The organism is Nocardia abscessus, from assembly GCF_015477775.1.
GTDB classification, from domain to species: domain Bacteria; phylum Actinomycetota; class Actinomycetes; order Mycobacteriales; family Mycobacteriaceae; genus Nocardia; species Nocardia abscessus_A.
In genome coordinates this window covers 171220-228890 of record NZ_JADLQO010000007.1, presented here as the reverse complement: position 1 = coordinate 228890, position 57671 = coordinate 171220, and the positions used below count along the sequence as shown (strand labels likewise).

The following is a 57671-nucleotide window of genomic DNA, read 5'->3' as shown; positions in this document are numbered from 1 at the left end:
GGCGCGGCGCAGCGCGGACTCGCTCATGACCAGTCCGCTGTCCTCGATGGTGATGATGACGCCCGCCGGAACCTCGGCGGCGTAGACGTGCACCTCGGTGGTGGGCGGGGCGAAATTGCATGCGTTGTCGAGCAGCTCCGCCAGTGCGTGCATGACGCCCTCCGCGGCATGCCCGGAGACCGCGATATCGGCGATCGCGCGCAACCGCACCCGTTGGTAGCCGGCCACGCGGCCCATCGCGCCGCGCAGAATCGATTCCATGGCAATCGGTTTGGCCCATCTGCGGCCGGATCGCGCGCCGCTGAGCACGGCGATGCTGTCGGCGAGCCGCCCCGCCTGCGCGGTGTGGTGATCCAGTTGCAGCAGGTCGGCGAGCACGGTGGGATCGCCGTGCCGGTGCTCCATCTCGCGCAGCTCCGCGAGCATGCTGGTGGTCATCGCCTGCATGCGCCCCGCGGCGCCCGCGAAGGCAGCCATGGCGGCGGCGCGGCGGCTCTCGCTGATCTTCGAGCGCGCCGTGTGTTCGGCGACCGCCTCGTTCGCGGCGGTGACCTCGGCGTGCGCGCCGGCGATGGCGTGCACGCGGTCGTCGCGGGCCTGGTCGGCGTCCCGCCGGGCATGCCGGGCTTCCCGGCGGAAATGCACCGCCGTCGTCACCGCGGCGCACAAGGCGATCGCCGCGGCGGTGGCGCCCGCCGCGAGCGAAATCCGGAATTCGGCGGGTGCGTAGTACACCGCCGTGGTCACGACGGCGGTGCTCGCGATAACGCAGGCCGCCAATGTCGCGTACGGCGGTTTCGAGCGCCGAGCGGCGCCTTCGCCGAGCTCACTCGCCGCCGGATTCAACAACTCTGCCAAGTTTCGTACTTCCGCACTCGCGCTCACCGCCGGAGAATTGACATCCCCTTACCCCCTTCTGCGTGCATTTTCACCCCAAATGCGCAGACCGACAAGCATTTTCGAATCTCGCGGCAAGAGCATAGCGGGGCGGGCGGTGCCGCGCCACTCGGGCGGATTTCGAGGGCGCGCGGCAAGGCCGGATATTTCCGCTGCCGCGCCGATGCTCGGATTACGCTGGCGACGGCCGAAAAGTGCGGTGCGGCAGCGCGGTCAGTGGAAAATTGTTGGAAAGTCGTTTGCCTGGAATTCACTATCCGTGCTCGCGCTGGTGCGGGCAGCGGTATTGCGGACGAATATTTGAATTTTAGATTATCGACGTGCCGGGCGGCCGCGTCGAGTGAATCGGCGGTGTGGCCGGCCCGCCGGTCTGCCGGAGCCGGGGGCCGAAACCGAGCCGCTGTCGTTCGATCAGAGTTGTGCGGTTTGCTCGCACGGAGGCAGGCCGTCGGCCTCGCGGAGTACTTCGGCGACGGACTCCAGGTACAGCAGTGTGCGCAGCGACACGCCGTTCACGGCTTGCCCGAGGCGGCGCAGGGCCGAATTGTCCAGGTGCGCGATCACTTCGGCGTCGTCGGTCCGGTCGGGGCCGGGATCGAAGACGAAGTAGTTGGGGTCGAGCCCGAACACATGGGCCAGCCCGGCGCGTGCCTGCTCCGGCAGTGCGGTGAGCTGCCCGCGCCGGACCTTCGCCAGGTGACCTGGTTCCAGGTCGTACCCGGCTGCGGTCACCCACGTCTCGACCGTATCGTCGGCGAGCGGGCGCCCGTGCGCGCGCTCCCACATCTCGAACGCTAGGTTCAGCCGGGCAGTGATATCGATGTCCACGACCGCCTCCACCTTCTGGGGACATAGCCTCTTGACGGGTCAAACATTCACTCGACCGTAGCGTGGGAGCAGTCGATCACCGTGATTTCACGGCAAATGTCCGGTTGCATAGGGGGCGGAACAGACTCGATCCCCGAATTGCGGGGACAATGGCGTCGAGGAGGCGGATGTGCGACTGAGTTCCGAGGAAGCGCGCAAACGATTCGCGACCAGCCCGGTCGCGCGGTTGGCGACAATTTCGGCGCGGTCGCGCCCGCATGTGGTGCCCATCGTGTTCGTCGTGGCGGGCGAGGTGATCTACACCAGCGTGGACGCGAAGCCGAAGACCACGACGGCGTTGCGCCGCCTGGACAACATCGCGGCGAACCCCGCGGTCGCCGTGCTCGTGGACCGTTACGGCGACGACTGGACCCAGCTGTGGTGGGCCCGCGCCGACGGGGACGCCCGCATCGCGGAACCCGACGAGGCCGCAGCGGCGATCCGTCGATTGACCGAGCACTACCCGCAGTACGAGCGACAGCCGCCGCCGGGCCCGGTGATAGCCATCGACGTGGCGCGCTGGTCGGGGTGGTCCGCGCGCTGAGCGGTCCGCGCCGGTTCGGGTACAGTCCGATTCGTCGCATCCCCCTGCGGCAGTCCACCTGTCGAGCCGATCGTGAGGATCGCATGCCCTCGAATTTCGCGCTGAAGGCCATGAATACGGCGCATCGTGTCCTGTTGAAGATCAGCTTCGGGAAGGTGGGCAATGACTTCGCGGGCATGCCGTCGCTCGAGCTCACGACCATCGGCCGCAAGTCCGGCCGCCCGCACGCGGTCATGCTCACCGCCCCGGTCGTCGACGGCGACACCTACGTCGTCGTCGCCTCGCGCGGCGGCGACCCCGTGCACCCGGCATGGTTCCTGAACCTGCGCGACAACCCGGACGTCGTCGTGTCGGTGCGCAGCGGCCCGAAGGTGCCCATGACGGCTCGGGTGGCCACGGCCGAGGAACGGGCGGCGCTGTGGCCCCGCGTCACCTCCGCGGCGAAGAACTACGCCGACTATCAGACGAAGACCACGCGTGAGATTCCGCTGGTGCTGCTGACGCCGAAGGCGTGAAATCGCCGTCGGGTGACCGCCGGGCTCGGTAGTCGCGCAGCATCAGCGCCAGACATCCGGCCGCCGCCAGCGTGCCCGCGCCGAGCATCGCCGGATAGCCGAGGCCGACGGCATCGTGCAGGAACGAAAGCAGCGCGGGGACGCCGAAACCCAGATAGCTGGCCGAATAGAACACCGCGGTCAGCCTGGCGAGATCACCGGGGCCCGCGATGCGCTCGATCTCCTGTAGCCCGGCCACCAGACCGATGCCGTAACCAGCCCCGAGCACCGCGGCGGCGGCCAGCGTCGCCCACAGGGTCAGCAGGCCGGAAGCCGCCGTGGCGAGGGTCATCCCGAGCGTGACCGCGGTCAGCGCCACCACGGCCGCCCGCGCGGTGCCGGGCTGATCGATCCGCCGCGCGACGGACTGGATCGCGAATCCACAGCCCAGCGTGACGACACACACCATGGCCGAGAACGCGATCGGCGCCGCGGCGACCTGCGGCGCCATCAGCGCGGGCAGCACCGCGTACGCCGTCGCGGCGGAAGTGAACAGCCACAGGGCGACCGGGATCGCCACCATGCGGAACCGGCGGTGCCCGGTCGCGGGAATCCGCAGGTCAGCGCGGAGCCGACGCGGATCGCGGCGGGGCGGGACGGTTTCCGGCGCCCGCCTGACCCACACGGCGGCGACCAGGCACAGCCCCGCGTTGATCAGGTACGCCGAGGTGTTCGGCCACGGGGCCCATTGCGCGAGCACTCCGGCGCAGCCGGCGCCGACCGCGAAACCACCCGTGAGGCTCATCGCGGAGCGCCGCGCCCCCGTGCCTGCGGCGAGCTCCGGCCCGTAGGGCGGCTGCGCCAATTCTTTGAGCCAGCTGCCGCCGACCGCCATCGCCCACCCGAGCGCGACGCCACACAGCACCCGTCCCGCGGACATCACCGGTACCGACGCCGACCCGAACGCCAGCAGCAGTGATCCGGCCGCGGCTATCAGCGGGGCGGGCCGCAGCAGGGCGCGGCGACCGTGGCGATCCGACAGCGGACCGCCGATCAGCAACGCGGGCACGATCCCGAGCACGTAATAGAACAGCAGCAGATCGACGGTCGTGGCCGCCAGTCCGTCGTTCTTGTACATCACCAGCAGTGGCGTGAATTCGTTTCCGCCCCAGGCGATCGCGAACATCGCGGCGGCGACCCCGCGCCATCGGCCGGAGACGACCGGGTCGCCGGGCGCGGTGACGGTGAGTGTCGCCATCACCGGCTCCGTAGTTCCAGCTGGTGGACGCCGGACAGATGCTCGACCAGCGCGTCGGCGAACCCGGCGACATCCGCCGCCGCGATCAGCTCGGCCAGCCGTGCGTGCTGCTCGATGATCCGGGTCATGTCGACCGGGCCGCGGCGCAGGGCGACGCTGTTCATCCGGCGCTGACGTTCGCGCAGCGAGTCGTAGAAACCCGACAACAGCGGATTGCCACCGGCCAGGACGTAGGTGCGGTGGAAGTCGGTGTCCGCCAAGGCGAATCCGTCGAGGTCGTCCGCGGCGGCCAGGTCGCGCTGGCGCTCGATCGAGGAATGCAACGCGTCGAGCAGCATGCCTCTGTCGTTGGCGGTGGCGCCGCGGACCGCCGCGGTCTCCACCACGTACCTGGCGTGCACGACGTGCTCGGCCTCGTCGGGTGGGATCGGCACCACCAGCGCGCCGCGCTTGGGGTACAGCTTCATCCAGCCCTCGGTCTCCAGCCGCAGGAACGCCTCGCGCACCGGCGTGCGGGAGGTCCCCAGCTCGGCGGCGATCTCGCCCTCGCTGATCAGCTCGCCCCCCGCCAGCGCGCCGGAGAGGATGCGTTCCTTCACGGCGCGATAGGCCTGCTCAGCCGATGAATACGTCTTAGACACAAGTTGTATCTTAGCCACCGGTTCGCGGAGTGTTTGCGAGGTGGTCGGCCGACGGTGGTCGCCCAACGCGCACGGACGATGGTGCAATCGACGCTTTGCCGGGGCTTTCGGCATCACCGCCTGCCTACGCGGCGGTGACCGCAGGCGACGGTGCTCGCCGCTCACGCGGAGGAGCGAGGGGCACGACTGGCGGTGTCGGCGAACGCGCGCATCACTTGATGGCGAGTGTCGGTGGACGCAGGAGTCGACGCGGCGGTGACTGCGGCCGACGGTGCTCGCCGCTCACGCGGAGGAGCGAGGGGCGCAACTGGCGGTGTCGGCGGACGCGCGTATCACTTGATGGGGACAGTTGATGGGCGCGTGAGCCTACGTCGCTGTGTGGCCTCGCACATCAGGTCGGCGCGGGGAAGCGGGATCAGGGCTGACAGCCGGATTGAGCACACACCAGGGCGTGCGTCGGAAACGTCGGCGCAGGGCGCTCCGCCGGTGTGTGACGGGGGGCGACCGAATGGACCTTCCTCGGCTATCGGGCGGAGCGGAGCACCGGGCGGGGCTGTGGACGCGCCTGCTCGAGTTGCGCGGCGATCGGGAGGATCGTCGTCTCAGCGTTGGTTGGGCCGACCAGCTGAACCGACAGCGGAAGCCCGTCGTCACCGACACCGGCGGGCAGGGACGCGGCGGGGTGGCCGGTGACGTTCCAGATCGCCGTGTAGGCGACCATCGGGACCGAGGCGAGCTGAGCACGCGCTGTGTTCGCCCCGTCGAGCACACCGAGCAGCGGCGGGCGGATCGCGATGGTCGGCGTCAGCAGCAGATCGCACTCGGTGAAGATCCGGTCGGCCTTGCGCCGCACCGCCTCGCCCCGCCGGATCGCCCATTCGACGACCGGCCCGCGCGCCCAGGCGCCGAGCGCGATCGTCTGTCTGGTGCGGCGTTCGAGCAGCTCCGGATGGTCCACCTCGGCCAGTTCGGCGCGCACGCCGCCGAAGAACTGCGGGAAGAAGGCATGGGTCGAATCGGGGTAGTCGGGGTCGATCTCCGCGACCGTGTGGCCCAGTTCGGCGAGCAGTCTGGCGGTGTCGCGGACGGCGCGCACGTGCTGCGGATCGAGTTTCACCAATGGAATGGGGGATTTGGTGCTGTAGCCGATGCGCAACGGCTGGGCCGGTCCGCGCGCGGCCGCCTCGAACGAGAGGTCCGGGTCCGGCGCACGGAATCGGTCGGTGCGGGTGGCGCCACGGATGACGTCGTAGACGACGGCGGAGTCCAGCACGCCGCGGGTGAGCGGTCCGGCGACCCCCAGCGCCCACCACAGGTGCTCGTTCGGGGCGATCGGCACGCGTCCACGCTGCGGTTTGAGCCCGAACAACCCGCAACACGCCGCGGGAATCCGGATCGATCCGCCGCCGTCGCCGCCGAGGGCGGCGGGCACCAGACCGGCCGCCACCGCGGCGGCGGACCCGCCGCTCGATCCGCCGGTGGACCGGCTGGGGTCCCATGGATTGCGGGCCACGCCGAAGGTGCTGGACTCGGTGAACGGCCACTGCCCGAATTCGGGCATCGAGGTCTTGCCGACGATGACGGCCCCGGCCGCGCGCAGCCTGCGCACCGCCTCGGCGTCCGCCACGGCCGGCGTCGCGTTCGCCCGGGTACCGAAGCTGGTCACCACGCCCGCGACGTCGAATTCGTCCTTCACCGCGATCGGCACCCCGTGCAACGGGCCGAGCGCGCCGCCCGCCGCGCGCTCACGGTCCCGCTCGACCGCCTCGGCCCTGGCCTCCTCGCGCAGCACGCGGGTGAAGGCGCCGAGATCCGCGGCGGCATCGATCCCGTCGAGCGTCGCTTCGACGAGTTGCTCCGCCGACAGGGCGCCCTGCGCCAAGAGCTCGCGCTGTTCCAGCACGCCCGACGAGACGACCTCCTGGAGATCCATCCGCTACCGCTCCTTCCGGGCCGCCGATGCCGACACCCCCGACCGTATGCAGTCGAGCGATCATTCCGCAATCACCGAGCCCGGCGAGCCCGTTCGGTTCATCGGTCGTGCCCGGTCGACGGGCCTTCGGTCGTCGCGGCGCCGGTGCGCTCCAGCTTGGAGTGGGTGCGCGAGTATGCGAAGTAGACGATCAGGCCGACGACCAGCCAGATCGCGAAGCGTACCCAGGTCTCCCACGGCAGCGACCAGATCAGGTACATCGAGAACCCGATGCCGATCAGCGGCACGACCGGCATGAAGGGCAGCCGGAACTCGCGCGGCTCGTCGGGGCGGGTGCGCCGCAGCACGATCACCGCGACGGACACCACGATGAACGCCATCAGGATGCCGATATTGGTGAGCTCGGCGACCACCGTGATGTCCAGCAACCCGGCCATCAGCGCAGATCCGATGCCGACGATCCAGGTCACCCGGGTGGGCACCTTGCGGACCGGATGGGTTTTGGCGAACCACTCCGGCAGCAGCCCGTCGCGGCTCATCGCGAACCAGACCCGGGTGACGCCGAGCATGAAGGTGAGCACCACGGTGACGATGCCGACGATGGCGCCGACCGCGATGATGTTGGCCACGCCCGGCTGTCCGACCGACTCGAACGCGGTGGAGAACCCGCTGGTCGGGCTGATCTCGGTGTATTTCTGCATGCCGGTCAACACCAGGGTGGCCAGCACGTAGAGCACCATGGCGATGGCCAGCGAATAGATGATCGCCTTGGGCAGATGCTTCTTGCCCTCGGTGGATTCCTCCGCTGCGGTGCTCATCGCGTCGTAACCGAACACGGCGAAGAAGACCGTGGCCGCGCCCGTCCACACCGCACCGGCGCCGAACGGGAAGTACGGGGTGTAGTTCGAGCTGTCGATATGGAACACCCCGAGCACCACGATCAGCACGACCAAGGCGACCTTGATGCCGACGGCCACGGTCTCGAACCGGCCGACACTGCGGATGCCGCGCGACAGCAGCCAGGCGGTGCCGAGGCAGAACAGGACGGCGAACACATCGATCACATGGCCTTCGCCGGTGCCCGAGGCGCCCATCATCCAATCCGGCAGCGTGACGTCGACCTGCTCCAGCAGGAATTTGAAGTATCCGGAGACGCCGATGGCGACCACCGCCGCGACCGCGATGTACTCCAGCAGCAGATCCCACCCGATGAACCAGCCCGCGATCTCGCCGAGCGATACATACCCGTAGGTGTAGGCGGACCCGGCCTTGGGGATCATCCCGGCGAACTCGGCGTAACACAGCGCGGCGGCGCCGCTGGCCACACCCGCGATGAGGAACGAGATCAACACCGACGGCCCGGTGACGGAGTGCGCGACCGCACCCGCCAAGGTGAAGATGCCCGCGCCGATGATTCCGCCCACACCGATCGCGGTGAGCTGCCACAGGCCGAGCGACCGCGACAGCTGCTCGTCGGCCGGGGCGGCCTCTTCCTCTACTTCGCCGAGCGGCTTTCGGCGCGTCATCTGGCCGCGTAACTGCGCGAAAGACATAAGGATCCTTGCTGTGTCGGTTTTCCAGCGCCTGCGGCGCTGGGTGTTCAATGCTAGGTCTCGCGTCGCTCGAAACCGTCGGTTCGGCCGGTTGGGGTCGCGTGACGTCGCAAGCAGCGGCGAAACGGTCGGCTTTCGCGACCGCGGTCGAGAATCGTGGACCGGGCGTCCTCGATTCGTGCTCTCAGCGGTCGCGGCCGAAGGAGCGCAGGAAGAACGCGATGTTGGCGGGCCGCTCGGCCAGCCTGCGCATGAAGTAGCCGTACCACTGGTCGCCGTAGGGCAGGTAGACGCGCAGTGCGTGGCCCGCTCCGGCCAGGCGCCGCTGTTCGGCGTCGCGGATGCCGTGCAGCATCTGGAACTCGAAATCGCCCGCCTTCCGGCCGCTTTCACGCACGCAGCCCAGCGCGGCCTCGATCAGCGCCGGATCGTGCGTGGCGATCATCGGATAGCCTTTGCCCTCCATCAGGACCCGCAGGCAGCGCAGGTAGGACTCGTCCACCGCGGATCGGCTCTGATAGGCCACCGACGCGGGCTCACGATAGGCGCCCTTGCACAACCGGATCCGTGATCCGGGCCCGGCGAAGATCTGGCAGTCCTGCTCGGTGCGTTTGAGATATGCCTGCAAGACCGTGCCCAGCCACGGGAAATCCAGGCGCAGCTCGCGCACGATGGCCAGCGTCGCCTCGGTGGTGGTGTGGTCCTCGGCGTCCACGGTGACCCAGACCCCGGCCGCCTTCGCCGCCGTGCAGATCTCGTAGGCGTGCTCGCGGGCGATGGCGTACCCGTTCTGCGGCAGCGACTGGCCCAGCGCGGACAGCTTGAGCGAAACCTCCAGTCGAGGTACCGGCGCCTCGTCGACGGCCCGAAGCTCACCCAGCGCCGACAGCAGCCGCAGGTAGTGCGCGACGGTTCCGCGGGCGCGGTCGAGATCGGTGGTGTCCTCGCCGAGGTAGTCGATGCTCACGAAGCGTCCGGAGCCGAGCAGCGCCGAGGACGCGGCGACCGCGTCGCCCTCGGTCTCACCCGCGACGAAACGGTCGACCAGTTTCTTGGTACTCGGCATGCGGGTGATCGCGCGCTCCAGGCGCGGGGAACGGGACGCCGCCAGTACGGCGGGCCGCAGCAGTCCGGAGAAGGCCATCACAACTCCTGGTGCGGGTAGCGGTGGTCGGTCGCGGGGACGAAGGTTTCCTTGATCGTGCGAGCGGAGGTCCAGCGCAGCAGGTTCTGTGCCGAGCCTGCCTTGTCGTTGGTGCCCGACGCACGCGACCCGCCGAACGGCTGCTGTCCGACGACCGCGCCGGTGGGTTTGTCGTTGACGTAGAAGTTGCCCGCCGCGAAGCGCAACCGCTCGACGGCGGTGCCGATCGCCGCCCGGTCCTCGGCGATGACCGCGCCGGTCAAGCCGTAGGGCGAGCCGCGGTCGATCACGTCGAGCGTGGACTCGAACGAGCCGCCGGACGAATCGTCGTAGACGTGCACGGCCAGGATCGGTCCGAAGTACTCGGTGCCGAACGCCTCGTCGGCGGGGTCGTCGCCGAGCAGGACGGTGGGCTCGACGAAATAGCCGACGCTGTCGTCGGCGTGGCCGCCCGTGGCGATGGTCAGACCGGGCGTCGCCTTGGCGCGTTCGATGGCGTCGGTGTTCTTGGTGAAGGCGCGCCGGTCGATGAGCGCTCCGCCGAAGTGACCGAAGTCGGTGACGTCGCCGTAGCTGAGCGCGGCCACCCGGTCGATGAATTCGCGGCCCATCCGGTCCCACAGCGATCGCGGGAGGAACGCGCGGGAGGCGGCCGAGCACTTCTGGCCCTGGTAGTCGAACGCGCCGCGGATCAGAGCCGTGCTCAGCACCTCGGGATCGGCCGAGCTGTGCGCCACGACGAAGTCCTTGCCGCCGGTCTCGCCGACCAGGCGCGGGTAGGTGTCGTAGTGGTCGAGGTTCGCCGCGACGGTGCGCCAGAGGCGCCGGAAGGTCGCGGTGGACCCGGTGAAGTGGATGCCCGCGAGACGGTGATCGGCCAGCGCCACCTCCGACACTTCCGGTCCCGCGCCGTGCACCATGTTGATCACGCCGGGCGGCAGCCCCGCGGCTTCCAGCAGCCGCATCGTCCAGTACGCCGCCACCGACTGGGTGAGGGCAGGCTTCCACACCACGGTGTTGCCCATCAGCGCGGGTGCGGTGGGCAGGTTGCCCGCGATGGCGGAGAAGTTGAACGGCGTGATCGCGTACACGAAGCCCTCGAGCGGGCGGTAGTCCATCTGATTCCACACCCCAGGCGCCGACATCGGCTGGTCCGCCAGGATCCGGCGCGCGAAGTGCACGTTGAACCGCCAGAAGTCGACCAGCTCGCACGGGGTGTCGATCTCGGCCTGGTAGGCGGTCTTGGATTGGCCCAGCATCGTTGCGGCGGCGATGGTTTCGCGCCACGGCCCGGCCAGCAGGTCGGCGGCGCGCAGGAAGATCGCGGCGCGCTCGGCGAAGGACAGCGCACGCCAGTCCGGCGCCGCGACGGTCGCCGCCGCGATGGCATCGCGGACCTCGGCCGGTCCGGCCGTGCCGACCGTGCCCAGGACGGCGTCGTGCCGGTGCGGCTGCACCACCCGGACGCGCTCGCCGCCACCGCCCCGGTGCACGCCGCCGATGACGTGCGCGACCTCGGTCGGCGTCGCGGCGAGTTCGGCCAGCTTCACCCGCAGGCGCTCGCGCTCGGCCGTGCCCGGCGCGAAACTGCCCACCGGTTCGTTGACCGGCGGTGGCGGGGCCACGACGGCGTCCATGAGACCTCCTGCTATTTAGGTGATTTTCCGGTAGAGGGAAGTCAACACCGGAAAACTGCCCGGAGAATGAGCCAGTCGGACAAAGATGGGACAAGTGCATTGTCGAGTTGGCCGAAGGACGGGAACGTGGCCGGGGACGGAGAGCAGGTCGCCGCGGACATCGACCTGTTCGAGCTGGCGCAGATGATCGCGCACCACGCGGGCGGGATGGTGTCGATCGAGGATCCGCGGTCGCACGTGCTCGCGTACTCGGCGTCCGACGAGAACGCCGACCAGTTGCGGGTGCGCTCGATTCTCGGCAGGGAAGGGCCGCGGGAGTACCTGGCCCTGTTGCGGCAATGGGGCGTGTTCGATCGGCTCCGGGACACCGACGAGGTCGTCGACGTGCCGGCGCACGACGAGCTGAACATCAAGCGCAGATTGGTGATCGGCATCCGCCGTCCCGCGGACGTGGACGCCCGCGCGCCACGGGTGCTCGGTGCGATCTGGCTGCAGCAGGGCGATCGGCCGTTCAAACCGGACGCGGCCGAGATCCTGCGCGGCGCGGCGGCCATCGCGGCACGCCTGATCTCCCGGAACCTGGACGCGCCCACCACCGAGGCGCTGTTGATCCGGCGGCTGTTCGGCATCGGTGGGGCAGCGGTCGACTCGGCGGTGGTGGCGGACGCGCTGAACCTGGCGCCGACCGGTCCGGCGGCCGTGATCGGGTTCGCGCTTCTGCCCGCCGGGCAGGAGCCCGTCACCGAGCCTGCTGCGTTGGGCGGCGTTCTCCGCCTGCACGCCAGCTCTTTTCGCGGTGACTCGGTGACCACCACGATCGGTGAGCGCGTGTACGTGCTGCTGCCCGGTTACCGATCCGCGCGGGCGGTGACGGCTTGGACCCGGCAGCTGATCGAGCAGTTCGAAACGAAGCGCTCGCTGTGGTTGCGGGCGGCGATCGCTTGCCCGGTCCCCGATTTGAGCCGGGTGGCGGCCGCGCGCGCAGAGGTCGATCGGGTGCTGGACGGTACCGGCACGGCAGCACCCGGGAACCGGGTGACCACCCTCGCCGAGGCGCGGACGGCGGTGCTGCTCGGCGAGGTGCTCGATCTCGTCGGGTCGCGGCCGGAATTGCGCGATCCCCGGCTGCAAGCGCTGTTGGACTACGACCGCAAGCATTCCGCGAGCCTGCGCGAGAGCGTCGAGACCTATCTGCGCGAACACGGCGACGTGCGCGACGCCGCCGCGGCGCTGTGCGTACATCCGAATACCCTGCGCTACCGGCTTCGCCGGATCGAGGACATTCTCGGCATGAACCTCGACGACCCCGCCGATCGCCTGCTGCTGGAGATCCAGCTCGCCCTGCACCGCCGTCCCCACCCGCCCGGGGCGCGGGGTTGACGGCGGCTCGGGCGAGCCGCGACCGCCGCAACGGGTTCGGGTCGTCCATCCCCTCGAACATCCCCCGAACGCCGGTTGCGCGCGAGCCCGGCGCGATCGGTACAGCGACGAGCGCGGGCGCGCAATGTGAGCGTGCGGGTCGCCAGGTGTTCGCGGGGCCGGTTCCACCGACCACCGAATGCCGTGCGGGGCAAAGGAATTCAAGACATCCGCGGGCTCGAATGCCTGACTCGGTGCGAGCACGCCCGGCTCGGCGCCGTCGGTGGCGAGCCGGACGGCGGCATCGGCCGCGGCGATCGCCGTGAATCGGTAGGTGTCGAAGCCCTCGGTGTACACCCGGGTGCCGCCACCGGGTCCGGTGACGTCGGCCAGCACCAGGAACCGGCCCGGATCCTCCGGGTCGTCCTGGGGAAACTCCGGAAGCGTCTCCGCCAACTCCGGAGTGAGGTCGGCGAACAGCGCGGCCACCTCGGCTTCGGCGACCGCTTCGACGTGCTCGGCGGGAACGTGCCGGGGGACGGTGACCACCTCGGTCAGAGCGAACTTCACCACCTCCACGGCTGCGACGCGCCGGGGAAAGTGAGTGCGGTCGTGCGTGCCTGGACGTCGACGACGAGCAGGCCCACGGCTGGCCGACCGGCTGGGCGGCCGCGCTGGCCGACCCGTCCATCTCCGTCGCGCTGCGCCACATGCACGACGACCCGGCGCATCCCTGGACGGTCGAGGAGCTGGCCGGGCGGGCCGGACTCTCCCGAGCCGCGTTCGCGAAACGATTCGCCCAGCTCGTCGGCCGCGCACCGCTGGCGTACCTGACCTGGTGGCGGATGACCAGGGCGGCGCGCGGGCACTGCGCGACACCGACGACCCGCTGGCCGCGCTCGCCACCCGCGCCGGCTACACCTCCGAGTTCGCCTTCGCGAAAGCGTTCAAGCGCGAGTTCGGTGCTCCGCCGGGCGGCTATCGCCGCCGCGGCCGGAATCCCGCGCACGCGCTGAATGCCACCTCCGCGGCCGATCGGATATGACGGCGTTCGATCGTCACCGGCCCGCCACATCTCGGCGGACCTGCGCCGACGTGCTCTGACGCCGAATGGGCGGCCGACCGGCCCGCTGCGCGATATGCCTGCCGAAGCGGTCGGCCGCGCTCTAGAGTTGAGCGCAGGAACCCGGGTCACGGCCCCGGGAAGGCGTTCGGCTCGGTCCGCGCCGGACACCCTCCGGGTCCCCGTCACGGAGGACGAGATGACCACACGACGTCATACGCTCGAGGTGGGGTCGCGATTCGGGCCGTATCGCCTGGATCGCCTGATCGGTCGTGGCGGCATGGGGGAAGTGTTCGAGGCCTACGACACCGTCAAGGACCGCACCATCGCGCTGAAGGTGCTGCCCGAGCGGCTGCACGACGACCCCGTGTTCCGGGAACGGTTCCGGCGCGAGTCGCACGTCGCGGCGCGGCTGCAGGAGCCGCACATCATCCCGATCCACGATTACGGCGAGATCGACGGCAGGCTCTTCATCGACATGCGGCTGGTCGGCGGTGACAGCTTGCGCGCGCTGCTGACCGAGCGGGCGCCGCTGGAGCCGGAGCGGACGATCGCGATCGTGCGGCAGGTCGCCGCGGCACTGGACGCCGCGCACGCCGACGGCTTGGTGCACCGGGACATCAAGCCGGACAACATCCTGCTCACCTCGGACGGATTCGCCTACCTGGTGGACTTCGGAATCGCGCAGTCGGCCACCGCCGAGAGCCTCACCAGCGACGGCTCGGCGATCGGCTCGTTCCACTACATGGCGCCGGAACGGTTCCACTCCCGCGCGGTCACCCCCGCCGCCGACATCTACGCCCTGACCTGCGTGCTGTACGAGTGCCTTACCGGATCGCGGCCGTACCCGAAGGACACCGAGGCGCAGATCGTCTCGGCGCACCTGTTCGAGCCGCCGCCGCGGCCGCATTCGTCCCGGCCCGCACTGCCCGCCCGGCTGGACGCGGTGGTCGCGCGCGGCATGGCCAAGGACCCGCAGGCGCGGTACGGCACGGCAGGTGAACTCGGGGCGGCCGCGCAGGCGGCGATGACAGAGGCGACCGCGGGCCGCTCGCTCGAACAACCCGCGAAGCCGGAGGACGGCGATCCGCCGACCGGTGCGGGTCCGCCAGGGGACCGGCCGGGCGCGACGACCGAGCCGCCGGAGCCGCGACCACGTCGTCGGCGCCTGCTGCGCGTGCTCGCCCTGCTGTGCGTCATTTTGCTGGCCGGCGTACTCGGCTTCCTCGGCTGGGAGCTGACCCGCCCGACCACGGGTGCCGCCGTACCCGACGCGAGCGCCCCGCACGGCCCGGACGTCGAACTGCTGTCGCTGGTCGGTTCGTCGGGCTACAAACGGGCCAACTGTGTGCACGAGGACCCGGACCCGCCCACTGTCGCCGTCGTGTTCTGTACCGCGAATCCGGCCGCGAGCGCTCCGGTGGCGCGATTCCTGCGGTTCCGCACCGTCGACCAACTGCGGGACTATACGTCGGCGGTGCTGACCAGCCTGCAGGGGCGCAGCTGCCCCGGCGACCCGCCGGGGCAGGACGGACCGATGCAGCGCGACGGCGTGGAGATCGGCCGCAAGTCCTGTTTCCTCAGCAAGGTGGACGATCCCGCGACGCCACGGCCGGGGCTGCTGGTCACGGACGAGCAGGAGATGGCGGTCGCGGTGTACATCTGGGAGCCCGACCAGCAGGCCTACCGCGACTACGTCGCCGCGCGCGACGGCGGCGGGTTCCGCACACCCGACACCGCCCGGGACCCGGACTATTTCACGCAGGCCGATCGGGCGGTGCTCAACCACCTGGCCGGTGATTTCGGCCCGGGCAACTGCAGGCATGTCGATCCGCCGCCCGGCCCGGTGGACGCGGTGCTGTCCTGCGGCACGAAGACCGGGTTCCCGTCCGCGGAGTTCTTCGGCTTCCCGGACCAGGACGCGGCGACGTACCTGTACGAGGGGAACCGTGGGCAGTTCTCGGGCCATGTGTGCGGTCGCGGCGAGCCGGGCGACGACGTGTGGCGACAGGACGGCAACGTCACCGGCCGCTATTTCTGCTACCCGGTCAGCGATCCCGCGCTGGGCCCGAGCTGCCTGTTCCTGGTGCACAACAAGTTCGCGATCACCGCGCATTTCTGCACGCTGCGCGCCGATCACCCGGATCCGGGACCCAAGAACGAAGCCGAACTCACGGCATGGTTCCGCAAGTACTTCGGCTAGCGCCGCGCCGAGTTGCCCCCGGACCGGGTTTCAGGGATCCTGGATGGTCACGGGCGCAGGTAACACACCACGCTCGACCTTCGGGTCCAGTTCACTCATCCGCTACGGTCTCGGTGCTGTACGTCCGCTCCTGGTTCATCGTCGGTTACCTGGTGGCGCTACCGTTTCCGGTACGCGGAAAAAGGAGCCGGCGGCATGGAGTTCCGACATCTGGTTTCGTTCATCACGATTGCCGAAGAGCTGCATTTCGGCCGCGCAGCGCAGCGCTTGCATCTCACGCAGCCCAGTCTCAGTGCCCAGCTGCAGAAGCTGGAGAAATCGCTCGGCGTGCAACTGGTCGCACGCAACTCGCACGAGGTCAAGCTGACCCCGGCGGGCCGGGAATTCGAGAGTCAGGCCCGGCTCATCGTGGCGCAGATGGACCGCGCGGCCCAAGCCGCGAAGGCGACCGCCGAAGGGCGGGCGGGCACCCTCAACATCGGTTACAACCTTCCGGCCAGCAGACATGTGCTGCCGGACGCGCTCACCAGGATGACCGAGCGGCACCCCGACATCGTGGTGTCCCTGTGGGAGAAGCGCACCGGCCCGCAACTGGCCGCACTCAGCGACGGGTCACTGGATCTCGCCCTGGTGTACGGCCATCCGAGCACGACCGATTTCCGGTACCGGCGGCTGCTGCATCGGGTGCCGCTGGTCGCCGTGGTCGGGCGCAGGCATCGGTGGGCCGATCGGCCCGGCGTTCCCTTCGCCGAACTCGAAGGACAGGATTGCGTGCTGTTCGCCCGCGAGCAGTGTCCGGCCATGTACGACTCGATCTTCCGCGCGGCCGCGGATTCCCGGATCTCCCTAGCGGTGGCGCAGACCGCCGACGACCCCGGTGCGACGGCGCACATGGTCTCGGTGCGCCCGCTGGTGGGATTCGCCTCGCTGCCGCGGGCGATTTCGATGGGCATGGGTGGACCGGGCAGTGCTTCGGTCGCGGTCAAGCTGTTCGATCCGGTGCCGACGCTCGATTTGTACGCGGTGTGGCGTGCGGACGAGTCGAATCCGTCGGTCGGCTTTTTCTTGGATTGCGTCGATTCCCCGGAACCTGCGCAAATCGATATTGCCCGCGCGGTGTCGGCCTGACCACGTCGATAGGTGATGACATTCGCGCGGTAGGAACCGCGATATCGACGGCACTGTAATTCGGTGACGCCGACCAGAATTCGACATTGTGAACACAGTGTCTGTCATCGCAGTGTCGGTCGGTGAGAATGGTTTCGATCTTCCGGATACGGCGAGTTTGTACTCGGTGATTTCCGATGCGGCCGAGCGGCATCCGGATCGGCTTTCGCTGTGCGACGCCGACGGAACGCGGCTCACCAGCGCCGAGGTGGACCGCAGGGCCCGCGCCCTGGCCTCGGCGCTGGTCGGACGGGGCGTCGCGGCCGGCGATCGGGTCGCGGTGCTGGGCCGCACGAATCTGGCCTGGGTGCTGCTGGATTGCGCGCTGCTGGCCATCGGCGCGGTGGTGGTGCCGGTCTACCCCACTTCGTCGCCCAGCCAGATCGAGCACATCCTGAGCGACAGCGGCAGTGTCTTCTTCGCCGCCGAGAGCGCCGAGGACGCCGAGCGGCTGCGCGCCGCGGGCGCGGGCGAGGTCTGGGTCTTCGAGCAGATCGCGGATTGGGCCACCGGTGCGATCGATCCGGCGCTGGCCGCGCGTATGGCCGAGGTGCGGGCCGACGATCTGGCGATGATCGTGTACACCAGCGGCACAACGGGCCTGGCAAAGGGGTGCCTGATCACCCATCGCAACATGTTCGTGTCCTCCTCCAACACGGTGCGCCGCACCGGCGACATGTTCGACGGAACCACCGTGCTGGCCCTGCCGCTGTCGCACGTCTTCGGCCAGACCATCCTGTTCGCCTGCTTGTTCGGCGGCAGCCGCACGCATCTGCTGCCCGGCATTCCCGACCTGGTGCCGGTGCTGCCGACGGTGCGGCCGACCTTCCTCGCGATGATTCCCTACGGCCTGGAGAAGATCCGCAAGTACTGCCGCACCCTGCTCGCCGACGACGAGGAGCGCGAGGCGGTGCGGCGCGGTCTCGAGCTCGTGCGGGCGCAGGCGGCGCCGGAGCCGTCGACGCACCCGGTCGTGGCCGCGCTCGGCGGTGAACTGCGCCACGTCATCTCCGGCGGCGCTTCGCTGGACGACTCGACGGTCGGGTTCTACGCGGGTTTCGGTGTGCTGCTGCTGAACTGTTACGGCCTCACCGAGGCCGCGACCGCCGTGACGGTGAGCGCCCCGGAGACCAACCGGCTCGGCACGGTCGGCAGGCCGATCCCGGGCACCTCGGTGGCCATCGCCGAGGAGGACGGGGAGGTGCTGGTCGGCGGGCCGCACGTGTCACCGGGTTACTGGGGCGCCGCGGCGAGCCAGTCGCCGGTGGACGCGCAGGGCTGGCTGCACACCGGTGACCTGGGCGAGCTCGACGAGGACGGATTCCTGCGGATCACCGGGCGCAAGAAGGAGATCCTGGTGACCTCGGGCGGCAAGAACGTCGCCCCCACGCCGCTGGAGGACCGGATCCGGCTGCATCCCCTGGTGTCCAACTGCATGGTGCTCGGTGACGGCCGCGATTTCGTCGCGGCCCTGGTCACCCTGGAGCCGGCGCAGGTGCAGCGCTGGCGCGCCGCCGAGCCGGACGGCGATCTCACCGCCGCCGTCCAATCGGCGATCGACGACGCGAATTCACTGGTATCGCGCGCGGAATCAATTCGGGCATTCCGGATCGTGGACGGCGATTTCACCGTCGAAGACGGATTGTCGACGTCGTCTCGAAAACTGCGCCGCGCCGCGATCGCCGACGCGTACGCGGCGGATATCGAACTGCTGTATTCGGCGCCCCGACCCGCACGATAGCCGCGGCCGATCGGCCGATGAATCAGGGCCCGCCGCGGTGGTCGATCACCCGTCGCGGCCACAGACTCGAAATCGGAATTCGACTACCGGAAAGTGATGCGAACATGTACGACGTCATCGTTGTCGGAACCCGGGTGGCGGGCTCCCCACTGGCCATGCTGCTCGCCAGGAAGGGCTACCGGGTGCTCGCCGTGGACCGGGCGAACTTCCCGAGCGACACCCCGTCGACCCACTACATCCACCAGGCCGGGCTCGGCTTCCTGAAGTCCTGGGGCTTGCTGGAGGAGGTCGTCGCCTCGGGCGTGCCGCCGATCCGGCACCTGAACTTCTCCTACACCGACATCGTCATCAAGGGGATGGCCGATCCGTCGGCCGACGGCATCGACGCCGTCTACTGCCCGCGCCGCACGGTGCTGGACAAGATCCTGGTCGAGGCAGCGGGCAACGCGGGCGTCGAGGTGATCCAGGGTTTCACCGTCTCGGAGCTGGTTTTCGACGGTGACCGCGTGGTCGGCATCCGCGGCGCGATCGGCGACGGGGCCGAGCAGGAGTTCCGCGCCAAGCTGGTGGTCGGCGCCGACGGCTCGAACTCGACGGTGGCCAAGGCGGTCGGCGCGCAGGAGTACGAGGGCTCGCCCGCGGCGTGCTTCATCTACTACTCCTACTACGAGGGCGTCGACTGGGGCATGCAGCACCGCACCGGTTTCGGCGAGCAGCAGTTCGCGTCCTGGCCGACCAACGACGATCTCGCCCTGGTCGCGGTCATGCGCAAGCGGGACCGGTTCCGTGAGTTCCGTACCGACCCGGATGCGGGCGTGCAGGAGATCGTCGAGCAGATCGACCCGGAGATCGGCGCTCGTCTGCGCGACACCGGCAAGCGGGTGGAGCAGTTCCGCCCGATGCTGTACCCGGACAACTACCGCCGTCAGTCCTACGGCCCTGGCTGGGCGCTGGTCGGCGACGCCGGCTACCACAAGGACCCGTTCACCGGCTGGGGCATCACCGACGCGTTCAAGTACGCGCAGTTGCTCGCCGACCTGGTGGACGAAGGTCTGTCCGGCGCGCGCCCGATGGACGAGGCGCTGGCCGAATACCAGCGCGAGCGCGATGCGCAGAGCGCCAGCACCTACGAACTGACGCTGAGCATCTCGGAGCTGTCGCTGACGCCGTACTACGACTCGGTGTTCCGCGCGACCTCGATGGACGCCGACTACATCAAGCACTTCTTCGGGCTGATCGCCGGAATCTACCCGCCGGACAAGTACTTCGGCGAGGCGGAGCTGGCCGCGCTGTACGAGAAGGTGAACTTCCCGACGGCTGCCCGGCACGTCAGCAAGGACGGAGTGACCGCATGAACGCGCCGGTGCTGACCGCGCTGGGCGACAGCTTCGTCGAGGGGCGCGGCGACGCCGCGCCCGGCGGCGGCTACCGCGGCTGGGTGCCGCGGCTCGGCGGCCAGCTCGGCCTGCGGCCCGCAGCGGTGCGCAATCTCGGCGAGCACGGCGCCACCACGAGCATCGTGCTGGAAAAGCAACTGCGCGTGGCTGTTTCGGGACGCTCGGGATTGTTCGGCGTCGTGGTCGGAGTGAACGACCTGGTGAGCGACTACGACCAGGACCGATTCGCCCGCAACCTCGCCGAGCTGTTCGGCGCGCTGCGGGCGGGCGGTGCGACGGTGTTCACCGCCAGCTACCCGGACATCCCGGCCCGGCTGCCGGTGCCGGACGGGTTCCGCGCGCTGCTGCGCGAGCGGTTCGCCTTCGCCAACGCGGTGCTCGCCGACGTCGTCGCCGACACCGGCACGCTGCTGCTGGACATCGCCGCCCAGCCCGAATGGGAACGGCCGCAGATGTGGACCGCCGACGGTCTGCACCCGAGTTCGCTGGGCCACCACCTGTTCGCCACAGGCGTCGCCGACCTCGTCGCGTCGCGCACCGCGACCACCGTGGCCGCCTGATCATCCACCCGGTTCGAGAGGAATATCCGTGACAGACGACAGACGCCTGGCGCGCAACCCGATCGCCATCGTCGGGATGTCCGGGCTGCTGCCCAACGCCCACAACCACCGAGAGTATTGGCAGAACATCGTCGACGGCGTGGACTGCACCACCGAGGTCCCCGCGTCACGCTGGAGCCTGGACGACTACTTCGACGCGGACCCGGCGGCGCCGGACAAGACCTACTCGCGCCGGGGCGCGTTCCTGCCCGACATCGAGTTCGATCCCTTGGAATTCGGGCTGCCGCCCAACCAGCTGGAAGTGACCAGCACGATGCAGACGCTCGGTCTGGGCGTCGCCCGCGACCTGCTGCGCGACGCGGGCGCGGTGGACTCCGACTGGTACGACCCGGGCCGCACCGGCGTCGTCCTCGGCACCACCGGCCCGGTGCCGCTCATGCACCCGTTGGCCGCGCGGCTGTCCACGCCGGTGCTGAAGGAGGCGGCGCGCTCGGTCGGGCTGTCGGATGCCGACGCCGACGCCATCGCCGACCGGTTCGTCGCGGCATTCGCGCCGTGGGAGGCGAATTCGTTCCCGGGTCTGCTGGCCAACATCACCGCGGGCCGGGTGGCCAACCGGCTCGGCCTCGGCGGCATCAACTGCACGGTCGACGCGGCCTGCGCGGCTTCGCTGGCCGCGTTGCGCACCGCCATCGCCGAACTCCAGGACGGCCGCGCGGACATGATGATCACCGGTGGTGTGGACACCGAGAACACCATCTTCATCTACCTGTGCTTCAGCAAGGTCGGTGCGCTGTCGGCCAGCGGGCAGATCAGCCCCTTCTCCGCCGACGCCAACGGCACGCTGCTCGGTGAAGGCATCACCATGCTCGCGCTGCGCAGGCTGGAAGACGCACGGCGCGACGGCAACCGGATCTACGCCGTCATCCGCGGTCTGGGCTCCTCCAGCGACGGCCGCGCCAAGAGCATCTACGCCCCGCGCGCGGGCGGCCAGCGGGTCGCGCTGGACCGCGCCTACGCCGACGCCGAGATCTCACCCGCCGACGTGGCGCTCATCGAAGCGCACGCCACCGGCACGCCCGTCGGCGACAAGACCGAACTCACCGCGCTGAAAGAACTGCTGACCGACGCGACGTCCGAGCCCGCGTTCGCCGCGCTCGGCAGCGTGAAGTCCCAGATCGGTCACACCAAGGGCGCCGCGGGCACCGCGAGCGTGATGAAACTGGCGCTGGCGCTGCACCAGAAGGTGCTGCCGGGCACCATCAACGTCTCCGCGCCCAACGCCGAGATCGCCGCCGCCGACGCGCCGTACTACGTGAACACCCGCACGCGTCCGTGGATCCGCGACCCGCAGCGCCCGGTGCGGCGGGCGGCGGCCTCGGCATTCGGCTTCGGCGGCACCAACTTCCATGTCGTGCTGGAGGAAGCGGACGCCGATCGTGCCGCGCACCCGGTGCTGCATCGCACCGCCCGCGCGCATCTGTGGCACGCGCCGGACGTGGCCGGGCTGATCGACGCGGTGCGCAGCGTCGCGCCCAGCGACGGGGGCGACATCCCGGAGGCGCACGCGCGCATCGGGTTCGTCTCGGTCGACGAGGAGAACGCCGCACACCTGCGGTCGCTCGCGGTGGACGAACTGGTCCGCAACCCCGACGCCACGGCCTGGGAGCACCCCGAGGGTGTGTACTTCCGCGCCGCCGCCCTGCCGGATCGCAAGGTGGGCGCGCTGTTCGCCGGACAGGGCAGCCAGTACGTCGACATGGGGCTGGACGCAGCGCTGAACAACCCCGCCGTCGGCGCGGCGTTCGACGAGGCCAACGAGGCGTTCGCCGGCGCGCCGGTGCGTCTGTCGTCGGTGGTCTTCCCGCCGCCCGCGTTCGACGACGAGGTGGCGTCGGCGCAGGAGACCGCACTGCGCCGAACCGAATTCGCCCAGCCCGCGATCGGCGCGCTGTCGGCGGGGCAGTTCACCGCCCTGTCGGACTACGGCTTGCGCGCCGACGGGTATCTCGGGCACAGCTTCGGAGAGTTGACCGCGCTGTGGGCTTCCGGCGCGCTGGCCTCCGCGGACTTCTACGCGCTCGCCCGCGCCCGCGGTGTGGCTATGACACCGGAACCGGGTGTCGAGGCGGGGACGATGGTGGCGCTCGGCGCGTCCCGGGAGACCGCCGAGGAACTGCTCGACGGCGTCGCGGACGTCTGGATCTGCAATCACAACGCACCCGACCAGGTCGTCGTCGGCGGTGGCGCCGAGGGGATCGCCGCCGTCGTCGCTCGCTGCGGCGAGCGTGGCGTGGCAACGCGCGCGCTTCCGGTGTCCGGGGCGTTCCACACGCCCTACGTCGCCCACGCCGCGGCCGCGTTCGGCACCGCCGTCGCCCAGGCGCACATCGGCGCGCCGGACGCTCCGGTCTTCGCCAATACTCCCGGCGCACGCTACAGCGAGGACGTGGCGGCCAACCGGGCACTGCTGACCGAACAGCTCGGCAAGCCGGTCGAATTCGTGGCCGCGCTCACCGCGATGCGCGACGCGGGCTGCACGGTGTTCGTGGAGTTCGGGCCGAAGCAGGTGCTGACCTCGCTGGTGCGGCGCACCCTCGGCGACGACGTGGTCGTCATCGCGACCGACTCCGGCCCGATCGGCAACAGTGATCTCGCGCTGACCCGCGCGGCGGTGCGCTTGGCCGTGCTCGGATTCGGCCTGCACGGCATCAACCGTCACGCCGCCCCCGCACCGCAGGCCGCGGTCTCCAGCCGCGCGATGACGGTGACGATGTCGGCGCCGGAGTACGTGCCCGAGACCCGTCGCGCCGCCTACGCCGCCGCGCTCGCCGACGAATACCGGCTCAGCGTCCTGGCGGCCGCCCCCGCTCCGGTCGACAGCGTGGTCGATCACCTGCCCGCCGAACAGCGGGCTGTGCCCACCGCTTCCACCGCAGCAACGGAGACACCCGTGTATCCCACACCGCAGCCCGGCGACGCCGGCTCGGACGCGCTGGAGAGCGCGCTCGTACAGCACCTGCACACGCACCGCCAGTTCCTGGACGGCCAGCTGGACATGGCCCGTGGCCTGGCAGGCGCGCTCGGCGACGGCCGGCTCGACGCCGCCACGGTGCGCGCCATCGAGGCCGTCAAGGAACACGGCGTCGCGATCAGCCACAGCCATGCGCGAGCCAGCGAAGTGCTCGCCCAACTGGTCGAGCTGGAAAGCGGCTTCGCTCCGGTTTCTCGGCCCTCGACCCAGGTTCGACCGGCCCCCGAGCCGCGCGCGGCCATCGAGCCCGCGCCGGTACGCTGGCCGCTGGCCACCGCCATGGTCGTGGACGATCACCGGGCCGCGCCCGCACCGGAACCCGTTGCGGCAACGGCCGGTCCGGTGCCCAACGTTCATGCGCCTTCCCAGGCTCCGGCGCCCAACGGCCACGCACTGTCCGAAGCTGCGACGGTCGGCGGTCAGGTGACCGGCGAGTCGCTGCGCAGTGCGCTGCGTGAGGTGGTCGCGGAGAAGACGGGTTATCCGGTCGAGATGGTGGATCCGTCGATGGATCTGGAAGCCGACCTGGGGGTGGACTCGATCAAGCGGGTCCAGGTGATCGGTGCGCTGCAGGAACGTTTCCCGCAGTTGCCGAATCTGGGTCCGGAGCAGTTGGGCACGGTGCGGACGCTGGATCAGATCGTCGATCTGCTCGGCGGTGCAGGCCCGCGGACCGCGCCCGAGCCGTCCGCGAACGGTGCGGCTCACCCGGCCACCGCGTCCGGGGCCGACGCCGATGTCTCGGGTGAGGCGTTGCGGCGTGCGCTGCGTGAGGTGGTCGCGGAGAAGACGGGTTATCCGGTCGAGATGGTGGATCCGTCGATGGATCTGGAAGCCGATCTCGGGGTGGACTCGATCAAGCGAGTGCAGGTGATCGGCGCGCTGCAGGAACGGTTTCCGCAGTTGCCGAGCTTGGGTCCGGAGCAGTTGGGCACGGTGCGGACGCTGGATCAGATCGTCGATCTGCTCGGTGTCGCAGAGAGCGCCCAGGCTACCGCCGGGCCGTCCGCGAACGGCTCCGCCGACGAGGTCTCGGGTGAGGCCTTGCGGCGTGCGCTGCGTGAGGTGGTCGCGGAGAAGACGGGTTATCCGGTCGAGATGGTGGATCCGTCGATGGATCTGGAAGCCGATCTCGGGGTGGACTCGATCAAGCGAGTGCAGGTGATCGGCGCGCTGCAGGAACGCTTTCCGAACCTACCGAGCCTCGGCCCGGAGCAGTTGGGCACACTTCGCACGCTGGATCAGATCGTGGTGGAACTCGCCGGAGTGGCGGGTGGTGATGTCCACCCAAAAGCTGAGGCCGCGGCGGGAACGTCGCGGCACGCCGTCGAACTCGTCTCCCTGCCGCCGCTGGATCGGCTGGTAGCGCCCTACCGCGAGGGAGCGCGGGCCCTACTCGTCGACCCCACCGGCGAACTCGACTCCGACCGTACGGCGCTCGCCGCCGCGCTGACCGGGCTCGGGTGGACGGTGCGCCAGACGAATGCGGTCGCCGGTATCGGCACCGCGGGCGAACCCGTCGACGTGTGCGTGGTCCTGCTCGGCGGTTCCGCCGACTGGGCCTCGGCCCAGCGCTATCTGACCGACGGCATCCTCGCGGCGGGCCGTGCCGTGCCGCTGCTGCGCGCGGCGCCGGGGCGAGCGGCCTTCGTAACGGTGACGCGGCTCGACGGCGCGCTGGGCTTCCTCGGCACCGCGCAACCGGAGCACGCGCTGCTCGGCGGCATCGGCGGTGTGGTGAAAACCTTGGCGGCCGAACAACCCGGACTGTTCTGCCGGACGCTGGACATCGATCCGGCCTGCTCACCACGGCAGCTGGCCGAGTTCGTGACGGCCGAGCTGTCCGATTCCGCCCGCGACACCCTGGAGGTCGGCATCGACGCGGCGGGTGAACGCCGTACCCCGGTGCCGAGCGGGCACGCGGCCGCACGGACGGTCACTCCGGTGCGTCCGGCCGACGAGCAGGATGCCACGGTGCTCACCGCCGACGACGTCCTGCTGGTCACCGGCGGCGCGCGCGGCGTCACGGCCACCTGTGTACTGGCACTGGCCGCGCGAAGCGAGGCGCGCTTCGTGCTGCTCGGGCGCTCCGAGCCGACCGCCGAACCCGGCTGGGCGGCAGGGGTTCCCGACGCGGAGCTCAAGCCCGCCGCGGTACGGGCGCTGGCCGGTACCGGCGCCACGCCGCGTGACATCGAGCGTGCCGTGTCCGGTGTCCGCGCCACCCGCGAGATCCGGGAGACGCTGGCCGCCCTCGGCTCACGCGCCGAGTACCTGGCCGTCGACGCCACGGATGGGCAGGCGGTCACCGCCGCCCTCGCGCCGTTGCGGGACTCCATCACCGGCGTCGTGCACGGAGCCGGAGTATTGGCCGACTCGGTGATCACCGACAAGACCGCCGAATCGGTCGCCAGGGTGCTCGACCCCAAGATCGCCGGGCTCGCCGCCGTCCTCGGCGCGCTCGGTCAACTGCGGCACCTGGTGCTGTTCACCTCCGTGGCCGGACTGTTCGGCAACGCGGGTCAGGCCGACTACGCGGCCGCGAACGAAGCGCTCACGCGATTCGCGGTGAGCCTGCGAACCCAGCAGCCGAACTGCCACGTCACGGCGATCGACTGGGGTGCGTGGGACGGCGGCATGGTGACCCCCGCCTTGCGTGAGCACTTCCGGACGCGCGGAGTCGAGTTGCTCGACCCGCGGATGGGCGCGGCGGCGTTCACCGAGCAGTTCACCGAAGCACGCTCCGAGGACACGATCGTGCTCATCGGACCTGCGAAGTCGCTGTCGGACACGGCGGCGGTCGCGGGCACGGTGCGGGCGCGGCGGACGATCACCGGGATCACCGAGGACCCGATCATCGCGGCGCACCGGATCGGTGAGCACATCGTGCTGCCCGCCACCTTCGGTCTCGGCGCGATGGTCGAGTTCGCCGAACGCGCCCTGCCGGGCCGCACGGTCGTCGCTGTCCGGGACTTCCAGGTCCTCAAAGGAATCGTCTTCGACCGTCCGCTCGAGGAAGTGGAACTCGAGCTGGTGCCGGGGGAGGACGCGTCCACGGTGCACGCGACCGTGCGCGGCGAGAACGCCGTCCACTTCCGGGCCGCACTCACGCTGGCCGACGCGGCGGATCCCTCGCCGCGCAAGCCGGTGCCCGGTGGCCCGGCCGGCGAGGCGACCATCTACCGCGACGCCGTTCAGTTCCACGCGCCCGCGTTGCAGGGATTGCGGTCGGTGCGTGCGGTTTCCGACGACGCGATCGTCTTCGAGTGCGAACTGCCCGCCGCCACCGTGGCGGGCGGCGCCTACGCGGGGCGGCTGCACGATCCGGTCCTCGCCGACCTGATCCTGCAAGGACCGCCGGTGCTGGGCCACCGGCTGCTCGGCAGCGCCTGCCTGCCGCTCGGCGTGGGGCGGATCGACTACTTCCGGCCGCTGCCCGCGGGCGAGCCGTTCCTGCTCACCGTGGACAACCCGCGCGCCGGTCGGCTCGACGCGCGGATCGACGCCACCGCCACCACGGCGGACGGCACGGTGCTGCAACGGTTCTCGGACGTCACGGTGGTGACGACACCCGATCTGACGGAGAAGTTCCAGACCTCGGTGAGGCGGTGGATGGCATGACAACCCTGGAATTCGACGGCATTCCGTTCGATCCGGTGACCGCGCTCGCGGCGGACCCGCGAGGGAGCGTCGACGGTTCACCGTCACGCCGACCGGATGCGGACAGTGCGGGTACGCGGGCGGGTTCGCTCGCCCCGTCCTCGGACGATGCCCCGATCAGCGGTGCGGCGGATGGTCTCGCTGTCGCAGGGACACAACCCGGTGCGTCGGCGGCGCAGCGCACGGACAGTGGCGCGGCGCGCGCCGCCGGTCCACTCGCCGAAATCCGCTCCGGTGTCGTCGCCGCGCACCGGGCGGCCTTGCACGCTCAGCTGGCGATGCAGCGGGCGGTGTGGCAGCGGGCGCTGCGCGGCTCAGATCCGGGTTTCGGTGGTCACGCTGGCGAAGGCGGCGATTCCGAGACGGCACGCGCGGTCTCCTGGGTGGCGAGCGGGTACACCGCCGCGGAGTCCGCCTTCAAGCCGTTGGCCCGCACCGGCCGCACCCGGTTGGATCGAGCGGACCTGCTGCGCCTCACCGAAGGCGACCTGAGCGGCGTCTTCGGTGCGGCACACCGGCGCGCCGGCACCGAAGCGGTGGCCCGGCTGGCCGGGACGGCCCAGCTCGCGCTCACCGAAGTGACCGCCATCGAGTTGTACGGCGGCGCGGGCAGCGGCAGGGTCGAGGCCCGGTTCGAAGGTGATCCGCGCGCCGCCGCGACGCAGGTCGCGGAGGTGTTCGCGCTGTACCTCGGCCTGCCGCTGGCGCTGTCGGGCAGCTCCCTGGTCGCGGAATGCGCGGGCACGGTGACAGGTGCCGCGTCCGGCACGATCACCCTGACGGTGACCGCGCTCGACCTGGTGCCCCGGCCGCACGTCTCCGGGACGGCGACCATCGCGGGAGCGGAAGGCGCGCTCGACGTCACGGTCACGGTCGTGGAACGCCCGGGCAGCGGAGTCGGCCCCGGTCAGGTCTCGGAAGGTCTGCTGCTCAACGAGTTCCACATGACGCATCTGTCCCGCGGCGATCAAGGCATCGCCATGGGACCGGAATTCGCGCAGTACACCGGCGTGCGGGCGACCCGCTTGCCGACCGGCGGCCTGCTGCTGGTCGACCGGGTGCTCGACTTCGACGGCAGGCGCGGGAACCTGGACGGCGCGTCCTACACCACCGAGTACGACTCACCGGCCGACTCCTGGTACTACGGCGACACCGCGAACGAGTCCATGCCGCACTTCGTCTACATGGAGACCTCGTTGCAGGCAGCGCTGCTGATGGGTTACTACGCGGGCCCCACGCTCACTCAGCCCGGCACCACCCTGAGCCTGCGCAACCTCGGTGGCACCGCCACCGTGCTACGGCAGATCGACCCGCGGGACAAGACGATCCGCCAATCCTCCCGGCTGCTGTCGACCACCATCCTGCCCGGCTCGTCACTGCAGACCTTCGACTACACCCTCAGCGTGGACGGCGAACCGTTCTACGCGGGCGAGACCATGTTCGGATACTTCAGCGACGAGGCGCTCGCCAACCAGACCGGCCTCGACGCGGGCCGGCCCGCGCCGAGCTGGCTCACGGAGAACCCCGGCGCGGACGTGCGCACCATCGACGTGGCCGCCCGCCGAGCCGACCCGCGAGCCAGGCTGTGCGCCCGGCGCACCTTGGCGCTGATCGACCGGATCGACGTGGTCGACGGCGGCGGCCGATACGACGCGGGATATCTGCATTCGCTGCGCGAGATCGACCCGTCGGACTGGTACTTCGCCCGGCACTTCCACCTCGACCCGGTGATCCCGGGGTCGCTCGGCGTGGAATCGGTGATCCACGCGATCCAGGAGTGGATGCTCGACGCCGGCCTTGCCGACCCGATCGGCGATCCGGTCTTCCGCATCCCCGCCGAGCGGCCGTTCAGCTGGCGCTACCGCGGGCAGTTCCTGCCCACCGACGGCACCGTCGAACTCGAAGCCCACATCAAGGAGATCCAGCACGGACCACGGGGCGTCACCGTCGTCGCCGATGGTTCGCTCTGGAAGCCGGGACTGCGCATCTACGAGCTGACCGACCTCGCGGTCGAACTCGCCGAGCGGGAGGAACGCTGATGACCACATCCGCGGCCGGTGTCCTCGCAGACACCGCCGACGACATCACCGCCGTGTTGTCCGATCTGGCCCGCCCGTGCTGGATCGTGCGCCACGAGGGCCGGGTGGGCGCGACGACCGACGAGCGGACCGCGGCGCACGCCGAGGTCCTCGCGGCGGTGGCCCCGCTACCGCCCGAGCAGCTGGGTGATCGGCGGTTCGCCGCCGCCCACGGTGTGCGCGCCGCGTACGCCGCGGGTGCCATGGCGAACGGAATCGCCTCGCCCGCACTGGTTTCGGCGATGGCTCGGGCCGGTTATCTCGCCTCCTACGGCGCGGCGGGCGTGCCGCCCGCCGCGGTGGACGCGGCACTGGCCGAGCTGAGCCGCACGCTCACCGGAAAGCCGTTCGCGTGCAACCTGATCCACAGCCCTTCCGAGCCCGCGCTGGAGCGCGCGATCGTCGACGCGTGCCTGCGCCACCAGGTGCGCTGCGTGGAAGCGTCGGCGTTCATGGACCTCACCGGCGAGGTCGTGCGCTACCGTGCGGCGGGGCTGGCCGTCGACCGGCAGGGGCGCGTCGAGGTGCGCAATCGCCTGATCGCGAAAGTCTCCAGGGTCGAGGTGGCCGAGCCGTTCCTGCGCCCGGCGCCCACCCGGTTGCTGCGCACGCTCGTCGAATCCGGTGACCTCACGCCGGAGCAGGCCCGGCTCGCCGAACAGGTGCCGATGGCCGACGACATCACGGCCGAAGCCGACTCCGGCGGCCACACCGACCGCAGGCCGTTGCTGGTGCTGCTGCCCGAGCTGATCGCGGCCCGGGACCGGCTGGCCCGCACCGTGCCCGCCGCCGCGGCGGTCCGGGTCGGGGCGGCAGGCGGCATCGGAACCCCCGCCGCGGCGGCGGCGGCCTTCGCGCTGGGCGCCGCCTACGTGGTGACCGGGTCGGTGAATCAGGCCACCCGGGAAGCGGCCCAGTGCGACACCACCAAACAGCTGCTCACCCGAGCCGCTTTCGCCGACTGCACCATGGCGCCGTCCTCGGACATGTTCGAGCTCGGCGTCCAGGTGCAGGTGCTGCGCCGAGGCACCATGTTCGCCGCCCGCGCGCAGCGGCTCTACGACACCTACCGCGCCTACGAAGGCATCGACGCGATCCCGGCCGACCTGCGGCGCGATCTGGAGGCCACGCTGTTCCAGCGGCCGCTGGAAACCGTGTGGGAGGACTGCGTCACGTACTTCACCGAGCGTGACCCGGCCCAGCTCGCCGGCGCCGACGCCGACCCGAAACGCAAGATGGCCCTGGTGTTCCGGTGGTACCTGGGCTTGTCGTCGGGGTGGAGCATTCGCGGTGAAGCAGGCCGCGTCGCCGACTACCAGATCTGGTGCGGGCCCGCGATGGGCGGGTTCAACAACTGGGTGGCCGGAAGCTATCTGGCGGCGCTGCGCAACCGGCACGTCGCCGATATCGCCGACCAGATGATGCTGGGCGCGGCCTACCTGACCAGGGTCGCCCAGTTGCGTACCGCGGGCGTGCGGCTACCCGCCGACTGCGCCCGATTCGTGCCCCGACCGAGGGAGGAACGATGACCACGCTGGAGAGCGGTCCGGATACCCGGACCTCCTGGATGGTGTGCCCGTCCTGCGCCGCCATGCTCTACGCCAAACGCTACGAGCGGTCCGGCCGGGTCTGCCCGGACTGCGACGGGCACGGCATGCTGACCGCCGACCAGCGCATCGAGGCGCTGCTGGACCCGGGCTCGGCGCGGTACATCGAGCCGTCCGCCACCGCCGTCGATCCGCTCGGCTTCAGCGACTCCCGCCCCTACCCCGAGCGGCATGCCGAAGCGAGCCGCCGCACCGGGCTGACCGACGCCATCCGGTGCGTGCGCGGCAGCATCGGCGGCGCGCCGGTGGTGCTGGCGGTGATGGACTTCCGGTTCCTCGGCGGCAGTCTCGGCGGTGCGGTGGGCGAAGCGGTCACCGTCGCGGCCGAGACGGCGCTGGCGGCGCGCGTGCCGCTGGTGCTGGTCACCGCGTCCGGCGGAGCCCGCATGCAGGAGGGCATCCTCGCGCTGATGCAGATGGCCAAGACCAGCCAGGCACTGCGGGACCTGGACGACGCGGGCGTGCTGACCATCTCGGTGATCACCGATCCCACCTATGGCGGCGTCGCGGCCTCCTACGCCACCTCCACCGACATCATCATCGCCGAGCCCGGCGCGCGTCTCGGATTCGCCGGTCCACGGGTGATCCAGCAGACCATCGGCGAGACGTTGCCCGCCGGATTCCAGACCGCGGAATTCCTGCTCGAACACGGTGTGGTGGACATGATCTGCCACCGATCGGCGCTGCGGGACCGGCTGGCCCGTCTGCTCGCGCTGGCCGCCGACAGCGCGCGCCGCATCGAGGTCGCCGACGACCCGGACCCGGTTTGCGTGGACGCGACCCGGCTCGCGCCGCGCGACGCCTGGCAGAGCGTGCGGGCCGCGCGAGAACTGGGCAGGCCGACCACACTGGACTACCTGGCTGCGTCCTTCGACGAATTCGTCGAGCTGCACGGCGACCGGTTGTCGGCGGACTGCCCAGCCATGATCACCGCGCTGGCCCGGCTCGACGACGCGCCGGTCATCGTGATCGGCACGCAGAAGGGCCATACGGCAACCGAGTTGGCGCAGCGCAACTATGGTATGCCGACCCCGGCCGGATACCGGAAGTCGGCCCGAGTGCTGCGCCTGGCCGCCAAGCTGGGCATTCCGGTGATCACCCTGGTCGACACCGCGGGCGCTTACCCGGGTGTGACCGCCGAGGAGCAGGGGCAGGCCGTCGCCATCGCGGAATCGCTCAAACTGCTCGCCGGGCTGCCCGTTCCGGTGGTCACCGTGATCACCGGCGAGGGCGGTAGCGGGGGAGCGCTGGCGCTGGCCGTGGCCGATCGCGTGCTCGTCTGCGAGAACGCGGTCTACTCGGTGATCAGCCCGGAGGGGTGCGCCTCGATCCTGTGGAAGGACGCGGCCGCCGCCCCGCGCGCCGCCGCCGCGCTGCGAGTGGACTCGACCTCCCTGCTCGAACTCGGCGTCGCCGACGGCGTGCTGACCGAGCCGCAGGGCGGTGCGCACCATGATCCCGCCGCGGCCGCCGCCGCCCTGCGCCACGCGCTGCGTCACGCGGTCGCCGACTTGACGCGGCTGCGGGTCGCGGAGCTGCTGGACCGCCGCCACCACCGTTTCCGTGTCTTCGGACTGCCCACGAACGATCAGGAGAAGTGATGACCGAGTCCGTGACCACCGAACCGGCCGGCCGGGCGCTGAATCCGGTCGACGCCGACCAGGCGCTGGCCGTGCTGTCCCGCCACGCGCTGTCCGTGCGTGCCGAGACCGGGCCGACCTCGGTGACCGTCGCCAATGGTCCGCTCGTGCTGCGGATCAGCTGGGACGGGCACCCCGGCCCGAGCAGGCCCATCACCGCCGCGCCCGCCGAGGGCGCGCCCGCGGCAGCGGCGCCGACCACCGAATCCGCCTCCGCCGAAAGTCGTTCGGACGCGGACACCTTCACGCTCACCGCGGAGACCGTCGGCGTGTTCTATCGCGCGCCGGAACCGGGTGCCGCGCCGTTCGTCGCCGAGGGCGATCCGGTGCGGGCCGGTCAGCAGGTGGGCATCGTCGAGGCGATGAAGCTGATGATCCCGGTGACCGCGACCAGGGAGGGGCGGGTGGCGGAATTCCTCGTGGAGAACGGGGAGGCGGTCGAGCACGGCGCACCGCTGCTGGTGCTCGAGGTGGTGCGATGACCGTGCGGCCGATCCGCAAGGTGCTCGTCGCCAACCGCGGCGAGATCGCCGTGCGGGTCATCCGCACCTGCGCCGAACTCGGGATCGCCACCGTCGCGGTGTATTCCGCGGCCGACGCCGATTCGGCCGCGGTCCGGCTCGCCGACCAGGCGTTCCGCATCGGTCCCGGTCCCGCCAAACGCAGCTACTCCTACATCCCGGCGGTCATCGAAGCCGCCAGGGCCACCGGCGCCGACGCGATCCACCCCGGCTACGGATTCCTCTCCGAGGACCCCGATTTCGCCGAGGTGTGCGAGGCGGAAGGCTTCCTGTTCGTCGGCACGCCCGCGGCGATCATGGCCGATCTCGGCGACAAGTCGACGGCGCGGTCACTGATGGCCGCGGCGGGGCTGCCGCTGCTGCCGGGCAGCCGCGATCCGCTCGACACGGTGGACGAGGCGCACGCCCTCGCCGACGACATCGGCTATCCGGTGATCATCAAGGCGGTGGCGGGCGGCGGCGGCCGCGGGATGCGGGTGGTGCGGGACTCCGCCGACTTCTCCGCGGCCTGGCAGGAGACCCGCGCCAATGCCACCGCGGTGTTCGGTGACGGTCGCCTCTATGTGGAGCGCTACCTCGACTCGGCACGGCATATCGAAGTCCAGATCCTGGCCGACCGCCACGGCACGGTGCGGCATCTCGGCGCCCGGGACTGCTCTTTGCAGCGACGGCACCAGAAGCTCGTCGAGGAGTCGCCCGCCCCCGGCCTGTCCGAGGAACTCGTCGCGCGGATCGGCGCGGCGGCCGTGCGTGGCGCCGAAGCCGTCGGCTACGTCGGGGCCGGTACCTTCGAATTCCTCCTGGACCAGCAGGGACAGTTCTACTTCATGGAGGTCAACTGCCGCCTGCAGGTCGAGCATCCGGTCACCGAGATGGTCACGGGCATCGATCTCGTCGCCGAGCAGTTGCGCATCGCCTCGGGCTTGCCGCTGGCCCTGCCCGCCGACGTCGCGACCCCGCGCGGGGTGTCCATCGAATGCCGGATCAACGCCGAAGACCCGCAACGCGAATTCGCGCCCGCACCCGGAACACTCACCGAGTGCGCACTACCGGGCGGCCCCTTCGTCCGGGTAGACACCCACGTCGCTCCCGGCTATGCCATTCCGCCGCATTACGATTCGCTGCTCGCCAAGATCATCGTCTGGGCGCCGGACCGGCGTACAGCCATCGCGCGCATGCGAAGGGCACTGACCGAGACCAGGATCCGCGGCAGGGGCATCGCCACGACGACCGAATTCCTGCACGACATCCTCGACCACCCCCGCTTCCGCGCCGCGGACCACGACACCGCCCTCATCGGGACCCTCACCACGGTGTCGCGCGTCGCCTCATGAAAGCCGCCGCCATCGGACGCGGTGACGGCCCGCGTCCGATGGCGGCGCACCTCTGGTGGCATTCCGCGACGCGGCGCTGCTGGTGCCGGTGACCGGCGATCACTGGTTGTTCGGCCGGCGTCTTCTCGCCTACGCCGAATCGCGGGATCGGCCGACCGGCGTCGCGGTCGACGTCGTGGGGTCGGCGCCGATGGCATTCCCGCCGGAAGTGACCGAATGACCGACGAAGGGGGAGGGTCGGACCATGACGCAGCAGGTGCAGGTCGATCCTGCGGTGCTGATCCAAGCGGTCGAGGGGACCGAGGCTCGACAATAAATGCGGTCGACCGTATGCTTATGCCATGAGCGATGGCTGGATGATGGACTTGGCGACCGAACTCGCGGTGGTCAAGAGCCGGCAGGACGTGCCTGCGGCGTTGCGCCTCATGCATGACGAAATGGTCTTGGAGACACCGGCTTTCGGTTCGGTGGCACGCGGGCTGGATGCGAACGAGCTCGCGCTGCGGGCCTTCTTCGCATCGTTTCCGGACTATGACGTCGAGCTGAGCGGCCATGCGGTGGCGGGTGAGACGCTGGTTTGCTGGGGTGCGGCGCGGATGACCATGACCGGCAACCGATTCGGCGTCGAGCCGAACGGTCGGCGCGCCGAGTTGCCGGTGTTCATCCGCTTCGCGTTCGCCGACCGGCTGATCGCGGGGGAGTACTTCCATTTCGACCTGTCGGAGCTGTGCGCCCAGTCGGGCGTCTCCACCGACGCGGTCCGCCAGAAGCTGTTCGCGAGGAGATGAATCATGGACGCACGGGTCAGGGATGTCGCCGGAATCGAGACCAGGCCGCTGTTCGACGTCGTGGTGGATCTGGCGCCGCCGTTGCACATCGGGAACGGGCGGGTGCTGTTCGGGGCGGCGGGCGGGTCGTTCGAGGGGCCCCGACTACGCGGCGCGGTGGTGCCGGGCGGCGGTGACTGGGCGCTGTTCCGGCAAGACGGGACCATGACGCTCGATGTCCGGCTCACCCTGCGTGCCGACGACGACGCGCTGGTGCTGATGACCTACGGCGGGCGGTGGACCATACCGGAGGAGGTGCGTGACCGGATCGGTGATCCGGCCACGCGGCACCTCGTCGATCCGGGGCGCTACTACTTCCGCACGTCGCCGGTGTTCGAAACCGGTGCGCGGGACTATCTGTGGCTCAACGACATCGTGTGCGTGGGGTCGGGATATCCGGTCGAGGGCGGCATCGCCTATCGAGTTTTCGAGGTCGTCTGACCGCGGCCCCGCGGTCGATGCTCCTACTTCAACCCCGACCGCACGAACGCGTTGACGATGTGGCGTTGCAGCAGCAAGTACATCAGCAGTACGGGCAGGCAGGCGAGGCTGGCCACCGCCATCATCGGCCCCCACTGGTCGCCCTCGGTACCCATGAAACTGCGCAGACCCAGCTGGAGCACGCTGTTGGATTGGCGCAGCACCACCGCGGGCCAGAAGTACTCGTTCCACGCGTTGATGAACAGCAGGATGCCCAACGCCGCCAGGGCGGGTCGCAGATTCGGCACGACCACGGTCCAGAGAATGGACCAGGAGGAGCGGCCGTCGATCTTCGCCGCCGCCACGAGCTCCTTGGGGAAGCTCGCCATGTGCTGGCGCAGCAGCAGCACCGCCAGCGCCGAGCACAGCGTCGGAAGCACCACCCCGATGAGCGAATTGATCAGGCCGAGCTTGGTCAGCAGGACGTAGTTGGGCAGCATCGTCACTTGGAACGGCACCAGCCAGGTACCGACGAACGCCAGGTACAGCACTTTCTGGAACGGGAAGACGTACATCGCGAAGGCGTACGAGGCCAGCAGCGCGATCAGCAGCTGCCCCGCCGCCGAGAGCGCCGCGACGAAGAAGGTGTTGCCGATCAGGCCCACCACGTCGACTTTGTCGGCCGCGTCGCCGTAGTTGGCCAGCGAGATCGGCCAGGGGATCGGCGACAGCGAGGTGACATCCTCGGGCCGCCGCAGCGACGTGGCGAACAGCCAGTAGATCGGGAACGCGCACAGCAGGGCGGTCACGGCGAGCAGCAGGTGGCTTCCCGCGCTGCGCAATCGGTCAATCGTCATGGAAGGCAACCTTTTCCGAGATCCACACCAGAATTCCTGCGATCACTCCGAACCCGGCGAACAGCAGCACGCCGGCGGCGGCGCTGAGCCCGGCGTCGAAGCTGTGGAAGGCGTAGTCCCACAGCAGGTAGTAGATGTTGGTGGTCGCCTGCGAGGGGCCGCCCTGCGTCATCGAGTCGATGAGCGGGAAGGTCAGGGTCGGACTGAGCAGCACCGTGGTGAGCACCAGGAACAGCAGCGTGGGAGACAGCAGGGGCAAGGTGATCCCCCGGAGGATCTGCCGGGGGCTCGCGCCGTCCACCCGGGCGGCCTCGTCGTAGTCACCGCTGATGCCTGCCAGCCCCGCCCAGATCACGAGCACGGCGAACCCGAGCAACTGCCATCCGGTGATCAGGATGATCACCCCGTGCGCGGTGCCCACGTCGTAGACCCAGTTGCGGTCCGAGCGCAGGACCTGATCGACGAAGCCGCTGCCGGGATGCAGCAGCCAACGCCACACCGCGGCCGCCGCGACCGGCGCGACCAGGAACGGCACGAAGACGAACGCGTGGTACACCGTTCGCGCCCGGCCGTGCACCCGTCGGCTGGCCAGCGCGATGAGCAGCGGGAGCACGATCGTGAACGGCAGCATGCCCGCGATCAGCACGCCGGTGCGGCCGACCGAATCCCAGAATGCCGGAAGATCCAGCAGACGTTCGTAATTGCCGGTGCCGACCGGCTTCATCGGCGCGGTCGGCAGCAGGTTCCACGAATACGTGGACAGCTCGATCGCCTGGACCAGCGGCCGGTAGATCCACAGGACGAGCAACACCAGCGCGGGCGCCAGATACAGGTAGGGCACGGCGAACCGCCCCGCCCGGCGGAACCGGGCGGGGCGATGCGACGGCGTGACCGTTTCGGTCGCCTCCGTGGTCGCGAGGGGTGATTCGACGACGAACATCGAGTTACCCGGCCTCCGCGGCCAGAGCGGCGAGCTGATCGAGCACGTCCTGCTCGGGCCGGTCGTAGAGGGTCTCGGCGGGCGTCGCCTCGATCGCCGTGGCGACCAGCGTCGAGCCGAGCAGATCGATGCGGCTGTAGCCGAATCCGATCAATCCCCGGTGCCGTCCGGACGGCGCGATCGTGTCGATCCGGTAGGCCAGCGCGGGCCCGATCCAGACCGGGATACCCGCCAGCGCCGCCGCGCCCGTGAGGTGGTTGTGCCCGCAGATGATCAGCCCCACATCCGAGTCCGCGAGTACCTCGGCCAGCAGCTCTGGCCGTTCCAGCCGCAGGTACTCGGTGGCCGCGACCGGCGAGGGGATCGGCGGGTGGTGCAGCACCAGCAGCGTGCCGCGCGGCGCCGGTTCGCGCAGTCGCTCGGCGAGCCAGTCCAGTTGCTGCTCCTCGAGTCTGCCGTCGTGGCGTCGTGGCGTCGTGCTGTCCAGCGCGATCACCCGCAGACCCGCCACGTCGACCACCTGGTCGTGCGTGGCGTCGGGATCGACTGCGGCGGGATCGGCTCCGAGCAGCTCGGTGGCGAAGGAGGTGCGCTCGTCGTGGTTGCCCATGACGTACACGGTCTTCGCACCGAGTTCTTCGGCTACCGGCTCGACCGCGCCGCGCAGCCGTTGGTAGGCCTCGGGCGACCCGGTGTCGGTCAGATCGCCCGAGAGCACCAGCGCGTCGATGCGCTGCTGGGAGGCCCGCAGCTGCTGCAGCACGTGGGTGAGGTTGGCGTAGGTGTCCACCATCCCGTGCACCCGTTCCCCAGTGGGCCGGATGTGGGTGTCGGTGAGCTGGACGATCGTCACCTCGCTCATGACGCCGGCAGGAGTTTGGCGCCCTGGTCGCGGGCGGCGGTGAGGGTTGACTGCGGGTCCTTGCCCTGGAAGACGACGGCCTCGACGGCGTCCATCATGCCGTCGCGGATCTGCAGATAGTTGTTGCCCGGCATGGAGATCCACGGTTCCATGTTCGCCAGCTGGGCGACGTTCGGGGCCAGCAGCGGGTTCTGCTTCGACCAGGCCTGCAATCCGTTCGGGTCGTCCATCAGGCCGGTGCGCAGCGGCAGGTAGCCGATGCCCTGCGAGATCTTGCTGTAGGCGGATTCGCTGGTGAGGAACTTGATCAGCTCCCATGCGGCGCGCTGCTTGGCCGGGTCGTTGGACAGGATGTGCAGCGAGGCGCCGGAATTCGTCGGCACGGTCGGCTTGCCCGCGAAGCTCGGCATCGGCGCCGAGCGCAGGTCCCACTTGTCCTTGGCGCCGGTCACGAAGGTGCCCTGGATCGCGCTGGTCTCCAGGATCATGCCGATCTCACCGCGCGCGAACGCCTCGTAGCCCTGCTTCTGGTTGAGCTTGGGCATGCCGCCGGAGTTGACCAGCTGCTGGCTCATCGCCGCGACCTCGACCGCGGGAGCGTCGGCGAAGGTGAGCTTCGTTCGATCCTCGGAGATCACCCGGCCGCCGTTGGAGCGCACCATCGACTGGAAGCACCAGTCCTTGGCGGTCTTGGTCAGGCAGTCGATGTAGACCCCGCCCTTGCCGGTCTTCCCGGTGATCGCCGTGGCGGCCTCGGCGACCTGCTGCCAGGTGGCCGGAGGCTTCGCCGGATCCAGGCCCGCCTCGGCGAACAGCGAAGCGTTGTAGTACAACACCGGCGTGGAGAACACGAACGGCACACCGTAGGTGTGGCCGTCCCAATCGGCCAGCGTGCGGGCCTTCGGCGCGAAGGGATGCTTCGCCCCGTCGAAGTTGCGCTGCACGTCCTGCTTGCCGACCAGGGTGTCCAGCGGCTTGGCGCCGAGCTGGTGGATGGTGAAATCCAGGTCGCTGAAGCCGAGCTGGGCGACGTCGGGCGGGTTGCCCGCCACCATCTGGTTCTGGATGCTCGAGATGGTGTCCGTGGCCGGGTTCGGGCTGTTGCCCTGCGGCTTCTGCGCGGTCACCGTGATGTTCGGGAACTTCGTGCGGAAATCGGCGATCAAGGAGTTGAAGGTATCGGTCCAGGCGCCGGCGAGTCCGTAGTTGTAGGACTCGAACACGATCGACACCTGCTGATCGGACTTCAGCTCCGGGATCTGCGCGCTGTCGGCGTTCGAGTCGGTGGTGGTGCTCCCGAGGCCGCCGCAAGCGCTGAGCGCGACGGTGGTTGCGAACACCAGGCCCAGAATGGGCGCGGTGCGTTTCACGGTGTATCTCCTCATCGAGTAGGGGTGTTCGGGTTCAGGCGACGGCGACGGGTTCGCCCGCGCTGTCGATTCGGGCGTCCTGCCGCGTCTCCTGCCAGGTCAGGCGCAGTCCGGTGGTGGCATGGAAGAGGTGGATGTGCGCCGGGTCGACCCGCAGCGCGATGCTGTCGTCGACCGTGACGCCCGCGGGTCGTGGCGCTCGGGCGCACAGGACGCGATCACCGGTGGTGAAGTGGATCAGTTCCTCGCTGCCGAGGTTCTCCACCATCGTCACGCGGCCGCGGATGTCGGCGCCGGTCGGATCCAGGCGCAGCTGCTCCGGGCGGATTCCGGCGACCACCTCCAGGTCGTCGCCGAAATCGCCGCCGCCGAAAGCCAATTCGGTGTCGATGCCGTCGGCCACTACGCGCAGCGAACCGTCGCGTTCGGTGACGGCGGCCGGGAACAGGTTCATCGGCGGTGCGCCGAGGAATCCGGCGACGAAGGTCGAGCGGGGACGGTCGTAGAGCTCGGTCGGCGTGCCGACCTGCTCCACCCGGCCCTCGTTGAGCAGCGCGATCCGGTCGGCCATGGTCATGGCCTCGACCTGGTCGTGGGTCACGTACAGGAACGTCGCGCCGAGACGCTGGTGCAGTCCGATCAGCTCGGCGCGTGTCGCGCTGCGCAGCTTCGCGTCCAGGTTGGACAGTGGCTCGTCCATCAGGAACGCGCCGGGATCGCGCACCATGGCGCGTGCCAGCGCCACGCGCTGCCGCTGGCCGCCCGACAGCGCGGACGGCCTGCGGCGCAGCAACTCGGTCAGACCGAGTACCGCGGCCACCTCCGACACCCGCTCGGCGATCTTCGCCCGCGGCGTGCGCCGGGCGCGCAGCGGGAAACCGATGTTCTTGGCGACCGTCAGGTGCGGGTAGAGCGCGTAGCTCTGGAACACCATCGCCAGATCGCGCTGCTGGGGCGCGTGGTGCGTGATGTCCTTGTCGTCGAGCAGAATTCGGCCGCCGGACGGGTCCTCCAGTCCGGCGATCATGCGCAGGAGCGTGGATTTGCCGCAGCCGCTCGGGCCGAGCAGCACCATGAATTCGCCGTCGGCGATGTCGAGGCTGACCTCGTGCACCGCGTGGGCGGCGCCGAATCGCTTCGACACCGCTTCGATTCGCAGTCGTGCCACCGCTGCCCCTCAGCCCGGCAGCTCGCCGGCGACGACCCATGTCGCCACCCTGGCCGCGATCGCGGGCGAGTCCTTCACCCAGAGGAAGTGGTCGCGGTGCCGCACCGGCGAGTTCTCGTCGACGTGCCAGTGCGTCACCCGGGCCTTCGGCATCCGGGACACCAGGAAGTCGACGTTGGACTTCGGGCCGAGTACGTCGTCGGACAGTGAGATCACCAGCACCGGAGCGGTCAGGTCGCGCAGCAGGGAGTTGTACCGGCGCTTGCTGCCCTTCGGGCGGTAGTAGCTGGTCAGCGAATGCATCGACCAGTCACGCATGACGCCGCCCGGCATCGGAGCCGGGATGAGCACGCCGCCGGGCCAGTGCCCCTTCCATCGGGAGACCAGGCCGATCCACTGGATCTGGCTCAGCGCCTCCCACCAGCGACGGGCGCCGAAGGCCCACCAGAAGACGGTGCCGGTGCCGATGACGGTCACGCCCGCGATCCGGTCGGGTTCGGCCGCGGCGAACAGCAACGCGAGCTGTCCGCCCAGGCTGTGCCCGAACAGATGGATCGGCGCCTCGGGGAAGCGCGCCCGCACCGCCGCGACGAGCGCGGGCAGGTCGGTCTCGATCATCTCCCGGTAACCGAAGTCGCGGTGCAGACCCAGCTCGGGCTTGGCCTCGCCGTGCGCCCGCAGATCGGTCGTCGCCACCGAAAGCCCCTGAGCGTGCAGCTCTTTCGCGAGCGGCAGGTAGTTCTTCGCCTTCATGGCCATCGCGGGCAGGATCAGCACGACGGGCGCCCCCGGCTTCTTCGACGCCAGGAAGCGGACGGTGAAGGTGACACCGTCGGCGGTCTCGACCGTGGTCGACTCCAGAGTGGTGAACTCCGAACGGTTCTTCGGTGTCGCGGTGGTCATCGGTCGCCCTCCGCGATGGTGACGTCGCAGACGTACTCGAAGGTGAACTTGGCGACGACGACGTCGCCGTCGTCCAGCAGCGTGGCCTTGCCGGTCAGTTCGAAGCGCTGCGAGGCCGTCGCGGCGAGCACGTCGGCCAGCTCGCGCTGGTCGACGGTCGCGACGGCGCGGATACGGCCGACGGCGGGTTTGCGATAGGACGCGCTCCCGCCGCGCAACACCAGCCGCTCGACGGTGCGCAGCCGGGTGGCCGCGGCGCCGACGAACGCGGCGGCTCCACCGATGTCGGCGGCGGTGAACAGCGCGCCTGCGTGCACGGTGCCCATGTGGTTGCGAACCGCGCCGACGGCGGGGATCTCGACGACGGCGCGGTCCGGCCCGATCTCGGTGATCAGCGTGCCGACGTGGCGGCCGAACGGGACCATCTCCTGGGACACCGCTCGCAGGTATTCGTAATCGACGGCGGCGCAGTCGAGGTCGGGGTAGGCGGCCGCGAAGCCGGCGATCTCACGCGTGGTCATGGTCTCTCCTTCAGCGTTTGGTGCGCAGGGCGCGACGGGCGATGGACCAGCGCAGGACCTCCGACGGCCCCTCGTAGATCCGGAAGGCCCTGGCCTCGACGAGGAATCGGGCGACCAGGTGGTCCTCGCAGACGCCGAGTCCGCCGTGCAGCTGGACCGCCCGGTCGAGGACCCGCCAGACCGCCTCGGAAACGAACGTCTTGGCGATCGACGCTTCGTGCCGCGCCTGCGAGGAGGTCGGCCCCTGCGCGTCGATGGTCTCGGCGGCGGTGCGGATCACGCCGCGCGCGGCGGCGATGTCGATCTCGTTGTCGGCGATGAGCCCCTGGGCTATGCCGTGCTCGGCGATCGGGACGCCGAAGGACGTGCGCGTCCCGATGTGCTCGATGGTCAGCTGGTGCGCCCGCACCGCGAGCCCCAGCCAGTTCATGCAGAACACCAGCCGGGAGGGCGCGAGCCGGACCTGCGCGAGCGCCAGACCCTGGCCGACCTGGCCCAGCACGGCGGAATCGGGCACCTCGCAGTCGGCGAAGGTCACCTCGCAGTGCCCGCCGGGCGCGCTGGTGTGGTCGAGGGTCGGCATACGGCGGCCCACCCGCAACCCGGGGTTGTCCTGGTCGACCAGGAACATCGTCGGGCCGTCGCCGGTGCGCGCCACGCAGATGGTGAACGCCGCGCCCTGCGCGCCCGTGGTGAAGTGCTTGGCGCCGTTGATGACCCAGCCGGATTCGGTCTCCTCGGCGACGGTCTGCAGCATGCCGGGGTCGGATCCGGCGCCGGGGGCCGGTTCGGTCATAGCGATCGCGGAACGGACGTCGCCCGCGGCCAGCGGCGCGAGATAGCGCTGCTTCTGCTCCTCGTTCGCCACGTGCGCGAGCAGGTGGATATTGCCGTCGTCGGGGGCCCACGCGTTGAGTGCGATCGGGCCGAGCAGGCTGGCGCCCGCGGCTTCGAGCACCCGCGCTTGGGCGCGGGTGTCCAGGCCGAGCCCGCCGTACCGCGGATCCGACAGCGGGCCGAAGACGCCGGCCTCCTTGGCCTTCTTCTGCAGCTCGAGCCGCAGTGCGTCGTCCATCACCCGCCCGTCCACGACGACCTCGCGTTCCACCGGAACGACCTGGTCCCGAATGAACTGGGTGGTCTTGTCCACCAATTGCGCCACAGTGGTCATGGCGTCAGTCTCGGCGCGGCGCGCGACGGGGTGAGGGGGCGATAGTCAACGTCGATTGCGCGAATCGACTGCCCATTCGTTCGCTGCGGGGGCGGCTCGTCTCGGCGACGGTGATCGCGGAGACGTTGCCGGGCTAGGGGACGGATATGACTGACATAGCGGTGCGAGTCTGGCGCCGCCGCGACGAGGCCGAGGGCGTGTTCTCGCTCGACCTGGCCCCGGTCGACGGTGGCGAACTGCCGTCGTGGACGCCGGGAGCCCACATCGATGTCGCGGTCGGCGCGGCGGGCGTGCGGCAGTACTCGCTGTGCGGCGACCCGGCCGACCGGCCGCGCTGGCGGGTAGCGGTGCTGCACGAACCGGATGGGCGCGGAGGCTCGGCCTACCTGCACCGTGCCGCGCAACCCGGCTCGGTGCTGCGAGTGTCCGCGCCGCGCAACAACTTCGAACTCGTCGAACGGGACAGGTACGTCTTCCTGGCCGGCGGAATCGGCATCACGCCGATCCTGCCCATGGTGGCCGCCGCGGAAGCCGCGGGTGCACGCTGGTCGCTGTACTACGGCGGCCGCACCAAGGGGCACATGGCGTTCGCCGACGCGATCGCCGAGCGCTACCCACGGGCGAATCTGCTGCCGCAGGACGAGCACGGGCTGCTGCCGCTGGAAGGAATCTTCGCCGACCTGGGCGAGACCGCCGTGTACTGCTGCGGACCGGAACCGCTGCTGGCCGCCGCGGAGGCCGAAGGCGCGCGACGCGGAGTGCGGGTGCACGTGGAGCGTTTCGTTCCTCGGCAGGTGCAGTTCGCCCCGAACGAGCCGTTCGAGGTGCGTTTGGCGGCCAGCGGCAAGACGTTCCGGATCGGGCCGAACCAGTCCATCGCCGACGTCTTGGAGTCCGCCGGAATCGGCATCGTCACCTCGTGTCGCGAAGGCACCTGCGGCAGTTGCGAAACCGCGGTTCTGGCCGGCGACATCGAGCACCGGGACGAACTGCTCACCGACGAGGAGCGGGCGCGCGGCGACACGATGATGCTGTGCGTCTCCCGGGCCAGGTTCGGCCCGCTCGTCCTGGACCTCTGACCTGCCCGCCGCGACCGCGGTAGGCGTGCGGCGCGCTCGTCGCGACCGCTTCCCTGAGAAAACCGAGAGGAAAGTAACAAGGATGAGGAAAATCGTTGCGGTGGCCGCAGGGCTGGTCGCCGCAGTCGGGATCGCCTCCGGCTCCGCCGGTGCGCAGCCCGACAGCGACGACGCCGTCGACTTCACCGCCTACGCCACCGACACCCAGTCCATCGTCACCACCGATGCCGGCTCGATGGTCGTCGAGGGCGATGTCTTCAAGGTCAAGGCCGCCAACGGAACCGTGCTCACCGGCATGCCGTTGAAGTTCCGGGTCGATGACTTCGAGTTCCCGATCGTGGCCGACATCGCCGGTCGCACCGCGACGCTGACCCCGCAGTTCGACATGGCGCACGCGGCCTACAAGCCGGTCGCCCTGCCGTTCGAGGACAAGGCGCCGTGGAAGACCGAGTACGACCGTGAACAGGCCGCCTGGTCCCGCATGACCAGCACCATCACCATGGGCGCCACCATCGGCACCCTGGTCGGCGGCATCGGCGGCGGCGCCGTCGGTTGCGTGCTCGGCGGCATCGCGGGCGCGACCGTCGCTTCGGCGGCGATCGTCGGCCTGTTCGGCGCGTTCATCCCGGCGGCGGCCATCGGCTGCCTCGGCGGCATCATCGCGATCGGCGCCCTGGGCACCATCGCGGGCCAGATCCTGGTCACCGCCCCGGTGGCGATCGGCGCCGCCATCCAGTACTTCACCACTATCAACCAGCCTCCTGTCCAGGCGAAGTAGGTAGCGGAGAAGAACCCGACGTCTCGTTCGTTGGGGGACACCCGACCCCGTCCGGCCACACCGCCGGGCGGGGTCTTCCGCTTTCAGGGCGTCGGGTACCGGTCCGCCTGAGTCAGAGCCGGAAGATGCGTGCGCCCACACCCCACCCGGCGCTGGACCAGTTGGGGCCGAAGCAAGCTACCGTGCCGGACTGTCCGACAGGGAGGTCTTTGCGCGCTGTGTACTGGCCCACGACCGGCGGATTTGCGGAGAGGTCGTAGCCGACGCAGTCGATCTCGAGTCGGTAGGTGCCCCCCTCGCCTTGGCAGGTCCCGTTGTAACCCCATGGGCCGTTCATCGATCCTGAGCAGCCGGGCTCGGCGGCGGCCGTTCCGGTGGCTGTCCCCGTGAGTGCGACTGCCACAGCGGGGGCTGCCAGGCACATCGCTATTGCACGAGCCGAGGTTCGCATACTGAGCTCCAATTGTTGTTCGGGTTCGATTACATGGGATGTATTCGGCGTTATGTCGCAACACGTTACAGAGTTGAGGTTGTGGCAACGAAGCGAGTTCGGACGAATCGTGCACGACGCCCCGCGAATCAGATGCGCGGTAATCGGCCGAAATCGTGCGTCGAGTGGCGACGCCGGGGGCCGAACCGCCCAGCCGATCAGGAGCGAGCCCCCGAGAGCTGCCCGACCGCCCGCGCACGGCATCGCAAGATGTCCTGAGCCGCAGTGATCTCGGGCCGTGTCAGCGGGTTGCTGGCGCGTTGGTGGCCGGTCGTGGTGTCAGTGGAGGTGTCAGGTGTGTGTCAGGTCGGTGTCAGTCGGCCCGGCCAGAGTGTGTTCATCGAACAAAACGACCGGCACCGACACGGTGCCGGTCGGTGCCACTACCGATTTCGAGGAGTACACGACATGTCCATCACCATCACCCTGACCGACCAGGACAAGAGCATCCTGCGCACCGCCGCCTACGGCGCGGTGTCGCTGATGGCCGCCGCGGGCGCGCCGCACAAGGGCATCTCCCACGGCTCCATCGCCCTGACCTCGGCGACCGGGCTGGCCGGGCACGTGCTGGCCGCCAAGTCCAAAGACATCCACCTGCCGGGCAAGTCCGTCGCCGAACTCGCCGACCAGGTGCTGCCGAGCCTGACCGCGGCGATGAGCCTGCTGGGCAAGCAGGATCGAGGCGAGGCCGACAACTTCCGCGGCACCGTCCTGGTCGCTGTCGAAGCCGCCGCCGGGTCCGGTAAGGGCGGGCCCAGCCCCGCCGTGGCGGCGATGGCCCGCAAGATCACCGCGGCTCTCGACGCCGCCTGACGGGGTGCGGGGCCGGGTGCAGCACAGTTGGGAGCTTGTCGCGGGGTCCTCTGCGGGCCCTGCGACGTTCCGCAGGCTCACCTGGTCAGAGACCTTCTTCTCAGGTGGCTCGGCGCTGCCGCTCAGGGCCGGAGGAAGCACCATCGCACGCGGTGAGCGCTGGGGCCCGTGACCAGTCCCGGGGGATTCTGCATCGTGTCGGCAGCGTTGCTGTCGTCCGGGGCCGATTCGTGCTATCGAGAACGGATGACGCCGACGCGCTCCTCCTACGATGTCGTGATCGTCGGTGGCGGCCACAATGGTCTGGTGGCCGCCGCGTATCTGGCGCGGGCCGGGCGGTCGGTGCTGGTGCTCGAACGGCAGCCGCACACCGGCGGCGCGGCGGTGTCGGCACGGGTGTTCGCGGGCGTCGACGCGCGGTTGTCGCGGTACTCGTATCTGGTCAGCCTGCTGCCGCGGGCGATCGTCCGGGACCTGGGCCTGCGGTTCGAGACGCGACGGCGGGCGATCTCGTCCTACACGCCGGTCGGTGACGGGGGTCTGCTGGTTTCTTCGTCGCCGACGCAGACCGAGGCGAGCTTCGTGCGCCTGACCGGTTCGGATCGAGAGTTCCGGGCGTGGCAGCGGTTCTACGCGACCACGAACCAGCTGGCTCGCCGGGTGTTCCCCACGCTGACCCGGCCGCTTCCGTCCAAGGAGGCGCTACAGCACATCGTGGACGACGCGGCCACCTGGCAGGCGCTGTTCGAGCGGCCGCTGGGCGAGACGATCGAATCGACCTTCGCCGACGACACCGTGCGCGGCGTGGTGCTCACCGACGCGCTGATCGGCACCTTTACCCACGCGCACGATCCGTCGCTGCGGCAGAATCGCTGCTTCCTCTATCACGTGATCGGCGGCGGCACCGGCGACTGGGACGTGCCGGTCGGCGGCATGGGCGCGCTCACCGACGCGCTCGCCGAGGCCGCCCGCGCGGCAGGCGCGGAGATCGTCACCGGCTGCGAAGTGACAGGTATCGAAACCGATGGCGACACAGCGGAAGTCGGATACGCGGACGGAAAGGTCGGCGCGCGCTACGTCCTGGCGAACGTCGCACCGTTCTCCCTCGCCGGGTTGCTCGGCGAGCCGCTGCCGCCGAAACCGGAAGGCGCGCAGCTGAAGATGAACATGCTGCTGCGGCGTCTCCCGCGATTGCGCGACACCGAAGTCGATCCCCGCGAGGCATTCGCCGGGACTTTCCACATCGGCGAGTCGTACGCCCAGCTCGATCGAGCCTACGGCGAGGCCGCGATCGGCCGTATCCCATCCGCGCCGCCCGCCGAAATCTATTGCCACACCTTGACCGACCCGACGATCCTGGCTGCGGACCTGGCCGAGCGGGGTGTGCACACCCTCACGCTGTTCGGGTTGCACGCTCGGGCGAAACTCTTCGCCACCGATCACGAGGCGGCGAAAGACCGGATCGTGGAAGCCACGCTAGCGCAACTCGATTCGGTACTGTCCGAGCCGATCGCGGACTGCTTGGCAACGGACGAGAACGGCGCGCCCTGCCTGGAGGCGAAGACCCCGATCGAACTCGAGCGCGAGGTCGGCCTTCCCGGCGGCCACATCTTCCACCGGGACCTGGCCTTTCCCTACCTACCGGAGGACGCCGATCCGGCCGACCCGGCCGCCCGGTGGGGCGTGGCGACCGGCCACCGCAATGTGTTCGTGTGCGGTGCGGGCGCGATCCGGGGCGGCGGGGTGAGCGGCATTCCCGGGCACAATGCCGCGATGGCCGTGCTCGATGCCGGTCAGGCCGGTTGAGCACGCAGAGCGATCTTGGCGGCCCGCCCCGGCGTCTCGGTGGCGACCGCGGCGTCTGCCGCCGCTTCCAGCGGATAGGCGGCTTCGATGTCCAGTCGCAGCACGCCGCGGGCCGCGAGGTCGACCAGTTCGCTGATGAGCTGTCCGCGGTGCTCGGCCTCGATCTCCTCGATCCGCTTCGCGCCCCAGAATCCCTTGACCACGGTCTGCCCGAAGATGAGATTGCCCGGATCGAGCGACAGCGGCTGCCCCGAGAGCGCGCCGAAGGAGATCAGCTGACCGCCCGGGGCCAGCAACGCCAGCTCGTCGGCCGCGGCGCGTCCGCCCACCTGATCGACCGCACGGGCGATCGGCGCACCCGACGTCGCCGCTTCGACCTGGTCGCGCCAGCCCTCGCTCTCGGTGTCGAGCACCGGCTCGTAGCCGAGTTCGCGCAGTGCCGTGACCGAGGCCTGCCCGCGGACCAGGCTGAGTACACGCAGACCGCGTTGCCGCGCGAAGACGTTGACGAGCCTGCCGACCGCGCCGTTGGCGGCATTGATCGCCAGCCACTCGCCGGACCGGAGCTCGAGGTCTTCGATCAGCATCAGCGCGCTCAACGGCATGGCCAGCAGTTGGGCGGCGGTCTCGTCGGAGACCGTGTCGGGCAGCGGGATCACCTGGCGAGCCGGGACCACGAAATATTCGGCCCACACGCTTTGCGCGCCGGACACCGTCACTCGCCGCCCGACCGACATGTCGGTGACCCCGGGCCCCACCGCGTCGACGCGCGCCACCGCCTCGCTGCCCGGGATGGCGGGCAGTTCGGGCCGGTAACCGTATACGCCGCGCACGATGGCCAGGTCGTGATTGTGGATCGGGGACAGGATGAGCGCGAGCCGCACCTCGCCCGGTCCTGGTTCCGGTACCGGGCGTTCGGCGGCGGTCAGCACGTCCTTCGGTTCGCCGAACCGTTCGATGACTACGGCACGCATAACCGCTCCTTCTCGATCAGTCGTCGGCGACAAGGACCTGGACGTCGATGTTGCCGCGGGTCGCGTTGGAATACGGGCACACCTGGTGTGCTTTGTCGGCGAGCGCCTGCGCGTCCTCCCTGGACAGATGGGGGAGCGAGATCTCCAGCGTAACCGCCAGGCCGAAACCACCGGCGTCGTTCGGGCCGATCCCGACCTTCGCGCCGACGGCGGAGTCATCGATGTTCGCCTTGGCCTGCTTGCCGACCAGGCGCAGCGCCGAATGGAAGCACGCCGCGTAGCCCGCCGCGAACAGCTGCTCGGGGTTGGTGCCCTCGCCGCTGCCGCCCATTTCCTTGGGCGCCGACAGTTCGACGTCGATCTTGCCGTCGGTGCTGCGTGCGTGGCCGTTGCGTCCGTCGCCGGTGGCCAGGGCTTCGGCGGTGTAGAGGATCTGCATGGCTACTCTCCTTCGTTCAGCTGAGATTTCAGCGCATCGGTCAGTCGGTGCAGGATGCCGCGCAACATGACGACGTCGTCCATGGACAGGCCACTGGCCTCGGCCATTTGGGCCGGAATGTCGCCCGCCTCGGCGCGCAGGGCGCGCCCGCGCTCGGTGAGCCGGATGTCGACGCGGCGTTCGTCGGCCGCCGAGCGCCTCCGCTCGACCAGGCCCGCCGCCTCCAGCCGCTTGAGCAGCGGGGAGAGCGTGCCGGAATCCAGATCGAGCGCATGGCAGACGTCGCCGACGCTGCGTTCGTCGCGTTCCCACAGCGCGAGCATCACCAGGTACTGCGGGTAGGTGAGCCCGAGCCGGTCCAGCTTCGGGCGGTAGACCGCGGTCATCGCCCGAGACGCCGCGTAGAGCGGGAAGCACAGCTGCTCGTCGAGGGTGAGATGATCGGTCATGAGCAATAATGTAGTGAGCAATTAGGTTGTGCACAACTAATATGTCGGGTGTCGCGCGTCACAACCGGGTACGCCCGAGACTCCGCGAGCCTCAGGTGCTCGACCCGGTCCCGGATCAGCGGGCCGGGAAGCGGAGTACGCGGTCGTCGCCGCCTGCTGGATCGCCCCGGCCGTCGGTGTTGGAGGTGGTGAGCCACAGCGCTCCGTCCGGCGCCACCTCCACGGTGCGCAACCGGCCGTATCGGTCGCGCATTTCGGCCCGGGGCGCACCCGGACGGCCGTCCTCGAGCGGCACCGTCCAGAGTCGCCGGCCGCGCAGCGCGGCGACGTACAGGGTGTCCCCGGTGATGGCGATGCCCGACGGTGAGGCCTCGGCGGTGGTCCAGGTCAGTAGCGGATCGGTGAAGCCGCGGTCGCCGCCGCCGGCGCCCTCGACGTCGGGCCAGCCGTAATCGCGGCCCGGCTCGATCAGGTTGATCTCGTCGACTCGGTTCTGCCCGAACTCCGCGGCGAACAACCGCCCGGCTCGGTCCCATGCCAGACCTTGCACGTTGCGATGGCCGAGACTGTAGACCGGTGAGCCGGGAGTCGGATTGCCCGGAGCGGGGCGGCCTTCGGGAGTCAATCGGAGGATCTTCCCGTTCGGGCTCGCCGGATCCGGTGACAGCTCGGATCGTCCGGCATCGCCGGTCCCGGCGTACAACATGCCGTCCGGCCCGAACGCGATCCGTCCGCCGTTGTGGTTACCGGCCTTCGCGATCCCGGCGACCAGTACCTCCGGCTGCCCGTCGAGCCGGAACCGGACGATCCGGTTGTCCGTCTCCGCGGTGAAATAGGCGTATACATAACGGCTTTCGGCGAAGTCCGGCGCGACGGCGAGCCCGAGCAGTCCGCCTTCGCCGCGCGCGGTCACGCCGGGCACCCGGTAGACCTGCTCCGGCGCACGGCCCGCGGCAACGCGCAGTATCCGTCCGGAGTCCCGCTCGGCGACCAGCGCGCCGCCGTCGGGCAGGAAGGTCAGGCCCCACGGAACGTCGATGTCTCCGGCGACTACCTCGGCGGCATCGAGGTCGGGCCGCCCGGCGGGATCGCTCGGCGCGAGAGTGCCGGTAGCCATGGTCGGAGCGCTGCTCGGTCCGGCCGGGTTCTCCTCGCCGCATGCCGACATCGCCGTCGCGAGCAGGAGCGCGGCGATGGCCGCCCGCAATCGCGGCGCGCGTCCGCCTTCGATCACATCCGCAGCCCGGACGGCCCGTCGTGATCGCCGGTCGACACCCGCGCCCCGGAGGGGCGTTCGGACGTCTTGGGAGAGGCCGGATCCGGGAGACATCAGCCGAGATAGGTTCCGTACCAGTCGCTTACGCGACGCCAGGCTTCGGTGGCCGCTGTGGCGCTGTACCGCTGGCCGGTGTCGTTGAAGAAAGCGTGGTCCGCGTCGGGCGCGGTGAAGATCTGGTGCGGGTTGCCCGAGCGGGCCAGCGCCGCTTCCGCGGCGGGCCGGGAGGCGTTCACCCGCGCGTCGTTCGCCGCGTAGACCCCGAGCACAGCGGCTTTCGACGCGGACAGATCGCCGTTGTCGGGGAACGGTCCGTAGAAGGGCGTCGCGGCGGCCAGCGGCGACGGGCCGGAGGTCAGCAGCAGCCAGGTCAGGCCGCCGCCGAAGCAGAAACCAGTGGCGCCGAGCTTCTTTCCCTCCACTCGGCGCTGGAGTTCGTCGAGCCCGGCGCGCAGGTCGGCCACGAGCTGTTCGGGCGGAGTGCGGCTCAGCTCGGCGGTCGCGGCGGCCGGATCGGTGAACGTGGCGGTGCCGCCGTGCGCGGAGAGCAGGTCGAGCGCGAGTGCGGAGTATCCGGCGCCCGCGAATCGCCCCGCCACCGAACGGATGTGGTCGGTGAGGCCCTTGTTCTCGTGGACGACCAGCACCCCGCCCCGTGGCTCCTGCGCCGCCGCCCACGCGGCCTGCAGCGGCGTCCCGGCCGGTCCGGTGAAGGTGACGGCGGTCGTCGGGAGGGCGGCGGCGGAACCCGGTGGCGTCGAGGGGGCGACGGGGGAGGGTGACGAATCGGTGATCGCGGTGTCGGTGCCGGTGTCGGCACACGCGGCCAGCAGGGCAGCCGCGGCGGTGGCGCCGAGGCCGAGCAGGCCGAGCCTGCGCAGTGCCTCGCGCCGGGTGAGTATGCCATCGGCGTGATCGGTGGCGATCTCCTCCGCGACGTAGCGCTGCAGCGGCGTCATGAGCCCCACGATAAGCCGGATCGGCCCTGCGCGCGCGGCGTTCACCGGCTGTTCCCCCGCGACAAACCGGCCCGACCGGACCTCCCGTGAGATTCGCCAAACGGTTGCTACGTTGGCGCTCAATCGGGCGATCGATGGTCGGTCCGGACCGGTCGAGGGAGCGAGATGGCATCGGGGCGTGTGGTGGGACGAACGATGATCAGGGCGATCCGGGTGGTGGCCGCGGCCGCGGTGCTGGCGACCGCGGGCTTCGGGTCGGTGCCCGCGGCAGCGGAGCCGTCGCCCGACGCGCACAGCGTGCGGTGGACCGCGCTGCACGACGGCCCCCAGCCGTACGCCGACGTGCACATCGACTGGGACGTCCCGATCCGGATGAGCGACGGCGTGGTGCTGAAGGCCAACGTCTACCGGCCGGTGAAGCGCGGCGGCGAGGTCGAGCAGCAGCCGCTGCCCACCATCGTGAACCTCACGCCGTACACCAAGCTCATGACCAATCTGATCGACTCGGCGCTCGCGGCGCCCGGGTTGCAGCCGCTGACGGTGCGGCTGGTGAACCGCGTCAATCTTTCCCGCACGCCGGTCAGTGGTTTCGGCGATCTGCTGCACGCGGTCGACGGTGGCACCGTGCAGACGGTGCTCGGTCTCGATCGCAACCTGATCCGTGCCGGATACACGCAGGTCATCGTGGACGTGCGCGGTACCGGTTTCTCCCAGGGGGCGTGGGACACCCTCGGCGAGCGGGAACAGCTCGACACCCGCGAGGTGATCGAGTGGGCGGCCACCCAGCCGTGGTCCAACGGCCGGATCGGGATGAGCGGCGGCTCGTACTCGGGAATCAACCAGCTGCGCGCCGCCGAGAACGCCCCTGCGCCACTGCAGGCGATCTTCCCCGTCGAGCCGGGTAGCGATCTCATGCGCGATGTCGTGGCCCCGGGCGGAGGCGTGGGGACGACGTTCCTTCCGATGTGGCTCAACACGGTCAACCAGTTGAAGCTGATACCCGACGTGCAGTCGATGTTCAACGGCACCTTCGACTGGGCGTGGCTGCACGAGCGGATGTCCGACCCGGCCAGCAACGTCGATCTGCTGGCCCAGGCGCTGCTCACCCCCTCGCTCGATCACGTGCCGCCCGCGCTGGCCGACGCGCTGGACGAGGACAGCTATTTCCGTCGCGGCATCCAGGGGCGTCCCGAGCGCATCACGGTGCCCACCTTCGTCTACGGAGGCTGGCACGACATCTTCGCCAACAGCGCGACCAAGCTGTACAACGCGATTCCGCTGCCCGCGGGGCGGAAGCAATTGGTCGTCGGCGACACCTATCACGCGAATCCCGGTGCGGGAACGGGCATTCCCGGCGCGCCGCCGCGGCTCGACGTGCTGCAACGGGTGTGGTTCGACAAATGGTTGAAGGACGTCGACCACGGCATGGGCGACTTCGGGCCGATCACCGTGTGGGAACAGGGCGGCGGCTGGATCACCCTCGGACAGTTCCCGCAGAAGGACCTCAACCATCGCCGCGTGTATCTGTCGGCCGCACCGAGCGGCACCACCGGGAAGGCCGTGCACGACGGATCGCTGACGATGACCGTTCCGAACGAACGACAGACCCTGACGGTGTCGCCCGGCCTCGCCGTGGCGTGTTCCCGCGACACCGCGCAGGGTTCGGCCGGAATGGCCGCGGTGGTGGACGTGTGCGCGAAGGACTCACGCATCGCCGAGCGCAACGCCTTGACCTTCACCAGTGCGCCGATGACCGAGCCGACGGTGATCTCGGGTCCGATCAACGTGCACCTGAACACCGTGCACGAGGCCACCGACGGCTACTGGAACGTGACGGTCAACGACGTCGGGCCCGACGGAACGTCGCGGGTGCTGACCACCGGCCAGCTGACCGCCTCACTGCGCGCCGTCGACGAGCAGAAGAGCAGCCGCACACCGGCCGGCGACCTGACCGAACCGTTCAATCCGATCACCCTGGACAGCGTGCAGCCGGTCGTTCCGGGGGAGCCGGTGGCGCTGGACATCGCGGTCATTCCGACGCAGGCGGTGCTGCGACCCGGCCACCGGCTGCGGATCGATGTCTTCGCGGGCAACTCGCCGAAGGCGCTGGCGTTCCGGCCCATGCTCAACAACACCGAACTGAAGCCGCAGCACCTCGAACTGGATCCGTCGGCGCCGAGCTTCGTCATCGTGCCGACCAACCGTCCGCTGGGCTGAGTGACTCACAGCTGCGATTGCACCTGCGCGGAGATCAGTTCGAGATGGGCGAGATCGCTCAGGTCGAGCACCTGCAGGTAGACGCGGCCGGTGCCGATCTCGGCGTAGCGGCCGATCTTGTCCACCACCTCGGCGGGTGAACCGGCCAGGCCGTTGGCCTTCAGCTCGTCCACCTCGCGCCCGATGGCGGCGGCCCGGCGCGCCACCTCGGCGTCGTTCGCGCCCACGCAGACCACCAGTGCGTTGGAGTAGACCAGGTCATCAGCCGGGCGGCCGTAGGCCTCCGCGGCGGCGCGCACCCGGCCGAACTGCCGCGCGCTGTCCTCGATCGAGGAGAACGGCATGTTGAACTCGTTCGCGTACTGCGCGGCCAGCCGCGGCGTACGGGTGGCGCCCTGCCCGCCGATCAGCACCGGTATCGGGTCCTGCACCGGTTTGGGCAGGGCGGGGGAGTCGGTGAGCTGGTAGTGCTTGCCCTCGTAGCTGAAGGTGTCGCCGGGTTTGGTGGCCCAGAGCCCGGTGATGACGGCCAGCTGCTCTTCCAGCCGGGCGAACTTGTCGGTGGGGAACGGGATGCCGTACGCCGCGTGCTCCTCGGCGAACCAGCCGCTGCCCAAACCGAATTCGACCCGGCCCCCGGACATCTGGTCCACCTGCGCGACCTGGATCGCCAGCGGGCCGGGCAGCCGGAAGGTGGCGGCGGTGACCAGGGTGCCCAGGCGGATCCGCTTCGTCTCCCTGGCCAGTCCGGCGAGGGTGATCCAGGCGTCGGTCGGACCGGGCAGCCCGTCGGCGCCGCCCATGCTCAGGTAGTGGTCGCTGCGGAAGAACGCGTCGAATCCCAAGTCCTCGGTGGCCTTGGCGACGGTGCGCAGGGTGTCGTAGCTCGCGCCCTGCTGCGGCTCGGTGAAGATGCGTAGTTCCATGTCTTCCGACCCTAGCCGGTCGGCGGGGGCGGGGATTGCGGCTCGGTATAGGTGCGCGCGATGAGCGCGGCGCGCAGCCGGTAGAGCACCTGCGGAAGGGCGGTGTCCAAGCCGGTGAGGCGGCCGATTCGCTTGAGGCGATGGTCCACGGTGTTCGGGTGCAGGTACATCGTCCGGGAGGTGCGCCTGCGGTTGAAGTCGTTGCGGACGTGCTCGCGCAGGGTCTCGAACAGCTCCGGATGTTCCTCCAGCGGGTCGAGCAGGGCGGCCAGCCGGTCGCGGCCCGGGCCCGGCCGGGTGAGCTGGTACTCGAGGGCCAGATCGTCGAAGCGGTACAGGCCCGGCGGCTGCTGCAGGCGCCGGACCATGTCGAGCAGTTCGTGCGCCTGGTCGGCGGCATCGGGGATCCGGTCCGGTTCGGCGGGGATGGCGGCGGCGGTGAGCGCGGCGGGCACCGCCGCGGCCAGCGCGGCGACCAAGTCGTCGAGTTCGTTCTCGGCGACCAGCGACACCGGCACCAGAATCGTCCCGCCGATCGCGCTGAGCAGGGTCGGCACGTGTCTTCCGCAGCGCATGGCGAGGCAGATCTGCATGCGCTGCCGGATGGCGTGCCCGTCTCCGGGGCGTCGACCCGGACGTTCCTCGGTGGCTCGGTCGAGCGCCACGGCCAGCACGGTGTAGCGGTCGGCGACCGGAATGCCGTGCTCCCGGTAGACCTTCCCGGGGTGGTGCCCCCTGAGCAGCGCGACGGCCGCGGCGTGCGGAGCCATCTGCTCGGCGGCGGGCGCGACGGACAGATAGGCGAGCGATACCGTCGCGGTGACGGCGTGCAGTGCGTCGAAGATCCCGCGGATGTCGTCGTGCCGCACGGCGGGCGATCCGCGCAGGTGATCGTCGAGATACAGGCGGAATCCCTCGTGAACCAGGTGCTGGACGGTGTCCATCGGAACTCCGACGCCGGCCCACCGGGTAGCGGCCTCGAAAATGCGGACCGTGCGATCCGGTGGCTCGGGTCCGCCGGACGCGACCAGGTCGAGGCAGTTCGCGACGGTGGCGCGGATCTCCTCACGCAGGAGATTTCCGCTCGTGACGTGCCGCCGGGGAATGATGTCCAGCAGGTGTCGCACGATGTGTTCGGTGGTCGGGACGAGATCGGTGGAGCGCGCGGTCGGCACGCCGCTCCCCTCAGCGCCCGCGCTCGCTGCCGACCATTCGTGGGTCGAGCGTGCGGTCGCGGTTCGGATCTCGGACCAGATGCGTGCATTGCGTCGTTGCAAACATGTCGATACTTCCCGTCCAGTCGTCCGCGCATCTGCGGAAGTCATTGGTGCAGAGCAGATTCAGAGACACCGGTAACATCGCGAAGTCGCGGTCCTTGAAATCTAGCCGCGGCGGCGCTGCTGGTCACTGCACAGGTCGACGAAGTGGCCTGCCGCTGGGTTGTCGCCGATGACAAGTCCACGAGCACGAGATCTGCCACGTATGGGAAGAAGGCTCGAGTGCACGATGTACCGATCGTCGTGATGGGAGTGTCGGGATCGGGAAAGACGACGGTAGGCACCCGCCTGGCCGCCGCACTCGGCGTCGACTACGCCGAAGGCGACGAGTTCCATCCGCCCGCGAACGTCGCGAAGATGGCGGCCGGGACACCGCTGGACGATGCCGACCGCGAACCCTGGCTCGACGCCCTCGCCGGATGGCTCGCCGAGCGATCCGGCGAAGGAGCCGTCGTCACCTGCTCCGCCCTGAAGCGGGTCTATCGCGACCGGTTGCGCGCGTCCGCTCCTGACGCGTTCTTCCTGCACCTGGACCTCCCGCGCGGCGAACTCGAGCGCCGCCTGGCCGACCGGCGGGGGCACTTCATGCCGCTGAGCCTGCTCGATTCCCAGCTGGCCACCCTGGAGCCGCTCGAGCCCGATGAGATCGGCAGCGCAGTCGACGGGACACGGTCCCCCGAGGACCTCGTCCGAGAAGCGGTAGCGGCGCTGGAGAGGTGATCAGTCGATATCGAGGACGGCTTTGCCGTGCAGGCGGTGGTCGAGCAGTGCCCGGCCGGCCTCGGCGTAGCGAGTCCACGGGCCGCGCCAGCTGATT

Annotated in this window: 49 protein-coding genes and 1 pseudogene (2 of these 50 only partly in view); 26 read left to right on the top strand and 24 right to left on the bottom strand. The window is 70.0% G+C overall.

The window, feature by feature from the left end:
- Positions 1-747, bottom strand: partial view of a sensor histidine kinase gene (locus IU450_RS20065; protein ID WP_324197741.1) — the 5' portion only. It extends 543 nt beyond the left edge of the window; 747 of the gene's 1290 nt are visible here — the first part of the coding sequence; it begins with the start codon at positions 745-747; its stop codon lies off the left edge, out of view.
- Between IU450_RS20065 and IU450_RS20060 the strand changes: the two genes are divergently transcribed.
- Positions 740-1201 (top strand): hypothetical protein, encoded by a 462-nt coding sequence (locus IU450_RS20060; protein WP_195151400.1) that lies wholly within the window; start codon positions 740-742, stop codon positions 1199-1201. The two genes, IU450_RS20065 and IU450_RS20060, sit on opposite strands and share 8 nt — an antisense overlap.
- A 107-nt stretch (positions 1202-1308) precedes the next feature.
- On the opposite strand, the gene IU450_RS20055 is transcribed toward IU450_RS20060, so the two are convergent.
- Positions 1309-1725: a hypothetical protein gene (locus tag IU450_RS20055; protein WP_195151282.1), complete on the bottom strand. Its 417-nt coding sequence runs from the start codon at positions 1723-1725 to the stop codon at positions 1309-1311.
- 169 nt (positions 1726-1894) lie between these two features.
- Here IU450_RS20055 and IU450_RS20050 point away from each other — a divergent pair, with 169 nt between their 5' ends.
- Together IU450_RS20050 and IU450_RS20045 are read left to right on the top strand one after the other, a co-directional pair.
- Positions 1895-2308, top strand: a complete 414-nt coding sequence (locus IU450_RS20050; RefSeq protein WP_195151281.1) for a TIGR03668 family PPOX class F420-dependent oxidoreductase — start codon at positions 1895-1897, stop codon at positions 2306-2308.
- Positions 2309-2391: 83 nt separating this feature from the next.
- The gene (locus tag IU450_RS20045) at positions 2392-2823 is read left to right on the top strand and encodes a nitroreductase family deazaflavin-dependent oxidoreductase (protein WP_181724571.1); all 432 of its coding nucleotides are present in this window, start codon (positions 2392-2394) and stop codon (positions 2821-2823) included.
- Here IU450_RS20045 and IU450_RS20040 read toward each other — a convergent pair.
- The 6 genes from IU450_RS20040 to pruA form a co-directional block, all read right to left on the bottom strand.
- Positions 2738-4060: an MFS transporter gene (locus IU450_RS20040; protein WP_195151280.1), complete on the bottom strand. Its 1323-nt coding sequence runs from the start codon at positions 4058-4060 to the stop codon at positions 2738-2740. The genes IU450_RS20045 and IU450_RS20040 overlap by 86 nt on opposite strands.
- Positions 4060-4701 carry a GntR family transcriptional regulator gene (locus tag IU450_RS20035; RefSeq protein WP_195151279.1) on the bottom strand — a complete coding sequence of 214 codons (642 nt, stop codon included), beginning with the start codon at positions 4699-4701 and terminating at the stop codon, positions 4060-4062. The genes IU450_RS20040 and IU450_RS20035 overlap by 1 nt, the downstream gene beginning before the upstream one ends.
- 523 nt (positions 4702-5224) lie before the next feature.
- Positions 5225-6634, bottom strand: a complete 1410-nt coding sequence (locus IU450_RS20030) for an amidase (RefSeq protein ID WP_195151278.1) — start codon at positions 6632-6634, stop codon at positions 5225-5227.
- A 98-nt stretch (positions 6635-6732) separates the two neighbouring features.
- Positions 6733-8187, bottom strand: coding sequence for an amino acid permease (locus IU450_RS20025; RefSeq protein WP_195151277.1), 1455 nt, complete (start codon positions 8185-8187; stop codon positions 6733-6735).
- 184 nt (positions 8188-8371) lie between these two features.
- Positions 8372-9331: a proline dehydrogenase family protein gene (locus tag IU450_RS20020; protein ID WP_195151276.1), complete on the bottom strand. Its 960-nt coding sequence runs from the start codon at positions 9329-9331 to the stop codon at positions 8372-8374.
- Entirely contained in the window at positions 9331-10968 is a 1638-nt protein-coding gene (gene pruA / locus IU450_RS20015; RefSeq protein WP_195151275.1) for an L-glutamate gamma-semialdehyde dehydrogenase, read from the bottom strand. Before pruA ends, IU450_RS20020 begins: the two co-directional genes overlap by 1 nt.
- Before the next feature lie 126 nt (positions 10969-11094).
- On the opposite strand from pruA, the gene IU450_RS20010 reads away from it, so the two are divergent.
- From IU450_RS20010 to IU450_RS19935, 17 genes and pseudogenes are all read left to right on the top strand, one after another.
- Entirely contained in the window at positions 11095-12348 is a 1254-nt protein-coding gene (locus IU450_RS20010) for a helix-turn-helix domain-containing protein (protein WP_324197740.1), read from the top strand.
- Positions 12349-13037: 689 nt separating this feature from the next.
- Positions 13038-13103, top strand: a pseudogene (locus IU450_RS39815) (hypothetical protein); the annotation flags it as partial.
- Positions 13104-13165: 62 nt separating this feature from the next.
- Positions 13166-13372 carry an AraC family transcriptional regulator gene (locus IU450_RS39810; RefSeq protein ID WP_324197739.1) on the top strand — a complete coding sequence of 69 codons (207 nt, stop codon included), beginning with the start codon at positions 13166-13168 and terminating at the stop codon, positions 13370-13372.
- A 217-nt stretch (positions 13373-13589) separates the two neighbouring features.
- Entirely contained in the window at positions 13590-15593 is a 2004-nt protein-coding gene (locus IU450_RS20000) for a serine/threonine-protein kinase (protein WP_195151273.1), read from the top strand.
- 195 nt (positions 15594-15788) lie between these two features.
- The gene (locus tag IU450_RS19995) at positions 15789-16721 is read left to right on the top strand and encodes a LysR family transcriptional regulator (protein WP_195151272.1); all 933 of its coding nucleotides are present in this window, start codon (positions 15789-15791) and stop codon (positions 16719-16721) included.
- Positions 16722-16887: 166 nt separating this feature from the next.
- Positions 16888-18501 carry an AMP-dependent synthetase/ligase gene (locus tag IU450_RS19990; RefSeq protein WP_324197738.1) on the top strand — a complete coding sequence of 538 codons (1614 nt, stop codon included), beginning with the start codon at positions 16888-16890 and terminating at the stop codon, positions 18499-18501.
- 104 nt (positions 18502-18605) lie between these two features.
- Positions 18606-19856: an NAD(P)/FAD-dependent oxidoreductase gene (locus IU450_RS19985; RefSeq protein WP_195151271.1), complete on the top strand. Its 1251-nt coding sequence runs from the start codon at positions 18606-18608 to the stop codon at positions 19854-19856.
- A complete protein-coding gene (locus IU450_RS19980) occupies positions 19853-20458 on the top strand; it encodes an SGNH/GDSL hydrolase family protein (protein WP_195151270.1) in 606 nt (201 codons plus the stop codon). The genes IU450_RS19985 and IU450_RS19980 overlap by 4 nt, the downstream gene beginning before the upstream one ends.
- Positions 20459-20486: 28 nt before the next feature.
- Complete coding sequence (locus IU450_RS40965) at positions 20487-27113, top strand: SDR family NAD(P)-dependent oxidoreductase (protein WP_324197737.1); 6627 nt, start codon at positions 20487-20489, stop codon at positions 27111-27113.
- Positions 27110-29191 carry a beta-hydroxydecanoyl-ACP dehydratase gene (locus IU450_RS19970; protein WP_195151269.1) on the top strand — a complete coding sequence of 694 codons (2082 nt, stop codon included), beginning with the start codon at positions 27110-27112 and terminating at the stop codon, positions 29189-29191. Before IU450_RS40965 ends, IU450_RS19970 begins: the two co-directional genes overlap by 4 nt.
- Positions 29191-30759, top strand: a complete 1569-nt coding sequence (locus IU450_RS19965) for a PfaD family polyunsaturated fatty acid/polyketide biosynthesis protein (RefSeq protein ID WP_195151268.1) — start codon at positions 29191-29193, stop codon at positions 30757-30759. Before IU450_RS19970 ends, IU450_RS19965 begins: the two co-directional genes overlap by 1 nt.
- Positions 30756-32438 (top strand): acetyl-CoA carboxylase, carboxyltransferase subunit beta, encoded by a 1683-nt coding sequence (gene accD, locus IU450_RS19960; protein WP_195151267.1) that lies wholly within the window; start codon positions 30756-30758, stop codon positions 32436-32438. The genes IU450_RS19965 and accD overlap by 4 nt, the downstream gene beginning before the upstream one ends.
- On the top strand, positions 32438-32959 hold the full coding sequence (locus tag IU450_RS19955; protein ID WP_195151266.1) for an acetyl-CoA carboxylase biotin carboxyl carrier protein: 522 nt from the start codon (positions 32438-32440) through the stop codon (positions 32957-32959). The genes accD and IU450_RS19955 overlap by 1 nt, the downstream gene beginning before the upstream one ends.
- Complete coding sequence (locus IU450_RS19950) at positions 32956-34332, top strand: acetyl-CoA carboxylase biotin carboxylase subunit (protein WP_195151265.1); 1377 nt, start codon at positions 32956-32958, stop codon at positions 34330-34332. Before IU450_RS19955 ends, IU450_RS19950 begins: the two co-directional genes overlap by 4 nt.
- Before the next feature lie 55 nt (positions 34333-34387).
- A complete protein-coding gene (locus IU450_RS19945; RefSeq protein WP_195067970.1) occupies positions 34388-34552 on the top strand; it encodes a hypothetical protein in 165 nt (54 codons plus the stop codon).
- A 121-nt stretch (positions 34553-34673) separates the two neighbouring features.
- Positions 34674-35120, top strand: a complete 447-nt coding sequence (locus IU450_RS19940; RefSeq protein ID WP_228834825.1) for an ester cyclase — start codon at positions 34674-34676, stop codon at positions 35118-35120.
- Between the two features lie 3 nt (positions 35121-35123).
- On the top strand, positions 35124-35600 hold the full coding sequence (locus IU450_RS19935) for a DUF3237 domain-containing protein (protein WP_195151264.1): 477 nt from the start codon (positions 35124-35126) through the stop codon (positions 35598-35600).
- A 23-nt stretch (positions 35601-35623) separates the two neighbouring features.
- Here IU450_RS19935 and IU450_RS19930 read toward each other — a convergent pair whose 3' ends face one another.
- Genes IU450_RS19930 through IU450_RS19895 form a run of 8 tightly spaced genes read right to left on the bottom strand, consistent with a single transcriptional unit; the run spans position 35624 to position 43371 of the window.
- Positions 35624-36436 carry a carbohydrate ABC transporter permease gene (locus IU450_RS19930; RefSeq protein WP_195151263.1) on the bottom strand — a complete coding sequence of 271 codons (813 nt, stop codon included), beginning with the start codon at positions 36434-36436 and terminating at the stop codon, positions 35624-35626.
- Entirely contained in the window at positions 36426-37376 is a 951-nt protein-coding gene (locus tag IU450_RS19925; RefSeq protein ID WP_195151262.1) for a carbohydrate ABC transporter permease, read from the bottom strand. Before IU450_RS19925 ends, IU450_RS19930 begins: the two co-directional genes overlap by 11 nt.
- Before the next feature lie 4 nt (positions 37377-37380).
- The gene (locus tag IU450_RS19920; protein ID WP_195151261.1) at positions 37381-38238 is read right to left on the bottom strand and encodes a metallophosphoesterase; all 858 of its coding nucleotides are present in this window, start codon (positions 38236-38238) and stop codon (positions 37381-37383) included.
- Positions 38235-39608, bottom strand: a complete 1374-nt coding sequence (locus tag IU450_RS19915; protein WP_324196186.1) for an ABC transporter substrate-binding protein — start codon at positions 39606-39608, stop codon at positions 38235-38237. The genes IU450_RS19920 and IU450_RS19915 overlap by 4 nt, the downstream gene beginning before the upstream one ends.
- 34 nt (positions 39609-39642) lie before the next feature.
- On the bottom strand, positions 39643-40776 hold the full coding sequence (locus IU450_RS19910) for an ABC transporter ATP-binding protein (RefSeq protein ID WP_195151260.1): 1134 nt from the start codon (positions 40774-40776) through the stop codon (positions 39643-39645).
- 9 nt (positions 40777-40785) lie between these two features.
- Entirely contained in the window at positions 40786-41679 is an 894-nt protein-coding gene (locus IU450_RS19905) for an alpha/beta fold hydrolase (protein ID WP_195151259.1), read from the bottom strand.
- Complete coding sequence (locus IU450_RS19900; protein WP_195151258.1) at positions 41676-42200, bottom strand: YiiD C-terminal domain-containing protein; 525 nt, start codon at positions 42198-42200, stop codon at positions 41676-41678. The genes IU450_RS19905 and IU450_RS19900 overlap by 4 nt, the downstream gene beginning before the upstream one ends.
- A 10-nt stretch (positions 42201-42210) precedes the next feature.
- Complete coding sequence (locus IU450_RS19895; protein ID WP_195067961.1) at positions 42211-43371, bottom strand: acyl-CoA dehydrogenase family protein; 1161 nt, start codon at positions 43369-43371, stop codon at positions 42211-42213.
- 146 nt (positions 43372-43517) lie between these two features.
- Here IU450_RS19895 and IU450_RS19890 point away from each other — a divergent pair, with 146 nt between their 5' ends.
- The 4 genes from IU450_RS19890 to IU450_RS19875 all read left to right on the top strand — a co-directional run bounded on the left by IU450_RS19890 (position 43518) and on the right by IU450_RS19875 (position 48337).
- Positions 43518-44450: a PDR/VanB family oxidoreductase gene (locus tag IU450_RS19890; protein ID WP_195151257.1), complete on the top strand. Its 933-nt coding sequence runs from the start codon at positions 43518-43520 to the stop codon at positions 44448-44450.
- An 82-nt stretch (positions 44451-44532) separates the two neighbouring features.
- Positions 44533-45228 carry a hypothetical protein gene (locus tag IU450_RS19885; RefSeq protein WP_195151256.1) on the top strand — a complete coding sequence of 232 codons (696 nt, stop codon included), beginning with the start codon at positions 44533-44535 and terminating at the stop codon, positions 45226-45228.
- 898 nt (positions 45229-46126) lie between these two features.
- Positions 46127-46531, top strand: coding sequence for a hypothetical protein (locus tag IU450_RS19880; protein WP_195151255.1), 405 nt, complete (start codon positions 46127-46129; stop codon positions 46529-46531).
- 246 nt (positions 46532-46777) lie between these two features.
- Positions 46778-48337, top strand: a complete 1560-nt coding sequence (locus tag IU450_RS19875; RefSeq protein ID WP_195151254.1) for a phytoene desaturase family protein — start codon at positions 46778-46780, stop codon at positions 48335-48337.
- On the opposite strand, the gene IU450_RS19870 is transcribed toward IU450_RS19875, so the two are convergent.
- The 5 genes from IU450_RS19870 to IU450_RS19850 form a co-directional block, all read right to left on the bottom strand.
- A complete protein-coding gene (locus tag IU450_RS19870; protein WP_195151253.1) occupies positions 48325-49311 on the bottom strand; it encodes a zinc-binding dehydrogenase in 987 nt (328 codons plus the stop codon). The two genes, IU450_RS19875 and IU450_RS19870, sit on opposite strands and share 13 nt — an antisense overlap.
- Before the next feature lie 16 nt (positions 49312-49327).
- Entirely contained in the window at positions 49328-49750 is a 423-nt protein-coding gene (locus IU450_RS19865; protein WP_043704402.1) for an organic hydroperoxide resistance protein, read from the bottom strand.
- 2 nt (positions 49751-49752) lie between these two features.
- Complete coding sequence (locus IU450_RS19860; protein ID WP_195151252.1) at positions 49753-50199, bottom strand: MarR family winged helix-turn-helix transcriptional regulator; 447 nt, start codon at positions 50197-50199, stop codon at positions 49753-49755.
- Between the two features lie 115 nt (positions 50200-50314).
- Positions 50315-51367, bottom strand: a complete 1053-nt coding sequence (locus IU450_RS19855; protein WP_195151386.1) for a PQQ-dependent sugar dehydrogenase — start codon at positions 51365-51367, stop codon at positions 50315-50317.
- A gap of 161 nt (positions 51368-51528) precedes the next feature.
- Positions 51529-52434: a dienelactone hydrolase family protein gene (locus tag IU450_RS19850; RefSeq protein WP_195151251.1), complete on the bottom strand. Its 906-nt coding sequence runs from the start codon at positions 52432-52434 to the stop codon at positions 51529-51531.
- Between the two features lie 165 nt (positions 52435-52599).
- On the opposite strand from IU450_RS19850, the gene IU450_RS19845 reads away from it, so the two are divergent.
- On the top strand, positions 52600-54651 hold the full coding sequence (locus IU450_RS19845; protein WP_228834824.1) for a CocE/NonD family hydrolase: 2052 nt from the start codon (positions 52600-52602) through the stop codon (positions 54649-54651).
- A gap of 5 nt (positions 54652-54656) precedes the next feature.
- Here IU450_RS19845 and IU450_RS19840 read toward each other — a convergent pair whose 3' ends face one another.
- Both IU450_RS19840 and IU450_RS40960 read right to left on the bottom strand, forming a co-directional pair.
- Positions 54657-55577: an LLM class F420-dependent oxidoreductase gene (locus tag IU450_RS19840; RefSeq protein ID WP_195151250.1), complete on the bottom strand. Its 921-nt coding sequence runs from the start codon at positions 55575-55577 to the stop codon at positions 54657-54659.
- Positions 55578-55588: 11 nt separating this feature from the next.
- Positions 55589-56752 carry a PucR family transcriptional regulator gene (locus IU450_RS40960; RefSeq protein WP_195151249.1) on the bottom strand — a complete coding sequence of 388 codons (1164 nt, stop codon included), beginning with the start codon at positions 56750-56752 and terminating at the stop codon, positions 55589-55591.
- A 348-nt stretch (positions 56753-57100) separates the two neighbouring features.
- On the opposite strand from IU450_RS40960, the gene IU450_RS19830 reads away from it, so the two are divergent.
- Positions 57101-57574 carry a gluconokinase gene (locus IU450_RS19830; RefSeq protein ID WP_195151384.1) on the top strand — a complete coding sequence of 158 codons (474 nt, stop codon included), beginning with the start codon at positions 57101-57103 and terminating at the stop codon, positions 57572-57574.
- On the opposite strand, the gene IU450_RS40955 is transcribed toward IU450_RS19830, so the two are convergent.
- Positions 57575-57671, bottom strand: partial view of a zinc-binding dehydrogenase gene (locus tag IU450_RS40955; protein WP_195151248.1) — the 3' end only. The gene runs 839 nt beyond the window's last position; 97 of the gene's 936 nt are visible here — the last part of the coding sequence; its start codon lies off the right edge, out of view — the gene reads right to left on this strand; the stop codon is at positions 57575-57577.

Coding starts and splice junctions, on each gene's coding strand:
- IU450_RS20045 (WP_181724571.1), top strand. CDS start 2,392: ATGCCCTCGAATTTCGCGCTGAAGGCCATGAATACGGCGCATCGTGTC.
- IU450_RS20040 (WP_195151280.1), bottom strand. CDS start 4,060: ATGGCGACACTCACCGTCACCGCGCCCGGCGACCCGGTCGTCTCCGGC.
- IU450_RS20030 (WP_195151278.1), bottom strand. CDS start 6,634: ATGGATCTCCAGGAGGTCGTCTCGTCGGGCGTGCTGGAACAGCGCGAG.
- IU450_RS20025 (WP_195151277.1), bottom strand. CDS start 8,187: ATGTCTTTCGCGCAGTTACGCGGCCAGATGACGCGCCGAAAGCCGCTC.
- IU450_RS20020 (WP_195151276.1), bottom strand. CDS start 9,331: ATGGCCTTCTCCGGACTGCTGCGGCCCGCCGTACTGGCGGCGTCCCGT.
- pruA (WP_195151275.1), bottom strand. CDS start 10,968: ATGGACGCCGTCGTGGCCCCGCCACCGCCGGTCAACGAACCGGTGGGC.
- IU450_RS20000 (WP_195151273.1), top strand. CDS start 13,590: ATGACCACACGACGTCATACGCTCGAGGTGGGGTCGCGATTCGGGCCG.
- IU450_RS19995 (WP_195151272.1), top strand. CDS start 15,789: ATGGAGTTCCGACATCTGGTTTCGTTCATCACGATTGCCGAAGAGCTG.
- IU450_RS19985 (WP_195151271.1), top strand. CDS start 18,606: ATGTACGACGTCATCGTTGTCGGAACCCGGGTGGCGGGCTCCCCACTG.
- IU450_RS19980 (WP_195151270.1), top strand. CDS start 19,853: ATGAACGCGCCGGTGCTGACCGCGCTGGGCGACAGCTTCGTCGAGGGG.
- IU450_RS19970 (WP_195151269.1), top strand. CDS start 27,110: ATGACAACCCTGGAATTCGACGGCATTCCGTTCGATCCGGTGACCGCG.
- IU450_RS19965 (WP_195151268.1), top strand. CDS start 29,191: ATGACCACATCCGCGGCCGGTGTCCTCGCAGACACCGCCGACGACATC.
- accD (WP_195151267.1), top strand. CDS start 30,756: ATGACCACGCTGGAGAGCGGTCCGGATACCCGGACCTCCTGGATGGTG.
- IU450_RS19955 (WP_195151266.1), top strand. CDS start 32,438: ATGACCGAGTCCGTGACCACCGAACCGGCCGGCCGGGCGCTGAATCCG.
- IU450_RS19950 (WP_195151265.1), top strand. CDS start 32,956: ATGACCGTGCGGCCGATCCGCAAGGTGCTCGTCGCCAACCGCGGCGAG.
- IU450_RS19940 (WP_228834825.1), top strand. CDS start 34,674: ATGAGCGATGGCTGGATGATGGACTTGGCGACCGAACTCGCGGTGGTC.
- IU450_RS19935 (WP_195151264.1), top strand. CDS start 35,124: ATGGACGCACGGGTCAGGGATGTCGCCGGAATCGAGACCAGGCCGCTG.
- IU450_RS19930 (WP_195151263.1), bottom strand. CDS start 36,436: ATGACGATTGACCGATTGCGCAGCGCGGGAAGCCACCTGCTGCTCGCC.
- IU450_RS19925 (WP_195151262.1), bottom strand. CDS start 37,376: ATGTTCGTCGTCGAATCACCCCTCGCGACCACGGAGGCGACCGAAACG.
- IU450_RS19920 (WP_195151261.1), bottom strand. CDS start 38,238: ATGAGCGAGGTGACGATCGTCCAGCTCACCGACACCCACATCCGGCCC.
- IU450_RS19905 (WP_195151259.1), bottom strand. CDS start 41,679: ATGACCACCGCGACACCGAAGAACCGTTCGGAGTTCACCACTCTGGAG.
- IU450_RS19900 (WP_195151258.1), bottom strand. CDS start 42,200: ATGACCACGCGTGAGATCGCCGGCTTCGCGGCCGCCTACCCCGACCTC.
- IU450_RS19895 (WP_195067961.1), bottom strand. CDS start 43,371: ATGACCACTGTGGCGCAATTGGTGGACAAGACCACCCAGTTCATTCGG.
- IU450_RS19890 (WP_195151257.1), top strand. CDS start 43,518: ATGACTGACATAGCGGTGCGAGTCTGGCGCCGCCGCGACGAGGCCGAG.
- IU450_RS19885 (WP_195151256.1), top strand. CDS start 44,533: ATGAGGAAAATCGTTGCGGTGGCCGCAGGGCTGGTCGCCGCAGTCGGG.
- IU450_RS19880 (WP_195151255.1), top strand. CDS start 46,127: ATGTCCATCACCATCACCCTGACCGACCAGGACAAGAGCATCCTGCGC.
- IU450_RS19875 (WP_195151254.1), top strand. CDS start 46,778: ATGACGCCGACGCGCTCCTCCTACGATGTCGTGATCGTCGGTGGCGGC.
- IU450_RS19870 (WP_195151253.1), bottom strand. CDS start 49,311: ATGCGTGCCGTAGTCATCGAACGGTTCGGCGAACCGAAGGACGTGCTG.
- IU450_RS19865 (WP_043704402.1), bottom strand. CDS start 49,750: ATGCAGATCCTCTACACCGCCGAAGCCCTGGCCACCGGCGACGGACGC.
- IU450_RS19860 (WP_195151252.1), bottom strand. CDS start 50,199: ATGACCGATCATCTCACCCTCGACGAGCAGCTGTGCTTCCCGCTCTAC.
- IU450_RS19855 (WP_195151386.1), bottom strand. CDS start 51,367: ATGTCGGCATGCGGCGAGGAGAACCCGGCCGGACCGAGCAGCGCTCCG.
- IU450_RS19850 (WP_195151251.1), bottom strand. CDS start 52,434: ATGACGCCGCTGCAGCGCTACGTCGCGGAGGAGATCGCCACCGATCAC.
- IU450_RS19845 (WP_228834824.1), top strand. CDS start 52,600: ATGGCATCGGGGCGTGTGGTGGGACGAACGATGATCAGGGCGATCCGG.
- IU450_RS19840 (WP_195151250.1), bottom strand. CDS start 55,577: ATGGAACTACGCATCTTCACCGAGCCGCAGCAGGGCGCGAGCTACGAC.
- IU450_RS19830 (WP_195151384.1), top strand. CDS start 57,101: ATGGGAGTGTCGGGATCGGGAAAGACGACGGTAGGCACCCGCCTGGCC.